The sequence below is a fragment of the Helicobacter vulpis genome (assembly GCF_003660395.1).
Classification (GTDB): Bacteria; Campylobacterota; Campylobacteria; order Campylobacterales; family Helicobacteraceae; genus Helicobacter; species Helicobacter vulpis.
The window spans coordinates 56963-103272 of the sequence record NZ_QXQT01000004.1 but is presented as its reverse complement, the minus strand read 5'-3'; the positions used below and the strand labels follow the sequence as shown (position 1 = coordinate 103272).

The 46310-nt window shown below is 47.7% G+C and carries 50 protein-coding genes and 1 tRNA gene; 31 read left to right on the top strand and 20 right to left on the bottom strand.

The features are described 5' to 3' along the window. On the top strand, positions 1–1335 hold a 1335-nt coding region (locus EAO38_RS02485), incomplete at its 5' end, for a tetratricopeptide repeat protein (protein WP_205588325.1). 223 nt (positions 1336–1558) lie between these two features. On the opposite strand, the gene EAO38_RS02480 is transcribed toward EAO38_RS02485, so the two are convergent. Genes EAO38_RS02480 through EAO38_RS02460 form a run of 5 tightly spaced genes read right to left on the bottom strand, consistent with a single transcriptional unit; the run spans position 1559 to position 6266 of the window. Then, entirely contained in the window at positions 1559–2050 is a 492-nt protein-coding gene (locus tag EAO38_RS02480) for a methylated-DNA--[protein]-cysteine S-methyltransferase (RefSeq protein ID WP_121020780.1), read from the bottom strand. Beyond that, positions 2050–3435: a glycolate oxidase subunit GlcD gene (gene glcD / locus EAO38_RS02475; protein WP_121020778.1), complete on the bottom strand. Its 1386-nt coding sequence runs from the start codon at positions 3433–3435 to the stop codon at positions 2050–2052. Before glcD ends, EAO38_RS02480 begins: the two co-directional genes overlap by 1 nt. A 2-nt stretch (positions 3436–3437) precedes the next feature. Beyond that, on the bottom strand, positions 3438–4526 hold the full coding sequence (locus EAO38_RS02470; protein ID WP_235852478.1) for a plasminogen-binding N-terminal domain-containing protein: 1089 nt from the start codon (positions 4524–4526) through the stop codon (positions 3438–3440). After that, positions 4519–5118 carry an NUDIX hydrolase gene (locus EAO38_RS02465; RefSeq protein ID WP_121020774.1) on the bottom strand — a complete coding sequence of 200 codons (600 nt, stop codon included), beginning with the start codon at positions 5116–5118 and terminating at the stop codon, positions 4519–4521. The genes EAO38_RS02470 and EAO38_RS02465 overlap by 8 nt, the downstream gene beginning before the upstream one ends. Continuing rightward, positions 5118–6266, bottom strand: coding sequence for a peptidoglycan DD-metalloendopeptidase family protein (locus EAO38_RS02460; protein WP_121020771.1), 1149 nt, complete (start codon positions 6264–6266; stop codon positions 5118–5120). Before EAO38_RS02460 ends, EAO38_RS02465 begins: the two co-directional genes overlap by 1 nt. Before the next feature lie 79 nt (positions 6267–6345). On the opposite strand from EAO38_RS02460, the gene EAO38_RS02455 reads away from it, so the two are divergent. The 4 genes from EAO38_RS02455 (at position 6346) to flgK (ending at position 9128) form a co-directional block, all read left to right on the top strand. Further along, positions 6346–6534, top strand: coding sequence for a hypothetical protein (locus EAO38_RS02455; RefSeq protein WP_121020769.1), 189 nt, complete (start codon positions 6346–6348; stop codon positions 6532–6534). A 58-nt stretch (positions 6535–6592) separates the two neighbouring features. Next, complete coding sequence (locus EAO38_RS02450) at positions 6593–6808, top strand: flagellar biosynthesis anti-sigma factor FlgM (protein WP_121020767.1); 216 nt, start codon at positions 6593–6595, stop codon at positions 6806–6808. Positions 6809–6869: 61 nt separating this feature from the next. Continuing rightward, positions 6870–7298, top strand: a complete 429-nt coding sequence (locus EAO38_RS02445; protein ID WP_121020765.1) for a hypothetical protein — start codon at positions 6870–6872, stop codon at positions 7296–7298. Positions 7299–7307: 9 nt separating this feature from the next. Beyond that, complete coding sequence (flgK, locus tag EAO38_RS02440) at positions 7308–9128, top strand: flagellar hook-associated protein FlgK (protein ID WP_121020763.1); 1821 nt, start codon at positions 7308–7310, stop codon at positions 9126–9128. Positions 9129–9145: 17 nt separating this feature from the next. Here the strand turns inward: flgK and EAO38_RS02435 are convergent, their stop codons facing one another. From EAO38_RS02435 to selA, 3 genes are read right to left on the bottom strand one after another with little or no spacing between them, the layout of a single operon-like run. Further along, entirely contained in the window at positions 9146–9640 is a 495-nt protein-coding gene (locus EAO38_RS02435; RefSeq protein WP_121020797.1) for a glycosyltransferase family 10 domain-containing protein, read from the bottom strand. After that, positions 9606–10268 (bottom strand): hypothetical protein, encoded by a 663-nt coding sequence (locus tag EAO38_RS02430; protein ID WP_121020761.1) that lies wholly within the window; start codon positions 10266–10268, stop codon positions 9606–9608. The genes EAO38_RS02435 and EAO38_RS02430 overlap by 35 nt, the downstream gene beginning before the upstream one ends. A gap of 32 nt (positions 10269–10300) precedes the next feature. Next, positions 10301–11602 carry an L-seryl-tRNA(Sec) selenium transferase gene (selA, locus tag EAO38_RS02425; RefSeq protein WP_121020759.1) on the bottom strand — a complete coding sequence of 434 codons (1302 nt, stop codon included), beginning with the start codon at positions 11600–11602 and terminating at the stop codon, positions 10301–10303. Between the two features lie 111 nt (positions 11603–11713). Between selA and EAO38_RS02420 the strand changes: the two genes are divergently transcribed. From EAO38_RS02420 to EAO38_RS02400, 5 genes are read left to right on the top strand one after another with little or no spacing between them, the layout of a single operon-like run. Beyond that, on the top strand, positions 11714–12484 hold the full coding sequence (locus EAO38_RS02420; RefSeq protein ID WP_121020757.1) for an ATP-binding protein: 771 nt from the start codon (positions 11714–11716) through the stop codon (positions 12482–12484). Beyond that, entirely contained in the window at positions 12485–13498 is a 1014-nt protein-coding gene (locus tag EAO38_RS02415) for a TerC/Alx family metal homeostasis membrane protein (protein ID WP_121020755.1), read from the top strand. Next, positions 13492–14301, top strand: coding sequence for an ATP-binding cassette domain-containing protein (locus EAO38_RS02410; RefSeq protein ID WP_235852477.1), 810 nt, complete (start codon positions 13492–13494; stop codon positions 14299–14301). The genes EAO38_RS02415 and EAO38_RS02410 overlap by 7 nt, the downstream gene beginning before the upstream one ends. Further along, positions 14298–14927: a class II aldolase and adducin N-terminal domain-containing protein gene (locus EAO38_RS02405; protein WP_205588324.1), complete on the top strand. Its 630-nt coding sequence runs from the start codon at positions 14298–14300 to the stop codon at positions 14925–14927. The genes EAO38_RS02410 and EAO38_RS02405 overlap by 4 nt, the downstream gene beginning before the upstream one ends. Further along, on the top strand, positions 14928–16580 hold the full coding sequence (locus tag EAO38_RS02400) for a phosphoethanolamine transferase (RefSeq protein WP_121020753.1): 1653 nt from the start codon (positions 14928–14930) through the stop codon (positions 16578–16580). Positions 16581–16704: 124 nt separating this feature from the next. Here the strand turns inward: EAO38_RS02400 and EAO38_RS02395 are convergent, their stop codons facing one another. The 7 genes from EAO38_RS02395 to rpoD are packed head-to-tail and all read right to left on the bottom strand — an operon-like array spanning position 16705 to position 23023. After that, on the bottom strand, positions 16705–17379 hold the full coding sequence (locus EAO38_RS02395; RefSeq protein WP_162982658.1) for a restriction endonuclease subunit S: 675 nt from the start codon (positions 17377–17379) through the stop codon (positions 16705–16707). Next, a complete protein-coding gene (locus tag EAO38_RS02390) occupies positions 17342–18016 on the bottom strand; it encodes a restriction endonuclease subunit S (protein WP_121020749.1) in 675 nt (224 codons plus the stop codon). The genes EAO38_RS02395 and EAO38_RS02390 overlap by 38 nt, the downstream gene beginning before the upstream one ends. A 7-nt stretch (positions 18017–18023) precedes the next feature. Further along, on the bottom strand, positions 18024–19382 hold the full coding sequence (locus EAO38_RS02385) for an FAD-dependent oxidoreductase (protein ID WP_121020747.1): 1359 nt from the start codon (positions 19380–19382) through the stop codon (positions 18024–18026). A 42-nt stretch (positions 19383–19424) separates the two neighbouring features. Continuing rightward, a complete protein-coding gene (locus tag EAO38_RS02380) occupies positions 19425–20711 on the bottom strand; it encodes an SH3 domain-containing C40 family peptidase (protein WP_121020746.1) in 1287 nt (428 codons plus the stop codon). After that, on the bottom strand, positions 20704–20898 hold the full coding sequence (locus EAO38_RS09330; protein WP_268877811.1) for an arsenate reductase/protein-tyrosine-phosphatase family protein: 195 nt from the start codon (positions 20896–20898) through the stop codon (positions 20704–20706). The genes EAO38_RS02380 and EAO38_RS09330 overlap by 8 nt, the downstream gene beginning before the upstream one ends. Next, positions 20862–21158 carry an arsenate reductase/protein-tyrosine-phosphatase family protein gene (locus tag EAO38_RS09325; RefSeq protein WP_268877810.1) on the bottom strand — a complete coding sequence of 99 codons (297 nt, stop codon included), beginning with the start codon at positions 21156–21158 and terminating at the stop codon, positions 20862–20864. Before EAO38_RS09325 ends, EAO38_RS09330 begins: the two co-directional genes overlap by 37 nt. After that, positions 21155–23023 carry an RNA polymerase sigma factor RpoD gene (gene rpoD / locus EAO38_RS02370; RefSeq protein WP_121020744.1) on the bottom strand — a complete coding sequence of 623 codons (1869 nt, stop codon included), beginning with the start codon at positions 23021–23023 and terminating at the stop codon, positions 21155–21157. The genes EAO38_RS09325 and rpoD overlap by 4 nt, the downstream gene beginning before the upstream one ends. A 113-nt stretch (positions 23024–23136) precedes the next feature. On the opposite strand from rpoD, the gene tatB reads away from it, so the two are divergent. The 15 genes from tatB (at position 23137) to EAO38_RS02295 (ending at position 33904) form a co-directional block, all read left to right on the top strand. Further along, on the top strand, positions 23137–23544 hold the full coding sequence (gene tatB / locus EAO38_RS02365; protein ID WP_121020742.1) for a Sec-independent protein translocase protein TatB: 408 nt from the start codon (positions 23137–23139) through the stop codon (positions 23542–23544). Beyond that, the gene (tatC, locus tag EAO38_RS02360; protein WP_121020740.1) at positions 23537–24244 is read left to right on the top strand and encodes a twin-arginine translocase subunit TatC; all 708 of its coding nucleotides are present in this window, start codon (positions 23537–23539) and stop codon (positions 24242–24244) included. The genes tatB and tatC overlap by 8 nt, the downstream gene beginning before the upstream one ends. Next, positions 24237–25262, top strand: coding sequence for a tRNA preQ1(34) S-adenosylmethionine ribosyltransferase-isomerase QueA (queA, locus tag EAO38_RS02355; protein WP_121020738.1), 1026 nt, complete (start codon positions 24237–24239; stop codon positions 25260–25262). The genes tatC and queA overlap by 8 nt, the downstream gene beginning before the upstream one ends. Next, positions 25259–25804 carry a 16S rRNA (guanine(527)-N(7))-methyltransferase RsmG gene (gene rsmG, locus EAO38_RS02350; protein WP_121020736.1) on the top strand — a complete coding sequence of 182 codons (546 nt, stop codon included), beginning with the start codon at positions 25259–25261 and terminating at the stop codon, positions 25802–25804. The genes queA and rsmG overlap by 4 nt, the downstream gene beginning before the upstream one ends. Then, positions 25792–26007: a PP0621 family protein gene (locus EAO38_RS02345; RefSeq protein WP_121020734.1), complete on the top strand. Its 216-nt coding sequence runs from the start codon at positions 25792–25794 to the stop codon at positions 26005–26007. The genes rsmG and EAO38_RS02345 overlap by 13 nt, the downstream gene beginning before the upstream one ends. Further along, positions 25995–26381 carry a hypothetical protein gene (locus EAO38_RS02340; RefSeq protein WP_121020732.1) on the top strand — a complete coding sequence of 129 codons (387 nt, stop codon included), beginning with the start codon at positions 25995–25997 and terminating at the stop codon, positions 26379–26381. The genes EAO38_RS02345 and EAO38_RS02340 overlap by 13 nt, the downstream gene beginning before the upstream one ends. Before the next feature lie 27 nt (positions 26382–26408). After that, positions 26409–26496, top strand: a tRNA-Ser gene (locus EAO38_RS02335). A gap of 136 nt (positions 26497–26632) precedes the next feature. Further along, positions 26633–27340, top strand: a complete 708-nt coding sequence (gene ureA, locus EAO38_RS02330; protein WP_121020730.1) for an urease subunit alpha — start codon at positions 26633–26635, stop codon at positions 27338–27340. 21 nt (positions 27341–27361) lie between these two features. Next, a complete protein-coding gene (ureB, locus tag EAO38_RS02325; protein ID WP_121020728.1) occupies positions 27362–29071 on the top strand; it encodes an urease subunit beta in 1710 nt (569 codons plus the stop codon). A gap of 148 nt (positions 29072–29219) precedes the next feature. After that, on the top strand, positions 29220–29807 hold the full coding sequence (locus EAO38_RS02320) for an AmiS/UreI family transporter (protein WP_121020726.1): 588 nt from the start codon (positions 29220–29222) through the stop codon (positions 29805–29807). 4 nt (positions 29808–29811) lie between these two features. Continuing rightward, positions 29812–30330 carry an urease accessory protein UreE gene (locus EAO38_RS02315; RefSeq protein WP_121020791.1) on the top strand — a complete coding sequence of 173 codons (519 nt, stop codon included), beginning with the start codon at positions 29812–29814 and terminating at the stop codon, positions 30328–30330. A gap of 2 nt (positions 30331–30332) precedes the next feature. Beyond that, positions 30333–31010 (top strand): urease accessory protein UreF, encoded by a 678-nt coding sequence (locus EAO38_RS02310; RefSeq protein ID WP_121020724.1) that lies wholly within the window; start codon positions 30333–30335, stop codon positions 31008–31010. A gap of 20 nt (positions 31011–31030) precedes the next feature. Beyond that, positions 31031–31630: an urease accessory protein UreG gene (gene ureG, locus EAO38_RS02305; RefSeq protein WP_121020722.1), complete on the top strand. Its 600-nt coding sequence runs from the start codon at positions 31031–31033 to the stop codon at positions 31628–31630. Next, entirely contained in the window at positions 31630–32442 is an 813-nt protein-coding gene (locus EAO38_RS02300) for an urease accessory protein UreD (protein WP_121020720.1), read from the top strand. The genes ureG and EAO38_RS02300 overlap by 1 nt, the downstream gene beginning before the upstream one ends. A gap of 52 nt (positions 32443–32494) precedes the next feature. Beyond that, positions 32495–33904 carry a hypothetical protein gene (locus EAO38_RS02295; RefSeq protein ID WP_121020718.1) on the top strand — a complete coding sequence of 470 codons (1410 nt, stop codon included), beginning with the start codon at positions 32495–32497 and terminating at the stop codon, positions 33902–33904. An 18-nt stretch (positions 33905–33922) separates the two neighbouring features. On the opposite strand, the gene EAO38_RS02290 is transcribed toward EAO38_RS02295, so the two are convergent. The 3 genes from EAO38_RS02290 to EAO38_RS02280 form a co-directional block, all read right to left on the bottom strand. Continuing rightward, positions 33923–34918 (bottom strand): HoxN/HupN/NixA family nickel/cobalt transporter, encoded by a 996-nt coding sequence (locus EAO38_RS02290; protein WP_121020717.1) that lies wholly within the window; start codon positions 34916–34918, stop codon positions 33923–33925. A 94-nt stretch (positions 34919–35012) separates the two neighbouring features. Beyond that, positions 35013–36020, bottom strand: coding sequence for a HoxN/HupN/NixA family nickel/cobalt transporter (locus tag EAO38_RS02285; RefSeq protein ID WP_121020789.1), 1008 nt, complete (start codon positions 36018–36020; stop codon positions 35013–35015). Between the two features lie 84 nt (positions 36021–36104). Continuing rightward, entirely contained in the window at positions 36105–36698 is a 594-nt protein-coding gene (locus tag EAO38_RS02280; RefSeq protein WP_162982657.1) for a LysE family transporter, read from the bottom strand. Positions 36699–36839: 141 nt separating this feature from the next. Here EAO38_RS02280 and EAO38_RS02275 point away from each other — a divergent pair, with 141 nt between their 5' ends. From EAO38_RS02275 to EAO38_RS02250, 6 genes are all read left to right on the top strand, one after another. Then, positions 36840–38960, top strand: a complete 2121-nt coding sequence (locus EAO38_RS02275; protein WP_121020713.1) for an ATP-dependent nuclease — start codon at positions 36840–36842, stop codon at positions 38958–38960. A 135-nt stretch (positions 38961–39095) separates the two neighbouring features. Continuing rightward, the gene (locus EAO38_RS02270) at positions 39096–40277 is read left to right on the top strand and encodes a hydrogenase small subunit (RefSeq protein WP_121020711.1); all 1182 of its coding nucleotides are present in this window, start codon (positions 39096–39098) and stop codon (positions 40275–40277) included. Next, a complete protein-coding gene (locus tag EAO38_RS02265) occupies positions 40270–42039 on the top strand; it encodes a nickel-dependent hydrogenase large subunit (RefSeq protein WP_121020709.1) in 1770 nt (589 codons plus the stop codon). The genes EAO38_RS02270 and EAO38_RS02265 overlap by 8 nt, the downstream gene beginning before the upstream one ends. Beyond that, positions 42026–42709: a Ni/Fe-hydrogenase, b-type cytochrome subunit gene (gene cybH, locus EAO38_RS02260; RefSeq protein ID WP_121020707.1), complete on the top strand. Its 684-nt coding sequence runs from the start codon at positions 42026–42028 to the stop codon at positions 42707–42709. The genes EAO38_RS02265 and cybH overlap by 14 nt, the downstream gene beginning before the upstream one ends. 1 nt (position 42710) lies before the next feature. After that, positions 42711–43250 carry a HyaD/HybD family hydrogenase maturation endopeptidase gene (locus EAO38_RS02255; protein WP_121020705.1) on the top strand — a complete coding sequence of 180 codons (540 nt, stop codon included), beginning with the start codon at positions 42711–42713 and terminating at the stop codon, positions 43248–43250. A 2-nt stretch (positions 43251–43252) separates the two neighbouring features. Then, positions 43253–44770 carry a protein hydE gene (locus tag EAO38_RS02250; protein ID WP_121020703.1) on the top strand — a complete coding sequence of 506 codons (1518 nt, stop codon included), beginning with the start codon at positions 43253–43255 and terminating at the stop codon, positions 44768–44770. Between the two features lie 20 nt (positions 44771–44790). On the opposite strand, the gene EAO38_RS02245 is transcribed toward EAO38_RS02250, so the two are convergent. After that, positions 44791–45030 (bottom strand): hypothetical protein, encoded by a 240-nt coding sequence (locus EAO38_RS02245; RefSeq protein WP_121020701.1) that lies wholly within the window; start codon positions 45028–45030, stop codon positions 44791–44793. 77 nt (positions 45031–45107) lie between these two features. Further along, a complete protein-coding gene (locus EAO38_RS02240) occupies positions 45108–46223 on the bottom strand; it encodes a DNA methyltransferase family protein (RefSeq protein WP_235852476.1) in 1116 nt (371 codons plus the stop codon). Positions 46224–46310 lie beyond the last annotated feature (87 nt).

Here is a 46310-nt window from a genome sequence, read left to right as displayed (position 1 = left end):
TTGCAAGAGAGCCACGCTCCCTTATTACAAGGCACTAGCGCAAACACGAGCCAAAACCCCCCACAAGCCACACAAACAACCCAAACCACCCAAAGCACAACAGCCCCAGAAGTCAAACCCCTATGGAAATACGGCGCGAACACTTTACAAGCCTTTAAAGACTACATGCAAGCCAAAGATTTGGGGAGTGCCAGCGCGTGGCTAGAGCTAGGCAAAATGGCGGTGGAGGGGATTGTGTTATACCCCGACAATAATGTCGCCATGCGTTGTTTTGAAAAAGCCATAGAATTAGGCTCCGTGCAAGCTTTGGTGGAGCTGGGTAAGGTGTATATGGAGAATAGGGACACCCAAGTGTTAGAGTATGGGAGTGGGGAGGTCATTAGTGGGCAGGAAGTCATTCATGCTTTAAACCCCCTAAAAGACGACCTAGAGAGCGAGGATTATTTAACGATTTTCAAACATTGCCAAGTCTTTAAAGACAAAACGCTCACAAATTGCCAAGAAAAAGCTAAGGAGCTTTTTGAAAAAGCGGTGGGCTTAGGCGAGGGGCGGGGGTATGTGGGGTTAGCTAAGATGTTTGAGTATTATAAGGATGATGATGAAATGGCAAAAACCTATTACACCCAAGCCATGCAGTCTTTAAAAACCCAAGCCCAAAAAGGCGATGGGGAGGCTTACGCTCTGTGGGGTGTGGCTTTAAAAGAGGTTAGCGGTTATCGTGGCAAGCAAGAAGCCATGCAACTCCACCAAAAAGCCATTGATTTGGGCTATGCGGATGCTTACGACCATTTGGCAGATTTGGACTATGAGCGAGCAGATGATTACCGCAAACAAGGGGCTAGATTAGGCAGTGGCAAATGTGCTAGATTTTTACGCTTTTCAACGGACAATCTGCCTTATGAAGGCAGAGATGATTTAGAGAATTTTGAGTTAGCCGCTAAACAAGCCATAGAGTTTATGGATAGACTCATGGAGTGTATCCAAATCCAAAAATTTGTCGCCTTGCATTGCCGACACCACCAAGTGCTTTTAAGATTATTGGAAAACCTAAGTTTGGTAAGGGCAATTAATGGGCGTATCGGTTTACACAACATTGAGCGTTATCAACCCTTGCTAGAGTTAGCCGAGAGCAAAATCTATAAAATCGCCGATGCCCTAGACCGCCAAAATACAAGGTTTGTAGAAAATATGGGGGCAAGCCGGTGGTGTTTTGATGCATTGAATCGCTATGACAATCTTAGAGCGTTTGCAAAACCCTATGACGATGGTTATAAAAAAGTTAATGCGAAAGGAGAAGTTGAACGCATTAGTGCGATTAGACGACCTACAAGATAGGACAACACCCCAGCCTATGACAACCCCTAACGCCTCCACAAATAGGGCTCGTCTTTGCCCTAGCGTTGATCGCCCCCTAAAACCGCCCCCCAAAGCCAAAAATAGGGGGCAATCTTTCCCCCATAATCCTAGCCTTAAAAAGGTGGGGGTGGATCTAGGGCAAACTAGGGTGCGCTTTTGCGCAGTGTTTTAGCTAAGAAAAACAACTAGCTAATAGAAAGAATTAGGGCGTTATGGGATCGCAAGATGTAGCCCAGCAACGCTCATGGTTTAAAAGCCATGTCTTGATCCCCTTCCCACCCCCATAGCCCCCAAGATCGCCATTAGCGCGCACCACGCGATGACAGGGGATGACAAGGGGACAGGGGTTGGCATGGTTGGCATTGCCCAGCGCGCGGTAGGCTTTAGGATTGCCAATAGCTTGGGCGATGTCTTTGTAACTGCGCACTTGTGCGTAAGGGATAGCCTGCAGGGCATGCCAAACCTGTTTTTGAAAGGGCGAACCGCCTATATCCAAGGGAATTTCAAAGCGCACCAAATCGCCCTTAAAATAATTTTCTAGCGCCTCTAAACTCTGTTGCATCCAAAGATCGGGTGTATTGGATCGCCCTTTATGGGTTACAAAATCCACAGCGCACAGCCCTTTTTGGCTGGTTTGCAAGCGCAGATAAGGGATGGGGAAAGTTTTGGGGGTTTTTAAAAAACCCACGCACATCACAAGCCCATTTTAAAGGGGTTGAGAATGTTATTAGGATCAAAGGCGGCTTTAATGCGTTTGAACAACGCCATCTCTTCAGGGCTAAAAGCTAGGGGCATGAAGCGCGCTTTGGACAAACCAATGCCATGCTCTCCGCTAAGTGTGCCCTCTAGGGCGATCGCGCTCTTAAAGATCGCCTCCATTGCCTCCTGCCCTCTTTGCATTTCAGAGGGGTTGTTAGGATCTTGTACCATCACATTCACATGCACATTCCCATCGCCAGTATGCCCAAAACAAGGGATGGTAAGCCCGTATTCTTGACTGATCTTGGCCACTTCTTCTAGCAAGGCGGGCAGGCTGGCTCTAGGCACGGTCACATCTTCATTGAGCTTTTTCTTGCCATAGACACTAATACTTTGGGAGGCGTTGCGGCGCGCAAACCACAGATCTTCTTCTTGTTGGCTATTTTGGGCAATGCGAAAGTCTATACACCCATTTTCTTTAAAATGCTTTTCAATTTGATCTAGCTGCCAGCTGATTTGCTCAGGCACGCTCCCATCTACTTGGGTGATGAGAATCGCGCCCGCTTCCATGGGCAAGCCCTTAGCAAAGCGTTGCTCAACCGCCCTAATGCTCAGATTATCTAAAAACTCCATCGCCACAGGGGTAACCCCACTAGCCATGCTCTTATACACCGCCTCCATCGCTTCGCCAATGCTGCCAAACACTCCCATCGCCGATTGTTTCAATTTAGGCTTGGCTAGAAGTTTTAAAGTGAGTTCTGTAATAACTGCCAAACAGCCCTCAGAGGCGATCAAAATCCCGGCCACATTGAAGCCGGCGACATCTTTGATCGTCTTTTTGCCTGCTCTAATCACATCTCCATTGGGCAAGACCGCGCGCAGTGCCATCACATAATCTTTAGTGATGCCATATTTAGCCGCGCGCATGCCCCCGGCGTTTTCGCTCACATTCCCCCCCAAAGTGCTTTGATCTTGACTAGCTGGATCGGGGGGGTAGAACAAGCCCAACGCCTCCACGGCGTTTTGAAAATGTTTGTTGATCACCCCGGGCTGGACGCGCGCGATGAGATTTTTTGTGTCGATCTCTAAAATGCGATCAAAATGCTTTTCTAGACTTAAGACCAACCCCCCATGCGCGCTCAAAGCCCCCCCTGTAAAACCCGTACCCGCCCCGCGAGGCACGATAATAATTTGGTGCGCGTTGCAATAGGCTAGAATTTGGCGCACTTCTTCTTCATCTCTAGGGAAGATCACCCCATCGGGCAGGTGGCGTTCTCTAGTGGCATCATAGGCGTAGGCTTGCAAGTGGGCGGGGTCTGTATAGAAATTTTCAACCCCCACAAGCTGGCTTAAATGCTGGGCATGGCGGGCTTCTAGCATGCTCACTCCTTGTGTTGGCGTTGTTCTTTTTCTAGGCGTTTTTCGGCCTCTCTGGCGCGTTTTTTAGCTTCTTTAGCCGCCTTTTTTCTAGCGCGCTCCTCTGCTTTTTGTGCCTTGAGCTGGGCTTTAAGGGCTCTTTTCTCTTCAATGGCCTCTTGTTTCTTCTTTTTCTGACTCGAAGCGTCTAGTGCCTTTTCTTCTTGGAGTTCTTGTTTGGATTCTTTAGAGGTTTCAAGACTGTCTTCTTGGAGTTCTTGTTTCAACTCCTGTTTCAAGGCCTTTTTTTCTCCAGCCGTTTTAGCCTTTTTCATGTCTTCTTTAAACTCAAACTTGTCCTCTTTTTTGCGCGCCTTCTCAAGTCTTATTTGGGCTTCTTGTTTTAATAAATTGTCATAAAAGGAAAAATAATGCTTGGCCTTCCCCCCGCCAAACACTTTCCCCAACGTGCCCTTGTCAATGCCCTCTACACGCGAATAAAACGGGGTAGTGCTGCGCGTGGCTTCAGATGTATCTATGTGCGTGCTTTCCAGCACAGCAAAACTTTGGCAATCTAAAATATTCAGGTGCTCTGTGCTAACAATATAGAGCAAGCCCGCGCTGTACATATCACAAGCTCTTCTCAAATTATGTGCGCTTGGATCAAAGCCATTTAAAAAGGTTACCAGTAAATCCGAATTAATGAATTCAATGTCCTTGTGATCGTCCTTGATCTGTTCGTATAATTGCGCGTTCGGGGCGATGAGAAAGGCTTGATGATTAAACTCTCTAAAGATGGCTAAATAGCCCTTTTGAGGAGTCATGCGGGGGGTGGGGAGGTGAGGTTGCTTCATCACGCTATAGGGGCCATACTTGCCCACTGCCACCCCGTCATGCACGCGCACCACCTCCACCTGTGCGACAATGACATTATAATCGGTGAGTTTAGCTAGAATATAGCCACTTTCTCCGACTTTTAAATCGTAAGCTTGGAAGCGTACTAGATTTTTTGCGCTGTCCACCGCGTCAATATTGATCTTAAGGGCCGCGCTCCAATCACGTGCCCCTAGCGTACCCAACAGGAGCCAAAACGCGATGCCTAAATATCTAATCACAACCATCCTTTATCTTCTCAACACTCCAGTGGAGCGCATAACCTAAGCCTATGGTTTTAGGAATGCGCCCATCTGTAATAAAACTGCGGGCCTGTTGGAGAGGGAGATGCACCACTTCAATGCATTCACCCTCCACCCCCCCACCCGCATGGCGTTGGTGGGCTTGGGTAATGCGCGCAAAAAACATATTCTGCTTACTCCCACTGATCCCAGTGGCTGAATGAAACACCCCTATGGGTTCTAGCATGCTGGGTGTGATGGCATATCCGCATTCCTCTAGCACCTCCTCACAGGCGATTTGCTCCACACTCTTGCCCGGCTTGTCCACAAGCCCGGCGCACAATTCGTACATATAGCCGTCCATCTCTTCCCCTCTGTACAGATGCGCGTTCACATAGACAGCGGGTCTAAATTGTTTCACCACCACATAATGTTGCATCTCTACATGGTAGAGCAAGACTGCCACGCTGTCGTGCACCTTGATCATATCCCAACGCTTGGCTATCCCATCTTCTTCATAAAGAATAGTCTGAGGCCGAATATAGGGCGAGTGTGTGCATTCCACAACTTGAATGCTGGAATAGCGCACCATCAGTAAGTGATCTTGAGCGTTTCTTGTTGCGCGTATTCAAAGGATTGCATGTCCTTAATGGCATGCTGGTAGGGGCGAATATAACGCTCAAAGTGTTCTTTTTCCCTCCCATTGAGTTGGTTCTTAGCCGTGCGGATGCGCCCGAGTGGATCGATGGGACGGTCGTTTTTATACACCCCAAAGTGTAAATGTGGCCCCGTGCTCAAACCCGTACTCCCCACTCTGCCAATCAATTGCCCTCTTCTGACATAGCTATGTACTTTAAGTCCGGGAGCAAACGCGCTCAAATGGGCATAGAGCAGGCGCAACTCCTTGCCGTATTTGATCTCCACCGTGCGCCCATAACCCCCCTTATAACCCATGAAAACCACATTCCCCTCTGTGGCAGCATGCACGGCAGCGCCAAATTTGGCAGCCAAATCCACGCCATAGTGGGGGCGCATTTCTTTCAAAATGGGATGCATGCGTCCATGGGAAAACTTGGAAGAAACCCTAGAATAACGTACGGGCGTTTCCAAGAAAAACTCCATCATCTCTTTGCCCTGTGCATCGTAATATTTGCCCTCATAGGCAAAGACATAATGGGGTCTTCGCGCCGTTTCTAACATGCTTGCCTGAATACTAGGAAAGCCAAAAGGGCGATCTAGGCGGTGCTTCCTTGTGTAGATCACAATGAGTTGATCGCCCTTGATCACCGCGCGCCTGAAATTGACTGTTTTCTTGTAGATGTCTACAAATTCTTGAGCGAGTCTAGCGTCTCCGGTTGTTCTAAGAATGTCTTTATAGGGGGATTTTTGTACCCGCAAGCTCAAGGTCTTTTGCACACTGCTAAAGACGATGGGAATGAAGTCAATATGGTAGCGATCTGCTTGCTTAAAGATGCGCAACTGCACGGCTTCACTCACGGGGATCAAGGCCTGCAACAACACCCCTTGATCATCTCTTAAAGTGTAATAGGACACCCCGGCGCGAATCTCCGCGCCTAGCTCCTTGTCCTGAATAGCTAAATCGTAATAGACCTTAGGATCGATCTTATTCTTATCCAAGAAGCCTAACAACGTTGCGCCCTTGTCCCATACCAAACGCTCCCCCACTGCCCCATAGCCACAGGCCAAGCAAGCCACCCAAAGTCCAATCAAACGAATCATAACTCTCCTTCAAGCACGTAAAACATGCGATTATAGTCTATAATAGCTTATACAAAATCTATTCCTTAAGGAGGATTCTATGAAAAATTCTACTTTGGAACTATGGCTAGTGCCCACCCTTGTTTTTTTGACTTTCTGCAGTGCTCTGTTTTTTTTACTGCTCTTTGCTTTTAAGGTCTCTGGCAATAATTTTCAAGACACCGGAGAGAAGAAACGTCCCGCCACCGCAACCGAATTGCGCAAGGAACTAGAAAAACGCATGCAGTGATTACAAAATTTATGCGATTGGCCGATATGGTGGAAAAAATCTACTGAAAGGAAACCCCATGGTTAAATCTGTTGGTAGCCACCATTCTTTCAACTCCTTTTCTCATGTCAACCATAGCGGTGTGCGCGCCTCTGAGAGCACCAAACACGCCCATGCCCAGCAAACAGCCGCCACAGACAGGGTGGCCCAAATCAAGAAGTCGCTAGAAGCGGGCGATTACAAGGTAGACCTAGAAAAGACCTCGCATAAGATGGCACAAAGTTTGCTTGGTTAGGGCGATACTGACACTCTAGCGATTTCTAGGCGGTCGGTATGAGATCGCATTAGGAGATCGCATGCTTTCTTCTTACCTCCAACAATCCCTAGAGGATTTGCAAACCTTAATTGACTTGACTTTGCAAGACCTTGAAGACATCAAGCACGCCAAGCATGAAGCGATCTTTGCGCGCAACATCCAAAAACAAGAACGGGTGAAATCTTTTGAAAATTGTAAAGCTCTCTTTGATCAGGGCATGCTCGAACTCATTGAGAGCAACCCGGGTAAGCCCCTCAATGAGCTTTTAGACCCTGAAGGCAATGCATGCTTGAAGGACATGCGCGCCCACTTGGAGCGTCTTAAAGAACTCAATGCGGATTACGCGCGGGTGGTGTTCGCGGTCTCAGATTTTTACTCCACGCTAATGCAACAACTCGTCCCCCATGAGAGTGTGGGGTATTACAACCAGCGCACCGTGAGCAGTAGCTTTTTACAGGTGCAGGCCTAAAGGATTCACATGGGCGGTATCCTCTCTTCTCTTAACACTTCCTATACGGGCTTGCAAGCCCATCAGGTGATGGTGGATGTTACAGGCAATAATATTTCTAACGCCAATGACGAATTTTACAGCCGCCAGCGCGTGATCGCCCGCCCTCAAACTAGCCTTGCCTATACCGATCGCAATGTGAATATGGGGGTGAATGTAGAGACGATCCAGCGCGTGCATGACGAATTTGTCTTTGCGCGCTATGCTAGAGCCAATCAAGAACACGCCTTTTATAGCACCCAGTTTGACAATTTGCGCGAAGCCTCTTCGTATTTTCCAGATATGGAAGAGGTGGGGATTCAAAATGATTTGCAAAATTATTTCAACGCGTGGAAGGATTTAGCCAAGAACGCCAAAGACCCCGCCACCAAACAAGCCCTAGTACAAAAAACCCAGACCCTCACACGCAATATCCAAGACACACGCGCGCGCTTGGTGGCCTTGCAGCACAAGGCAAGCCAAGAGCTTATCAGTTCTGTGAAAGAGGTCAATCGCATCGGCGCAGAGATCGCCAATATCAATAGACATCTTAAAGAAATGGAAGATCCTAAAACCCTCAAACAGGCCAATGAATTGCGCGATAAACGCGATGCTCTAGAGTTTCATCTCAAAGAACTCATCGGGGGAAATGTGTCTAAAATGCATGTGCAAACCAATGCGGCCAATGATATTAAAGTGGCCGATTTTGACGATGGCTATGTCTTCAATGTGGGCTATGGTTTTAATATCGTGGATGGGGCGATCTTTCACCCCCTTGTGGTAGACAATAGCGACAATCAAGATCATCTCGCCCAAATCTACTTTCAGGGCGATGACTTTAAGACAATCAATATCACCGATAAGATCGATCAAGGCAAGGTGGGCGCGCTCATGGGGGTCTATAATGATGGATCGCATGGCACCACTAAGGGCAAATTGCAAAACTATTTGGACGCGCTAGACACCTTTGCTAGGGGCTTGATCGAATCCACGAATGCGATCTACGCCCAAAGTGCCGCCCATAGCATTGAGGGCAAGATTGTAGAATTTGAAGATCGCACCGCGCTTAAGGACACCAATTACAATATCAAAGAGGGGAGCTTTGATGTGGTGGCCTACAACACAGATGGGAAGGTGTTGGCCAAAAGAACGATTCACATCACCCCCATCACCACTATGCAAGATGTGATCGCCCAAATCAATAGCAATGCGGACGACAACCACGACAACAACACGATGAATGATTTTGACGATTATTTCAGCGCGCATTTTGACAACAAGGCCAAACAATTTAGCATCCATGCAAAAAACCCCTCTCAGGGGCTTTTTGTCTCCATCAAGGATCACGGGAGCAATTTTACCGGGGCACTAGGGCTCAATACCTTTTTTGAGGGCAATAGCGCGCGCAACATCGCCATCAACAACACCTACAAAAAAGAACCCACCGCCTTGCGCCCTTGGTTAACCCCCATCAATGGGAATTTTGATGTGGCCAATATGATGCAACAGCTCCAATACGACAAGGTGGATTTCTATCAAAATAAATTCAGCAACACGCCCATGACCATCGAGCAATACTACCAGTTTGTGGCCGCCAAAATCCACACGGGGGCGCAGAAGTCCCAGCGCACTTTAGAGAGCAAAGAGGCCATTTTAGGGGTGGTTAAAAAGGAACATGAGGCGATCTCTGGGGTGAGCAATGATGAAGAGATGGTCAATCTCATCAAGTATCAAGGGGGGTATGCGGCCAATGCCAAAGTGATCACGGCTATCGATCGCATGATTGAAACCCTTTTGAGCATGAAGCAGTGATTTTTTGCATTTGGAGATCATTTTCTCCATATTTTTCTAACCAGTCTTTGGGCTAGCAATTTTGAGAGACTGGAAATAGAATGGAGTTCGTGTTGGTGGTGCGCCACATCGTCATGGTAAGTCTCACTTGAAGCGATCGCATTTTGCAAAAAGGCTAAAATCTTAGCAAAGCTGAGGTCTTGATAAAATCTAGGCCGCCCTTCTGTGCTGTTGAGCGGGTGGGCGTGTAGCATGTCCAAATAGGCGTTATCATGGGTGTCTAAATAACGGATATAATCTAGGGCTTCTTTAAAATCCTTGAAATCGTGTACATTGACAAAACTCTTAGGGTTAAAGTCCAGTGCCACGGCTGGGTTGCCCCAGTAAATGGGGATGGTGTGGGCAAAATACGCGTCTATGATCTTCTCTGTGGTGTAGCCATGCCCTCTAGAGTTTTCAAAGCAGAGATTGAATTTATACTGGCTTAAAAATTCGCTCTTATTCTCTACACGCGTGCCGGTTGTGTTGAACACCCCCCCCCCCCCCAACGGGGCGATAGCCCTTTAGGTGTTGGTAAAAGGCGTTGCGCATGGGGGCGTTAGGATTGGAGGCAACAAAGCTGGCAAATTCTCTTTTGAGGGGGTCTCTTTGATCTTTGAAAAGTTGGGATAGGTTTGGATAAGCAGCTTGAAAGGGGGTTGTGGGGGTGATTCCAAGGCTTTTAGCCATGTCCACTTGAAAGGGGGGTTCTACATGCGCGCAGAGTTTGCAAAGATACCCCCACAAGCTCACATAGTAGAGAGGCACGCGCAAATAGCGTTCATGAAAACTCAGATGATCAAAGCCCATGCCAAAGTCATAAATATCAAAATTAATGTGTTCGTTTTCTCCCGTGTAACCGATGCGCTTTTGGGGGAATTTCAAAATGGGTTCGCTCGATAGTGGCTTGTACAACGCGCCAAAAGCAATGTCGCAAGGTTGGCAGGTTGCATATGTGATCGCGTATTGGGAATTTAAAATATGATCAAAACACAGGGTTTTAAAGCTTGTGATCACCACACCCCCCCACCACCATGAGAGCCCCAATGTTAGGGGTTTTCTTTCTGAAACAAGGGGCAGGCGTGCCGAATCCACAAAAGCATCTAAGAGAGGCTGGAACATGCAAGTAACCTTTAAGAGGGATTCAATGTGTCTTAAACAGGCATTTCTAGTGTGTCTTGTACAATCCTAGCCACAGCATCCATGTCTCTTTCAAACAAGGCATAGACATCTAGCACCACCCCCTTAGCGCGCACCACCCCGGCCACCCCTCTTGCATAGAGGGCGTGGTAAAGAGTTTTAGCCTCTATTTTGGCTTGGATCTGTACCCCAAAGCTCTCCAACACGCCCCCCTCCACCCCCCCGCCTATACGCGCCTGAGTGGGGATCACAAAGCATTTTAGCCCCTCTAGAGCGCTCAAAGCGCGGTGCAATTTGAGGGCTTTATTGAGCAGAGCGTCCCTATCTTGGGCTAAAAAGATTTCTATAGGAGTCTTGCGCCCTTGCACATAATCTTGTAAAGTCTTGGTGAGCAAAAAAAGCGTGATCTTATCCACCCTAAAGGCGCGATAGAGCGGGTGGGCGCGCAAGGCTTCTATATGCGCCCTATCGCCTAGCACGATCCCCGCCTGCACGCTCCCTAACAGTTTATCTGCGCTGAAACTCAACAGATGGGCATGTTTTAAGGCCTTTTGTGCATGCTCCAAACTCTGCACACTGCCCAAGTCTTCATAAAAGATCAAGCCCCTCTCTTGGGCGAGACTAAAGAGAGATTTAGGGGGCACGCTGGCCACAAACCCCTCCATAGAAAAATTGCTCCAATGCACGCTAGCAATCAGCGCGCTACAATCGCTGCAGGCGTTTTTATAATCGCGCACATAGGTTTTATTCGTGCTACCCACAAGCTTGAGATTTGTAACACTCTCTAAGAGTTCATGCGCTCTAAACCCCCCGCCAATTTCTACCAACTGCCCATAGGAGAGTAGGGTTTGCTTGCGCTTGGCCTTGGGCGCGAACACGCTAGCCACCAAAACTAACGCGCTCGCGTTGTTGTTTAGAATGAGCGCATCTGGAGAATTGAAAAGCACCTTTAAAAGATTTTGCGCCTGAAAAGCGCGCTCAAAACGCGTAGCGCGCTCTAAATCCACCTCTAAATCCACATAACCGCTCAAAATTTCTAATTCTCTAAGCGCGTTGGTCTCTAGGGGTGCGCGCCCTAAATTCGTGGAGAGCAATACCCCAGTTGCGTTATAGACTTTTTTAAAAGGGGGGGCTAAAAGAGCGTGGTAACGCGCCTGCAACTGGGTACACCACTGGGCTAGGTCTGCATAAGCGCGCTGGTTTTGACGGCATTCTGCCAGCATTGCATTGGCCAAAACCTTTAAAACAGCGCGATCATACCCTTGTGCAAAGCAAGGGGCGTTTAATAAAGTGTGCATGGCAGGTAGAGATTGCATGGGGGGATTTTAGCATAAGTGTAAGGATTTGGGGGCTTGGTGCGTTTTGCTGGAGTTTTGCTATAATCTTGCCAGCAGGGGAGGGGTTTTATCTCTCTTTAAAGGACCAGTATGGTTTATAGCATTAGTAAAAAGATTCTCAACATTGTAGGCCGTACCAACGCCACCTACAATCTAATCAGTGAGGGCGATCGCGTGCTTGTGGGCTTGAGCGGAGGCAAGGATTCCATTCTACTCTCTTGTTTGCTAGCCCGCATGCGCGCCCATGCCCCCTTTAAATTTGAATTCAAGGCCGCCACGGTGCATTATGGACTCAATGAAGACTTGGCATGGCTTACTAAACTCTGTGCAGAACAAAACATTCCCCATGAGATTTTACACACCAATATCGCCCAAACAATCCGCGAGAAACGCCGCGAACACAGCTCCTATTGCAGTTTTTGTTCGCGCATGCGCCGTGGGGTGCTTTATCATTACGCTTTAGAGCAGGGGTATAATAAATTGGCCATCGCCCACCATTTGGACGATGCGGTAGAGAGTTTCTTTATGAATTTTACCTACAATGGGAGCTTGCGCAGCATGCCCCCCATTTACAGGGCTGAGAATGGGTTATTTGTGATTCGACCCTTGATCCACATTCGAGAAAGACAGAGTATCGACTTTGTGCGTTCCCAAAATATCCCCACCGCCCCAGATTGCAATTGCCCGGCCAAACAGCCCGATTCAGACAAACCTCCCATTGCGAGGTCGGCCACCAAGCATTTTTTACAAGAGATGGAGCGCAACAACCCCACGCTTTTTACCTCTCTTAAGAATGCCTTTTGCAATGTACACGCCAATAGCTTTAGCGATGGGGCGTTTTTGGACGCACAGGGGGCCTAAATGGGCTTAGATGTGCTGGTGTTTTTGGCCTTCATGATCATTGCCCTAGTCATTGACTTCAAGGCGCACCAAAACGATCAAGAGATCACCTTGAAAAGCGCGGGACTGTGGTCGCTCTTTTGGGTGGGTACGGCCTTGCTCTTTGCGCTGTACTTGCTCTGGCACGATGGCAAAGCGAGCATGTCGCTTTTTTTGACCGGTTATGTGCTTGAAAAAGCCCTGTCTGTAGATAATCTCTTCGTGATGATGGCCATTTTTGCGTGGTTTGATGTGCCAGAAATGTACCGCCACCGCGTGCTCTACTATGGCATTTTGGGCGCGATTATCTTTAGGCTGGTCTTTGTATTGATTGGGAGTGGTCTCTTGCATCTCTCTGCCTATGTAGAGATTCTCTTTGGGGTCTTGGTGGGTTATAGCTGTGTAGTCATGCTTAAAAATCAAGCCAAGGAGGAAGAGGAAAAAATAGAAGATTATTCCCAGCACTTGGCTTATAAGCTTGTATACAAATTCTTCCCGGTTTATCCTAAACTCGTAGGGCATGACTTCTTCATCAATAAAACGCGTTTAAGCGAATTAGAGCGCAGTTTGGAAGGGCAGGACGCTAGCGACTTGCACCACCAAAGTGCCTTTGCTAAGGCCAAATACATCGCCACGCCCTTATTTCTGTGCTTGGCAGTGATCGAACTTAGCGATGTGATGTTTGCCTTTGATAGTGTGCCCGCTGTGATCGCGGTGAGTAAAGAACCCTTGATCATCTATAGCGCGATGATGTTTGCCATTTTGGGTCTGCGCTCTTTGTACTTTGTCTTAGAAGTGTTAAAGGGTTATCTAGTTTACTTGGAAAAGAGTGTGATCGTGGTGTTGGGCTTCATTAGTCTCAAGCTTATTTTGGGCGCAAGCAAACATCTCTTTGGGGTGGGCCTAGAGATTGGGCCTAGTGCTAGCCTTTACGTGGTGTTGGGCGTACTGGGAGCGGGGATCGTAGCAAGTCTTATTAAGCCTAAACAGTGCTAGAAATCCACTTGCAAACACAGCGTATGGGTGCCCGGGGGCCTTTCTGTCTAGATGTGCGCACCAGTTTACCCTGTGGGCAAATTAGCGTGATCTTTGGGGCTTCTGGGGTGGGCAAAAGCACGCTTTTACGCCTCATTGCCGGACTAGAACAGCCTGGTATGGGAATCTTGCGCTTTAAAGGCAAGGTATGGCTAGATACGCAAAACCGGTTTTGCCTGCCCGTCCAGCAACGCCCCTTGGGGTTTGTCTTTCAAGATGGCGCGTTATTCCCCCATCTAAATGTCTCTGAGAACATCGCTTTTGGCAATAGTGATCCGCATATTTTTCAAGAAGTGGTGGGTTTAATGGGGCTTGAAGGCCTGTTAAAACGCCCTATACGTACCCTTTCAGGGGGGCAGGCCCAGCGTGTCGCTCTGGCGCGCGCTTTAGTGCGCGCCTTGAAAACTCCCGATGCGCTATTGCTCTTAGATGAGCCCCTAAGCGCGCTAGACATTCCCACGCGCACCCATCTCCAACATGAGCTCAAGCGTTTGAACGCCCACTTCAAGCTCACCACCCTATTAGTAACCCATGACCTGCATGAAACCTACGCTCTAGCTGATCACATTGTACTCATGCGCGCGCATCAGGGGGTGCATCGCTGTGAATTGGGTACTTTTGAAACATTAATCCAATCCAATGCGCAAGGTCTCTTGGCTAAGGTATTGGCTAAAGACACACAGACATTAACCCTAGCTCTGAACTCCCCCTGCGCGCTCAACCCGGGCGATCTAGCTTGGTTACATTTTAGAGGCTTGTCTTGAACGTGTTGGCGCGCGAAGTGGATGGGTTGCTCTTAAAGCAGTTGCCTAGAATCTCCCTTTCTATGTCTAGACAGGGGCTATTTGGCATCTTCAAGGGGTCTATCTCAGCGCGGGTGAGCGCGCGGCGTTTTGTGATCAACAAGCGCGATGCGATTCTAGACGACTTGAATGTAGATTCTCTTGTGGTTTGCCAAGACACCCCAGATTACCGCTGGCAAGAAGCCAGCAACGACACGCCCATCCATGCGCGCATTTACCAGCATTTTGATGAAGCCCGTTTCATCGCCTACGCGCGCCCTCCCTATGCGATCGCCTATTCTCTCACCCACACCCATTTAATCCCCCTAGATTATTTGAGTTGCGCGTTTTTAGGCCAAAGGATAGACATCTATGATCCAAAGAACTATAAGGATTGGCAAGGGCGCGCTGCCGCGGACATCCTGCGTTACTTGCAAGAGAGAACCCAATCCTACATTTTCATCAAGGGATGCGGGATTGTGGCCTACCATCGCGAATGGCATGGTCTGCTTAGAATCTTTGATCTTTTGGAAGGGTCTTGCCAAATCTTGCAACTGAGCCATATGATGGATCACGCCTATGAAAATGACAAACGCTTTGAAGTGTGAATGCTTTTAGATCAACGCTTTTTTCTGATGTGGCTAGCCCCTGTGGTGGCGAGTTTTTTTGCTGTGGATGTGCAAGTGTGGGGGGAGACACTCTGGTATGTCCTCAAAGTCGCTTTTTATAGTTTCTTGATTTTCTATGTTTTCTACTTTCTCTTGAGTTTGCTTGAGTTTCCCGTCCTAGTGAGGTTTTTGAAAAATACTTTACTCCTTGTAAGCTTGAGTCTCAATCTGATCGATTTCTTTGCCTCTTATTACTTTCATATGGGTTTTACCCCCTCTCTGGTGGGTACCCTGCTAGCCACCAACACTAGGGAGAGTCAAGAATTCTTAAGCAGTATGATTTGGCCACGCATGGGCTTTATTCTAGGCTATGTGGCTACCTGTGTGGGTTTTTTATACCTTGTGCGTTTTAGGTGGTACTTAAGATTGCGCCAACGCCTTAAAACCCTAGCGGTTCTGTTTGTGCTTTTTTGGGCGCATAATTTTGGCAATTACTATTTACAAGGTTTGCACGGTGTTTTTATCGACCCCAATACAACGCGCGTCATTCCTGTGGTAAAGGAAATCTCTGCCATCATGGAAAATCTGAAAGAGGATCAAACTAGGGCCATCTATCAGAGTTTCAAACAACCTTATCCTAAGGGTTATGTACATGTAGACATGGACGTGCCCAATGTGATCTTAATCATCGGGGAGGGCGCGTCTAAGAATTTTATGGGGGTCTATGGTTACCCTGTACCCAATACGCCTTTTCTGAGTAGCTTAGCAGAGAGAGAGCAAAATCTGTTTGTCTTTGATAATGTGATCTCAGCCTTTGCCAACACCTATAGTGTTTTTCAAACTCTGCTAAACTATGGTGATGTAGAAAATAGCGCCATCCCCTGGTACCAACAAAAAAACTTGGGGGTGATTTTCAATTTAGCGGGTTATAAGACTTTTTGGCTAGATGCCCAAGATGATTTGAGCAGAAATAATGTCTTTGCCTTTCTAGCCCACCCATTCACCTATAAATATTGGGCCAATGGCCCTTTGGACATTCAAAATAGTACCCAAGATGGCTGGATCTTAGATGTCCTAACACAGCATGGGCAACCCCAACTTGCTTCTAAAAACTTTATTTTATTGCATTTATTTGGAAGCCATGCCATCTACAAGCGCCGCTTCCCCAAAGCCTTTGCCAAGTTCACCCCTGCAGACATCCCCTATCAAGGTTTGCATGTCCAAGATGAGAAAGACAAGCAGATTGTGGCAGATTATGTCAATTCTTTGTATTACACCGATTATATTTTGAGCGAGATTTTTAAACTCTTTGAGAATAAAGACGCGGTCATCATTTACCTCTCCGATCATGCTCAAGACATCTTTGAGAGCAATCAGACTTATGGACATCGTTGTTCTAGCTTTGGAGTAGAGATTCCCTTTGTGATCTATGTTAGCGATCTCTTCAAACAAAAACATCCTGAAAAGCTCAAACAACTCGCCCAAGCTGTGCATAAACCCTTTATGAGTGATGATCTTATCCACACTCTCTTGCCCCTAGTGGGGATTCACACAAAGGATAATTTAGAAAGTAAGGATTTATTGAGTTCTAGGTTTGATACCCATAGAAAAAGGGTGTATTGTGGGAATAGATTTTATGAGAAGAGGCCTTAAGAGGAAGACGCTTTAGAGTTGTCCATGTTGTGGCTAATATGGGTGTGGGTGCTTATACGGTCCCCCTTGCCGTGCTTTTCTAATCCCAGTTTGGGCGCGGTTTTGCTCCCTGTGTTAAAGCGTGTTAAACGGGCTTTAAAGGGGTGTCTAACACCCTTTCATAGGCATTTAATGTCGTGCCCCATTTTTGCTTAACTTTATCAATGTGTTGTTTCTCTAGGGCTTTAATAAAGCTCTCCATAAGATCATAGGCGATGGTGCCATCTTTATGGACGGGTAGGGGGATTGTTTCATGCATTATTTTGTTCCAAGTGGGTTTATTGTTGTAGTCATAGAGTTTAAAAATCTTATTTTGAAGTGTTGTTGCAAGAAATAATCCCCTCTCTTTATTAAGTGGGTGTTGTCTTAAATCAAGTGCATAGGCATCATGCAGAATAGTAAAAGTGTCTTCATGATAATAGACTAGACCGCTAGCTACAGCACCATTAGCAATCACTACAAGCTTATTTGTAGCCGTTTCATAATCATTCAAGCCGACATAATACATCACGCCGTTATTACCCCTTTTAGCAACAACAGCAGGAATTATATATTCTTGCTTTCTTGTTCTAGATCTAAAACGGCGGCTATCCAATGGGTTTAGCTTCTTTAATTCTATTTTTGTAAACAAATCCCCTACCTTAAACTCTTGCCATTTTATTGGTGCAACACTTGAAGAGACAAGGCTTACACTTAGAGCGCAACGGGTGTAAGCATTCTGCTTACCCCCGGCTTGCCCCCCCCCCCCCCCGATTTTCAAAATGCTCTGTAAAAATCTTTAGAGCATGTTCTTCTTGGGGGGTTAAAGTGGTGTCCTCCAATCCTGTTACTTTTAGATACGCTTGAAGTTCCCTCAAGCGCTCCGCTTGAAGTTCCCTTATAAAGACTTCTATTGCTTCAAAAGCAATTTGGTTATTTGGGGTGTGGGGTAGAGAAAAACGCAATTTTTCAATGTCGCTAAGGGTGCAATTAGTCCCCCAACTTAGGTGGGCGACACGCTTTTGTAAAGCGGTGGCGATGAAAAGCCCAATATTTCTAGTGATTGTAAATTTAGGGGCTAATATTTTTACATTATTGCCAGTGAAATAAGGGCGTTCTTGGTAAAACACGCTAAAAGTATCCATCGCAAAACTGAGCGTTTTACCGGGGTTTAAAAAGGCGGGGTCTTCTTTAATAAAGCCCCTAATGCCATTATTACGCGCGCTCCGCACCACATAGGGGTAAAAGCCTTCTTTGGGCAACTCCTCAATGTGTAGGGTGTTGGCATGGAGTATCCTTGCGCTAGAGCGCACCTCAAAAATCTCCCCCACTCTCACCTCCCCCCACTCTAGGGCGCACAAAGCTTGCCAAGCAGATAAATGCCCTTGCGCGCGCGAGTACGCGCTACTGCCTCCCATACCCTATCTACGATGTCAATTCTTCGGGGGATAAATCCTCATAGAAGTGTTCCACATCCAAATGCGCGCCTAGGTATTGCGTGATTTCCTTAGCGTCCTTGAGGGCGTTTTCTAAACAGCTAGTCGCGCCCGGAGAGGGGGTCATGTTGAAAGTGATCCCTTGATGCGTGGTGATCTTGCGTTCCCCTAAAATGAGTTTTTTCTTAGCACGATCCAGGACTTGGGGGCGCACTTCCCCAAATCCAGAGGCGTATTGCAAGTCGCTTAATGCCAAAGAAGGGATGATTTTGCGCGCATCATGCAAAAACTTACGCTTGCCCACGTAGGGGAGCTCAAAAACCATATTTTTAAAAACATAGTTTCTAATATCTCTCTCTGTGAAGAGATCAAAGACGATCCCCATCACATCCATGTTAAAGTCCATTTTGAACAATTCCCAACTAATTCCCTTCAAGCAGGAAGTTTTATGGCGTTCTAGTTTGGGCATCGCCAAAGCGGTAGGGCCTAGGCGGGTTTTACCCTTAATCCACACATCCGGATCGCCATGCAAGGCTGCAAAGGGCAATTTGGGGTTTTGTACGGTGTATACCTTACCGCGCAGTAATTCACTGGGCACAAAGTAAAAACTCCCGGCCACAGGCAAACAACCCAAATCCAAGCCATAGCCCATGGATTGGGCTAAGGGCAGAGAGTAAGATCCCGCGTCCACCAACACGAATTTTCCATAAATCTCATCGCCCTCTGTGGAGATCACCGCCCACTCGTCCATACAACGCTCGATCTTTCCAACTTTGAAACGGAAAAAGACTTCGTTCTCTGGATTGAGGGATACTGCCTCCTGCACGAAGTTCTTGCTCAACAGCTCAAAATTCATGCCACACCAATATTTTTCAAACCCACTTCCCACCACATTTTCGGGGCGATCTAGACCATGTTGCTCGGCGATCACCATCGGCTCGATTTCCTTGATCTTAGCTTTATCAAAGAAGGTTAGTCCGGGGTAGATTTCTTTAAATTCTTCATGTCTTTTGGCGATAAAAGCGCATTCTTTATCCCCCACTCCGATGGCCATTTTTTGCATTTCAAAGATGGCTTTATTCTGTAGATTTTTATTAAAAGCGTAGCGGCGGATTTTCTCGGCCGCTAACTTGACCTTCTTGGCCTTCTGTGCCGTGTAATTAGTTTCAATCGCGCCGTCATGAATGGTTTGGGAATTGGCCTTAGCGTTAGAACTCACGCGCGCCACATCGCGCTCGCGCTCCACAAGGGCGATTTTCTTCAAATCTGTGTATTGGCTTAGGGTCCAAAGCAGAGCACAGCCAGAGACCCCACCCCCAACGATGATCACATCAAAATCCCGCTTCATGCATTTCCTTTATTTGGGTTAAAAAGGCGGATTGTAGCATAATCAATGCGCCGCCAACTTTAAGCTGTAGTCGTAGAGATCGGACATCGCTTCCACGCGATCGATGAGCAATCGCGTTTTAGAAGAGAGGCCCCTGTTTTCCTTACCCAGCTCTAGAGTGGTGATCACGGTCTTACCAATGGTGTAGGTGTGCACGCTCCTGGACTTGCCCACAGAAATTGCCCAAATATTGTGCGCCACAATGGCCTTGTGTGCATGCGTGCCCAAGTAGAGCATGATATGCCCCTTGAGCCAAAGAATGGTGGCAAAGGGTGTGGCGTGCTTGATAATGTAGCGTTCTTTTTCTGGAGCGGACATTTGGCTAAGATCGACCATGTTATTAGCATAGCGCACTTGGGCTAGAGAGTTTCTGGGCAATAAAATCCCAAAGCTCGCAAAGCTATCCCTAGTGAAGGCCGAACAATCGCGCTTTTGATCTGAGCCACCCCAGCCATAGGGCTGGCCTAACATGGTGTCGATCACGGCGGCCATCACGCGCGGGCTTAAGGGGCGTGGGAAAGGGGTGAAGTGGCGGGGGGTAAAGGGGGTGGAGATGAGTTTAGCAAAACCCTGGGAGTCTTTGGCATAGGTGTAGACTTGTTGGGGCCCTGCTAGGGCTAAAATTTCACCCATGTGGGTGTTAGCGACCACTCTATGCGCGCGATCGTAAAGGGGGATCTTGTCTTCAAGAGGGGTGATGTAGTGGGTGATTGCCATGAGCTTTTGGATCGTGGCGGGTTTGACTAGGGCGAGTTGCTCCACCTTAACCCAGCCATAAACAAAACTGCTTTGGATATGCGCGTAAGTTCTATCCGTGTTGTAATGGGTGATGAGCACGGGCGTGCCCGCAAAGATCATCGAATTTTGCCAGCGATCGAAGGGAGAGCCTATCTTATTGTAATAGGGCTTGTCCGTGGGGGTGGCGCGTACATCAGCGTCTTTCACGACCACGGCCTTGAGGGCTACACTGGGGTAGTGTGCGGTGTCCATGCTCGCCCACAGCGCATCTAAGGCTTTAGGGTTGTTGGGGCGCAACTGGGCATCATACCCCCCCGCTTTGAAGAGATCCTGCATCCAAAAGACTTCTTCAAAATCGCGCATCACTTCCATACCCGTCCAAGGGGCATACCATTGTTCTAAATACGCGCTTTTGAGCTTGGCTTTATCTGGGATGGGAAAAGCGTGCTTGGGGAGGTAATAGCGCGCCTCTTGGGGGAGCCTGAGGTCTAAAAGCGTCTCTTCTGCACCCAATGTCAATACCATCACGCTCAACAAGAGGGCTTTAAGCATGGCAGCGCGCTAACAACTCCCCCACGCCCCGCTCAATCATTGTATACACCTTTTCTAAATCCTGCGCGCGCGTGAAAGTATAGGGGTCGGGGATGTCTGCCCCGCTCAAGCCAAAATCCCCTAATTTGTAGACATGGGGGTGGGTGATGTTTAGGTCGCGCAGGGCTTGTACATTGCTGTGATCCATGGCCACGATCCAATCAAAGCGATTGCCAACTCCTGGGTGATGGGCTTGCTTTTAAAGTGGGAGATGTCAAGGCCATGTTCTTGGGCGAGCCTAATGATAGGCGGGTGAGGGGGTTCGCCCTGATGAAAGGAGGAGATACCCGCCCCATCGACACGCACCTTTAGATTCTGCATCTCAATGAGGTGTTGGGCAATCCCCCTAGCCAACATGGAGCGGCAGATATTGCCCAAACACAAGAATAAGAGATTTTGAGGGCTCATATGCGCAAGTAGCTTCGGAGCAAACGGCCATACTGGGGAGAACGCAACTTCTTGATCGCGCTGCTCTCAATTTGGCGCACCCTCTCCCTAGTTACATTGAGCTCTTTGCCAATTTCCTCCAGGGTGCGATCGCTCTCATCTTCAAGCAGACCAAAGCGCATGCGAATCACGGATTTTTCGCGCTCGTTGAGCTGATCTAACACCCCATCAATTTGGGCTTTCAGATCTTCGCGCATGATGTGATCCATCGAACCTATGACCTTATCGTTTTCTACAAAGTCCCCAAATTTGCCATCATCATCATTGCCCACGGGGGATTCTAAACTGATGGGTTCTTTAGTGATTTTGATGACATTTTTGACCTTTTCTAAGGGCAAACCCACTTCCTTAGCCACCAAGTCTAAATCCGGTTCTTTGCCATTTTCTTGCATGTATTTGCGCATCACCTTGTTAATGCGGTTAATGGTGTCGATCATATGGATGGGAATGCGGATTGTACGGGCCTGATCGGCGATCGCGCGGCTAATGGCCTGTTTGATCCACCAAGTGGCGTAGGTGGAAAAGCGGTAATTTTTTTCGTGTTCAAATTTGTCTACTGCCTTCATCAAGCCAATATTGCCCTCTTGGATCAAATCCAAAAAGGGTAACCCGCGCGAAGTATAACGCTTGGCAATGCTCACCACCAAGCGCAAATTAGAGCGCGCCATTTTATTTTTGGCTTTATCCGAGATGAGTTTGCCGCGCTTGATTTGCTCTAAAATCTCTTTGAGTTTGCCCGGTTCTAGATCAAAGCCATCCTCACTTGCCTCTTTGGTTTGGAAGAGCTTTTTAATTTCCATGTAGCTGGCGATCATAGTCGCTTCAGGCACCATGCTAGCGATCTCCTCCTTGCTCATATTGGTGATGTTTTTTAAGATGTTCTTGTGGTTCTCAATCAAGGCATCGTTGAACAAAGAGAGTTTATACTCCAAGCGTTTTAACTCCTTTTCAAACCCATCGCCACTTTTAAGCGAGGTTTCCATCGCTTTGACCAATTCCCCGATGAGCTTGCTCGTGGGGCCCAGATCGTAAAGCTTCTCTTTAAGCACCCGGCGTTTGTAGGCTAACGTCAAGGCATGCAGGAGTTCGTCCTCTTGGGCGGGGATGTTGAGAGTTTTAAGCCATTCTTTTTTGGCTTTGTTCAAGGCCTTGAAACTCTCAATCACTTTCTCTACGCGCTTGTGATCCTTTTCAGAAAGATTCTTTTTGACTTCAATGGTGCTTTCATCTTCCTCGTCTAATTCGCTCTCTTCTTCCTTTTTGGTGCTCGTTTCGTCGTCATCAAAATTCCTAAACAACTCTTTGACACGTCTTTCGCGATTGATGAGCGCGTCCTTGTAGTTGTGGATAAAGTCAATCAGGTAGGGTACAGAACAGATCGCATCCAAAATGATGTTTTCACCCAATTTGATCTGCTTGCTCAACTCTACCTCTTCTTCCTTGCTGAGTAGAGGAATCTCTCCCATCTCGCGCAAATACATGCGCACCGGGCTATCGCTTCTAGACCATTCGGTGAAATCCTTTTCCTTGATGAAGTCTAGGTTTTCGTCCGTATCCTCCTCAAGGGCCTTAGATTTCTTGCGGGGGGTTTTACGATCGATAGAAAGCGAACTTAGGGCACATTCTGAAGAGTGCACGAAACATTTGTTGTACTTAGTTGCCAATTCTTTGATCTTTTTGATCTGGGCAGAAGTGGGGATTTTCTGAAACACATCTAAGAGGCGTTCGTAGGAAATGTTCTGTCCGTCCGTCTTAAAAATATGTTCCAACTCTTCTTGAAAGCTCACTTTAGGGGAATTTTTGGGGGTTTTATCGGATTTTTCCATGACGATCCTATCTGGCTTGGATTGTGGTAAACCACAAAAAAGAGAAAACACGCCCCATTATAGTAAAAATTAACTTATGAAAACATTAAGACTTTATAGGTTATAATACTCACATGTTTGGAATAGGCTTTTTTGAAATTGTGGTGGTTCTTATTGTCGCCATCATCTTTTTAGGACCGGAAAAATTCCCCCAAGCCTTAGTGGATTTGGCGCGCTTTTTCAAGGCCGTAAAAAAAGCCCTCAATGAGGCTAAGGAGACTTTAGATCAGGAATTGCACATAGAGAGCCTGAAACAAGAGAGTTTGGAGTACAAAAAACTCTTTGATACAGAGCAAAACAAATTAGAAAGCGCTTTCAACAAAGAAGTAAGAGATCTCCAGCAAGTCCAAGAGGACCTCAAAACAAGTATCGCGCACGCCAATCCTTTAGACGCGTTGTCTACAGAAGTGCGTGCCGATGAACCCCCTCGCCCCAAGGTGAACTTAGATAAACCTCCCTCTTTAGATAAACACGATGTTTGAAGACTTAAAACCCCATCTTGAGGAATTGCGCAAGCGTCTCATCGTCTGTATTGCCGTACTAGTGGGCGCATTTGCTCTCTGTTTTAGCCTGTGGGATCGCATTTTTGCATGGATTAGAGCCTCTTATGCGGGCAAGCTGATCCAAATCTCTCCCATAGAAGGAATCATGGTGGCTATCAAGGTGAGTTTTTTAGCCTCTTTGGTGGTGGCCATGCCTGTGATCTTTTGGCAACTCTGGCTATTTGTCGCCCCGGGTTTGTACAAGCATGAAAAAAGGATGGTCCTGCCCTTTGTGTTTTTTGGGACAACCATGTTTGTGGGAGGAGCATGTTTTGCGTATTACGTGGTTTTTCCCTTTGTGATCCACTACTTGGCTAACTTTGGAAACACGCTTTTTGAAGCCAATATCTCGGCTTCTAGCTATGTGAGTTTTTTTACCCGTCTCATTTTAGGTTTTGGGGTAGCTTTTGAATTACCGGTCTTGGCCTTCTTTTTGGCCAAAGTGGGCTTGATCACAGACGCGACTCTCAAGGCCTATTTCAAGTACGCCATTGTGATCATCTTCATTGTTGCAGCCATCATCACCCCCCCAGATGTGATGAGTCAAATCTGCATGGCCTTGCCCCTCATTGGTTTATATGGTCTCTCAATCCTCATTGCTAAATGGGTCAACCCAGCCCCTAAAGACTCCGATGTCTGAGATTCCCAAAGAGTTTTTACTCTCCAGCTACCACTATGACTTACCCCCCCACCTCATCGCTTCTACCCCCCTTGACCCCCCAGAACAGGCTAGATTATTGGTCTATGAGCGCGCCAGCGGGCGCATCACCCATAGCCATTTTGCGCATATCTTTGACTTCTTCCCGCAAAACGCGTTAGTGGTGCTTAACGACACTAAGGTCATTAAAGCGCGTTTATATGGGCATAAACCAAGCGGGGGCAAGGTGGAAATCTTGATTCATAACCCCAACGGGCCCCATCATTTTAACGCCCAAATCAAGGGGCGCATTGCACAAGGCGAAGTGATTGAACTAGCAGAAGGGTATGTCTGTGAAACGCTAAATCCCCCTTCTAACATGCGTCAAGTACGCTTTTATCACCACCAAAAATCCCTCAACTGGGAAGGGGTTTTAGACATGCTAGAACTCCTAGGGCACATGCCCATTCCGCCCTATCTCAAGCGCGCGGACACACCTACAGACATACAGACCTACCAAAGCGTTTTTGCCAAGCATGCCGGGGCAATCGCCGCACCCACTGCTTCCTTACACTTTTCCAAGCGCGCCAAGAAACACCTTTTAACCCATTTCCCACATGCATTTTTAACCTTACATGTGGGGGCTGGGACTTTCTTAGGCGTGGAGTGCGCAGACATTAGAGACCATGCCATGCACTCTGAAGCGCTAGTGATCCCCAAAGAAACACAACAAGCCTTAGATCGCGCCCCCTATATCCTCTGTGTGGGCACAAGCGCGCTTAGGGGGGTGGAACATTATAAGCGCGGCCATGTCTTTAAACCCTGCGATCTCTTTTTGCACCCGGGCAATCCGGTTACCCATGCCCAAGCGTTGCTCACCAATTTTCACTTGCCTAAATCCACTTTAATCATGCTGGTGGCTTCCATGTTGGGGCTACAAAAGTGCTTGGAACTCTACCAGCTAGCCATCGCCCAAGATTATCGCTTTTATTCCTATGGGGATGGCATGTTGATCTTATGAATCCACAAGCCCAATTAAATCATTTTAGTACGCTTTTGTTGCAGTGGAATCAAACCCACGCCCTGAGCGGCGCTAAAAACCTAGCCCAAATCCAAACCCAGATTGTAGATAGCGTGCGGGTCTTAGACTTCGTGCGCCCTTTCCAATCTTGTTTAGATATAGGCTCTGGGGCGGGTTTTCCAGGCATACCTCTAGCCATTTGTTGCCCCCATGCGCATTTTATCCTCCTAGAACCCAATGCCAAAAAAATGGCCTTTTTGCACCATGTCAAAACCACCCTAGATTTGCCAAACACCACGATCAAGCGCATGCGTGTGCAAGACCTGCCTCCCATGCGCGTACAACTCATCACCTCTAGGGCCTTAATGGGCGCGCAAGAACTCATGGCTTTGGGCGCGCCTTTTTTAGAATTAGGGGGGTATTTCTTGTTGTACAAGGGAAGTTTGCTAGAACAAGAGATCGCTTGTTTGCCCCATGAATGTTTCTACTATGGGAAACGGGTGTATTTTTACCGCCAAAAGGAGAGCGCATGCGTGCTTTAATTGTTTTAATTGTCATTGGCTGGGTGGTGTGGGTGCTGTTTAAACGCGCCAAACCCAAATCCCCTCCCAATTCTTCTGTAGAAAACTTGCTAGAGTGCGTGCATTGCAAGACCTATATCTCTAGCAAGGAAGCAATTCTCTCTCAAGGGCGCGTGTTTTGTAGCCAACATTGTTTAGAAAAGGGACAATCATGCTCATCATAGGCCACCCTAAAATCCCCTCTCCGGCATTTAAATCTGTGAGCGAGATCGCCCAAATTGCCCAAAGCTCCGGCGATGCTATTGTCTATTTTTACGCCCATTTAGAAAACGCTTGCCATCTTGCCCAACATTGTTCCACAGAACGGGTAAAGTACGCGGTGGTCGTCTCTAACACCTATGATTTAGCTCTGATGATCAATTTCACGCCCGCCTATATCATCGCCCCCGCACACGCCCCCGCCTTCCAAAGTATTGCCAATGATTACCTCTTGGACGCTAAAATCCTCATGCTCATTCACCAGCAAGAAGAAATATTGCAGGCTTTAGAAATGCGCCTTGATGGGGTGATTTTCACAGAATGGCTTACACGTACTTAAGCTAGTTCGTGTTAACATGCGCGCTTTGGAGAGATGTCCGAGTGGTTGAAGGAGCACGCCTGGAACGCGTGTAAGGTGCAAGCCTTCAAGGGTTCGAATCCCTTTCTCTCCGCCACTTCGTAAGATAAACAAAGAATAAATAATATTATCCAGCTGTTTAAAAATGTTAACAGAATTTGGAAAATTTTAGACTATGATCCGCCTTGTTGATAGCTTGGCTACCAATACAAAATCTTGACAAGGAGTTTAGGATGAAGTTAACCCCCAAAGAGCTAGACAAATTGATGCTCCATTATGCGGGTGAATTGGCAAAGCAACGCAAAGCAAGAGGCATTAAGCTAAACTACACTGAAGCGGTGGCACTGATTAGCGCGCATGTGATGGAAGAGGCGCGCGCAGGTAAAAAAAGTGTGGCAGATTTGATGCAAGAAGGCAGGACCCTGCTTAAAAAAGAAGATGTGATGGACGGCGTGGCGCACATGATCCACGAAGTGGGGATTGAAGCCAACTTCCCGGATGGGACTAAACTGGTAACCATCCACACTCCCGTAGAAGACAACGGAAAATTAGCCCCCGGTGAGGTGTTCTTAAAAGAAGGCGACATCACTTTGAACGCTGGCAAAGAAGCCATTAGCGTGAAAGTAAAAAACAAAGGCGATCGTCCCGTACAAGTGGGCTCTCACTTCCACTTCTTTGAAGTCAATAAACTCCTAGAATTTGATCGCGAAAAAGCTTTTGGCAAACGCCTAGACATCGCTTCTGGCACAGCTGTGCGCTTTGAACCTGGGGAAGAAAAAAGCGTGGAGCTGATTGACATCGGGGGTAACAAACGCGTCTATGGTTTCAATTCTCTTGTGGATCGCCAAGCCGATGCCGATGGTAAAAAACTCGGCTTGAAACGCGCCAAAGAAAAAGGTTTTGGTGCTGTCCCTGCTTGCTGCGAAGCGTCTAAAAAATAACTCAAATCAAGGAGAAACCCAATGAAAAAGATTTCCAGAAAAGAATATGTCTCTATGTATGGTCCCACCACAGGGGATCGCGTTAGGCTAGGCGACACCAACCTGATCTTAGAAGTCGAGCATGACTGCACCACCTATGGCGAAGAGATCAAATTTGGGGGCGGAAAAACCATTCGCGATGGGATGAGCCAAACCAATAGCCCTAGCTCCTATGAACTAGACTTGGTGCTCACTAATGCCCTGATTGTGGACTACACCGGCATTTACAAAGCCGACATTGGCATTAAAGATGGCAAAATTGCGGGCATTGGCAAGGCAGGCAATAAGGACATGCAAGATGGCGTGGACAATAATCTCTGCGTGGGCCCTGCTACTGAAGCGTTGGCCGCTGAAGGGCTGATTGTAACAGCAGGCGGGATTGACACCCATATTCACTTTATCTCCCCCCAACAAATCCCTACCGCCTTTGCTAGCGGGATCACCACTATGATCGGGGGGGGAACAGGGCCTGCTGATGGCACGAATGCGACCACCATCACTCCCGGGCGCAACAACCTCAAAAGCATGTTGCGTGCGGCTGAAGAATACGCCATGAACCTAGGCTTCTTGGCTAAGGGGAATGTTTCTTATGAACCCTCTTTGCGCGATCAAATCCATGCCGGCGCGATTGGCTTTAAAATCCATGAAGACTGGGGTAGCACACCCGCGGCCATCCATCACTGCCTCAACATCGCTGATGAATACGATGTACAAGTGGCTATCCACACCGATACTTTGAATGAAGCCGGTTGTGTGGAAGACACCCTAGAAGCTATTGCTGGGCGCACAATTCACACTTTCCACACTGAAGGGGCTGGGGGCGGACACGCACCGGATGTGATTAAAATGGCCGGGGAATACAATATTCTTCCGGCCTCCACTAACCCCACTATCCCTTTCACCAAAAACACCGAAGCCGAACACATGGACATGTTGATGGTTTGCCACCACTTGGACAAAAGCATTAAAGAGGATGTGCAATTTGCAGACTCTCGTATCCGCCCCCAAACCATCGCGGCTGAAGACCAGCTCCATGACATGGGGATTTTCTCCATCACTAGCTCTGACTCCCAAGCGATGGGGCGCGTGGGCGAAGTGATCACCCGTACTTGGCAGACTGCGGACAAGAACAAAAAAGAATTCGGCCGCTTGAAAGAGGAAAAGGGCGATAACGACAATTTCCGCATCAAACGCTACATCTCTAAATACACCATCAACCCCGCCATCGCGCATGGAATTTCTGACTATGTAGGCTCTGTAGAAGTGGGCAAATACGCCGATCTCGTGCTTTGGAGTCCAGCCTTCTTTGGGATTAAACCCAATATGATCATCAAGGGCGGATTCATCGCGCTCTCTCAAATGGGCGATGCTAACGCTTCTATCCCCACTCCCCAACCCGTCTATTATCGCGAAATGTTTGGCCACCACGGGAAAAACAAATTTGACACCAACATCACCTTTGTCTCCCAAGTGGCTTATGACGAAGGGATTAAGGAAAAACTCGGTCTTGATCGCGTGGTGTTGCCTGTGAAAAACTGCCGCAATATCACCAAAAAGGATCTCAAATTCAACGATGTAACCGCGCACATCGATGTCAACCCTGAAACCTATAAGGTAAAAGTGGACGGCAAGGAAGTTACTTCCAAAGCGGCCGATGAATTGAGTCTAGCGCAGCTCTACAATTTGTTCTAGGGCACTTTAAGGAGGGGAGTTTTAAAGGGGAGGGGTTAATTTGGAGGGGTCATTGATTTACTTTGCTGGTTTATAATGAACCCAAGAGAGGTTTTTTTTCGGGCTTCCCCCGCACTAGGAACCCTCAAATCTTGCCAAAAGGATGGTAATGTTAGGTCTCGTGCTGTTGTATGTTGCGGTCGTACTGATCAGCAACGGCGTTTCCGGTCTGGCTGGGGTAGACCCCAAGAGCAAGGCTGTGATGAATTTTTTTGTAGGCGGGTTGTCCATCGTCTGTAATATCGTGGCGATTGTCTATTCGACATTCAACCCTGCGCCTTCAGTAACAGGTCCTGAAGATATCTCCCAAGTGTCCCACCATTTGATTAACTTCTATGGACCTGCAACTGGGTTGTTGTTTGGTTTTACCTACTTGTACGCTGCGATCAATAATGTTTATAAACTAGATTGGCGGCCCTATGGTTGGTACTGCCTCTTTGTTACCATCAACACCATCCCTGCGGCTATTCTCTCTCACTACTCTGACATGATGGACGATCACAAGATGCTAGGCATCACAGAGGGCGATTGGTGGGCGTTCATCTGGTTAGCTTGGGGCGTGTTGTGGCTCACTGGCTGGATCGAAGAAGTCCTAGGAATCAAACTAGGCAATTTTGTACCATGGTTGGCCATTGTGGAAGGGATTGTAACCGCGTGGATTCCTGCATGGCTTCTCTTCATCCAACACTGGGTGTGATATGATCTTAGCCCAAGCCATCTTAGGCAATTTGCACCAACAGCCTAGCTCCAAAGAGTTAGACTATATTGACCTAGAGTGGTTTGACACCCAGAGAAAAATGGGGCGGTGGGTGTCGCGCGCTGGCGTGGAGATCGCGCTGAAACTACCCAAACCGGTAGGTTTGCGCGATGGAGATATCCTCTTTGAAGACTCCGCGCGCGTGGTGGCGATTAATATTCTCCCCACTGAGGTGATTTGTGTTTACGCGCACGACTACGCACAGGTGGCTAGAGTGTGCTATGAGGTGGGCAACCGCCATGCCTCCCTTTACTATGGCGATCAGCATTTGAGTTTTAAAACCCCATTTGAAAAGCCCCTGAAAATTCTCTTTGAGAAATTGGGAGTCACCCATGAGGTTTTACAAAGCAAATTAGACAATGCGCAGCGCATTAGCGTGAGCGCGCCCCATGCGGACCCGCTGGGTTTGGGCGCGCCCTTGAAATTCCAAGACAGCGATCAGCTTGTCGTGATCAAAAGATGAACATGCAAACAGATTTTATCCTCCTGCAGATCAACGATGCCATGTTTCCCATTGGGAGCTACACCCATTCTTTTGGGCTAGAGACCTACATCCAGCACAAAGAAGTACATGACAAACCAAGCGCGCTAGCTTATATGCAAGCTTTCCTAAACACACAGTTTCTCTACACGGATTTACTGAGCTTGAAATTGGCCTATGCGTACGCCCAACGCAACGCGCTCGAACCCATTTTAACGATGGAAGAGCGTATCGCGTTGGCCACGCCCCCGCTAGAGTTGCGCGGCGCGAATCAAAAATTAGGAAGTCGCTTTTTAAAAACATTGATGGGGTTGGATTTGCCCCCCCATGCTTTTTTCACAAATTACGCCCAAGCGAGTATCACCCCCACACATGCTACCAGTTATGGGGTATTTTGTGCCTGCATGGGCTTGGATTTGCAAGCAAGTTTAAAGCATTATCTCTACGCCCAAAGTTCCAATGCGGTGATCAACTGTGTGAAGACCATCCCCCTAGCCCAAAATGATGGGCAACGCATTTTATTAGCCTTGCAAGAGAGTTTTGTAACAATTTTGGAGCGTTTAGAGGAATTGGACGAGTCCTATCTGTGTGCGGCGAGCATCCATAATGACATCAAGGCGATGCAACACGAGTCTTTATACTCCAGATTGTATATGTCTTAACACCATTAAAAAGGACGAACATGGTTAAAATAGGGGTTTGTGGGCCTGTGGGCAGTGGTAAAACCGCGCTGATTGAAGCGCTCACGCGCGCGATGAGCCAAGAATACAGCATTGGGGTGATCACCAATGACATTTACACCAAAGAAGATGCCGAGTTTTTATGCAGAAATTCGGTGATGCCCAGGGAGAGGATCATCGGGGTAGAAACGGGCGGGTGTCCCCATACCGCTATTAGGGAAGATGCCTCTATGAATTTAGAGGCGGTAGAGGAATTGCATAATAAATTCCCCGATATTGAATTGATGTTTATTGAAAGTGGGGGGGACAATCTCTCCACCACCTTTAACCCCGAATTAGCCGATTTTACGATCTTTGTGATCGATGTCGCTGAGGGAGATAAAATCCCGCGCAAAGGAGGGCCAGGGATCACGCGCTCGGATTTGCTCATCATCAACAAGATCGATCTAGCCCCCTATGTGGGGGCGGATTTGGGCGTGATGGAGCGCGATTCTAAGAAAATGCGCCATGAAAAGCCCTTTTTGTTCACCAATATCCGCTCCAAAGAGGGCTTGGATCGCGTGATCGCTTGGATCAAAAAATACGCCCTCTTAGAAGACTGATGGAACACCAAACTACCTACGCCCAAGCGTCTAAATTGTATTTGAGAACGGCCATTGGGGCTAATGGACGTTGTGTGATCGCTGATAATTACTTCACCCCCCCCTTCAAGCTCATGCCCGCTTTCCATGAAAAGGATTCTTTGAGCGAAATCATGCTCTTGGTTGTGGGCGCGGGTATGCTCAAGGGTGATTCGCAAGAAATCGAAATAGAAGTGGGGGCGCATTGCCAACTCAAGCTCTCTAGCCAGAGCTTTGAAAAGATTTTTGACACCGAAGAAGGGTATGCCAGCCGCCAACAGCGCATTGTGGTTAAAGAGCATGCGTTATTGGATTTTTCCCCCCTGCCCATTTTGCCCTTTGCTAACGCGCATTTCAAAAACCACACGCAGATCATTTTACACCCTGACTCTGAATTGCTTTATAGCGAGATCATAGCCGCGGGGCGGATCGCTTATGGGGAAGCCTTTGCCTTTCACAAGATTCACTCTACACTTGAGATTCTCTACCACAGCCCCCAAGACTCCATGCCCATCTTCTTAGACAACACTATCTTAGAACCAGCACGTATGAATCTGACTAACCCCTGCATGTTCGATTCTTACACCCACTATCTCAATATGGTGTTTTTCACAAAACGCCTAAAACAAGAGGCGATCCAAGCACTCTTAGAAGAATCCAAACTCAATGGCGGGTTAAGTGCTTTGGCTTCGCGCCTGCCCGAAGAATATGGTAGCTTTTGTCTCAAGGCCCTAGCCTGTGGTTCTGAACCCTTGCTGGAATTGCGCCAAGCTGTTTCGCAATTGTTAGTCTAAGAGCTTTGCATTTTTGTTATATTTGCCGTCCAAATTAATCTGAGGAGTTTTTATGAGAACACGTATGGGGATTTATGGGTGCATGGCTTTGGGGGCAATTTTGCTCGGCTGTGCCAACACACAAAGCCGTAACCAATTGGCCAGCTTTCACAGCGCTTATTACGCCAAGCAAAACCAACAGGCCGATCAATTTGCTAAGGACATCATCGCCAAGGATCAAAAGCAAATAGACGCGCCCTTATGGCAGTTGCAAGATGGGGTGAATGCGTTTATGATGGGGAATTATAAGGGCTCTTTAGAAGTCTTGGATAAAGCCAATAAAGTTTTTGACACCCACTACAGAAGCCTAGAAAAAGGGATCGCCAAATTGGGCGCGGCCACCTATGGAAGTGCCACAAATATTCCCTATGAGGGACATATGTATGAGTGGGAATTGACCAATTATTACATGGCCCTAGACTATGCGTTTATGGGCAACCTCCAAGATTCTAGAGTGGAATTTAACCGCACTCTAGATCGCCAACGCCGCGTTAAGGAAGTCTACACCAAAGAGATTCAAAAGAATCTAGACAAGATGAATGCCAATGCCCAAAAGAAGGACGCGGCTAAATTCAAAAACATGACAGCGAGTCTTTCAGGCTTTGATCAGCAATTGAGCGCGCGTTATTCTAATCTCAAGCAATTACAGGCCTATGATGGCTTTATCAATCCCATGATCAGCTATGTGGCGGGCTTGTTCTATGGGGTTAATGGGGATTATAGCAAGAGCCTAGATAGTCTCAAAGAGGCCTATGCGATTAGCAAGGCCCCAGCGATCGCCCAGGACATCAAACACTTTGAGAGACATTCTAAGGAAAAAATGACATGGGTGATCATCGAAGATGGTGCGCAACCCACCTTAGAGGAATATAAGAATTCCACCTGGAACTATGCCCTCCCCCTTCTAAAACCAGGGCGCAATTTCCACACGAATTTTGAACTCTCCACCGGAGGTAAGAATCAAAAATTTGAAATTCTATCGCATTTTAATGGGGTGGTGCAGGCTGAGTACAAAAAGACCTTGCCCGCCATTAAGACCCGCGCCATCACTTCGGCTATCTTGAAAACGGGCACTGAAGCGGCCTTAAACACAGCCGGAGAAGTGGCCCCGGGCTATGGGGGGTTGGCTGCAGGTATTGCCGGCTCTATCATGCACGCGACCAACAAGGCCACCACCGCAGCCGACACCCGTAGCTCTACCATCTTCCCCAACACGGTTTATGTGGCCGGTTTGGAAAACCACCAAGCCCGTGCAAGCAGTTTTAGCGTCAGCATTGACGCGTTAAACCAACACTTCACCCTCACCACCTGCGATGCCAAGATGCTCAAACAACCCAACCAAGTCTGTAGCAACGCTAACAACATTGTCTTTATCCGCAGTTTCCCGGGTGAGAAGGTCAATATTAAAATCTTGTCCTTTTAGGACCCCCCTAAGGGGGCTTTAAGCCCTAGGAAGCCCCCATCTCTCTTCAATGCGCCCCAATTTCCAAACCCCATACGAGGTCGCCCACACGAGTACGAATAGCCCCACGATGTAATAGCCCAAGTGTTCGAAATCCAAGCCTTGCAAATAGCCTAACAGACCTTCAAATTCCCAGCCCATCTGCCCACTGAGCACCTGGAAGAGTTGGATAACACCAATCCCTAGTGCCACAAGCACGCCTAAGCTGGTGATGGTGATATTGTAATAGATCTTGCGTACCGGGGTTTTAAACGCCCAGTCATAGGCCTTGACCATGAAAATCCCATCGCAGGTGTCAAACAAAGTCATCCCGGCTGCAAAGGCGACAGGCAGGGCCAACATCCCTAAGATACTGGTTTGGACGGCCACACCGGCCACAGCTAACAGGGCGATCTGGCTTGCCGTGCCAAAACCCAGCCCAAAGAGAAAGCCCACCGGAAAAACATGCCAACTTTTGGTGATAAAGCCAAAGAGAGAGCTAAAGAAACGCTTCATTAAACCGTTTTCATCGAGCATAGTTTCTAGGGCTTCTGGCGTGTGTTTGTTTTGACGGCTGGCCTTTAGGACTTTGAAGAGATCGATTAGGATCGACGCGTTTAAGACACCCACTAGGATCAAAAACAGCCCGGAAATCCCCAGCCCCAACACCCCGCCCACCTCTTCTAGTATGGGGAAGTGTTTTTTAGCCCAGTGCATCGCAAAGGCGCTCACTGCGGTAACTAAGATCACCACAGTGGAATGCCCTAAAGAAAAGTAAAAGCCCACCCCCATGGCATCTTGCTTTTGTTGGGTGAGCTTGCGCACGGTGTTGTCAATGCAGGCGATGTGATCGGCATCAAAGGCGTGCCGACTCCCCCAGATATAAGCCGTGAGCGCCATGCCATAAAAGCTCGGGTTATCAGCTAGAATCAAGAGCACAGCCACTAATAAATGTAAAAATACAATGCCTAACGCATAAGGTAACCAGGAACGCATGGAATCTCCAATATTTTTTTATTTTATGATTTGTAACATAATAACAATTATTATTTTCTTATTTAGGATTAAGAACGGGGTGAGTGTGTATTTTTCACACGTTTATATGCTCCTTGCTCCATTTCTCCTCAATGCGCCCCAATTTCCAAATCCCATACGAGATCGCCCACACGAGTATAAACAGCCCCACAAGATAGTAGCCCAAGTCCCCAAATTCTAGGTTTTGAATAGAACCCAACACTCCGCTAAATTCCCAATGCATTTTTTCGCTCAAGACCTGAAAAAGCTCCACCAATCCAATCCCTAGTGCCACAAGCACGCCTAAGCTGGTGATGGTGATATTGTAATAGATCTTGCGCAGAGGGGTTTTAAACGCCCAGTCATAGGCCTTGACCATGAAAATCCCATCGCAGGTGTCAAACAAGCTCATCCCGGCTGCAAAGAAAATAGGCAAAGAGAGCATACCCACCACACTCATTTTAATGGCGGCCCCAGAGATGGCCAAAAGGGCGATCTCACTGGCGGTGTCAAAACCCAACCCAAAGAGAAATCCGATGGGGTAGAGATGCCAGCTTTTGGACACAAAGGCAAAAAGAGGTTTAAAAAAGCGCCCAATCAAACCCCTTTCTTGCAATTTGGCTTCTAAGAGTTCTTGGTTATAATGCTCATTCCTGCGGGTTTGCTTGAAGATTCGCACCAAATCCACCAAGATCACCGCATTTAAAATTCCCACAATCAACAAGAATAAGCCCGAAACCAAAGTGCCAATAATCCCGCCGACTTCTTTGAATAGTTGGGTGTGTTCATTCGCCCAATGCGCCGCAAAAGCGGTTGCGATTGTCATTAAAACCACCACGCTCGAATGCCCTAGAGAAAAGTAAAACCCCACCCCCATGGCATTTTGCTTTTGTTGTGTGAGCTTGCGCACGGTGTTGTCAATGCAGGCGATGTGATCGGCATCAAAGGCGTGCCGCGCCCCCAGTACATACGCCCCACTGGCGTATGCGTAGAAACTCCAAGATTGCCCAGCAATCCACAAGAGCACTACTCCTAAAACATGCAAAAAGACAATGAAAAGCGCATAAGGCAACCACTGGCGCACGAAACAACCTCGCATTTTTAAATTTAGTAATACTTTATCATAAGATGTCTTAATGGTATGCATTGGCTATCACAATCCAAATCTTTACCCCCAAAGGGTTTTGATCCAAAGAAAACTCCCAAACGCGCCAAAGAGCAACGCGCAACACAGATCCACCCCCTTATAATAACGCGTATAGGCCCTTCTCATCGAATCTTTAGAAAAGAGATAGGCGATGGCGCTAAAGAAGAGCAGGGTTTCTAGGGCGAGCACCCCGATCACCCAAGCCCCCAATGTGTGCGCAAAATCCAAACCAGAAAAAATACTCCCAAAGTAGAGCGCGGCCTTAGGGTTTAACAAATTGGTGAAAAAACCGCTTAAAAACGCCTGCTTAGGGGTTGTGCTTTGCCATTGCAGGGGCCTAGAGAGGGACTTCAAACACATGAAGGCCAAATACAGCAGATAAGAACCCCCCAAAAGTGCGATGATTGTACGCATGGAGGGGAAAAGCTCAAAAAAGAGCTTGAGCCCAAAGAGGGAGAGGATGGTCCAAAGCAACACCCCCACCACAATGCCCCACACCGCCTTAAAAGCATGCTTAAAATCTGTCTTCAAGGCATAAGCGCTGATGAGCAACAAATCCGGACCCGGGGTGAGCAAAGCGCCAAAGTGAATCAAGACAAGTGAGATCAAATCCAAGATAAATCCATACACGTGGGTTGGCGCATGCTATCTAAAAACCTCTGGCTTTTCAACCAACGCGCCCAAAGACTTCATGGTATAATGCGCCATGCACTTCTTCATTCTTATGATAAACCTCAGTAGGGAGTTTTTTAAAGCATGGGCATTCTTTGTACGCGTAAAATTGTGTTTGAAAACTTTAGGAATTTGGGGGTCTGTAACTCTGAGAAACCGGAAACAAGATTAGATCTAGGCGTGGTCGGAACAGGGGGGTTGATTTGCCTGATTGGAGCCAATAATGAAGGGAAAAGTAATGTGTTGGCTGGGATTGCAGAGTGGGGAGATGGCCAATTGAGCGACAAGGATGAACCCACTTTTGACATTGGGACAGGAAAGCCGAGGGTATGGGTGGAGTATTCCATCTCTGTGAATGCTATGAGTAAGCTCAAGCCTGAAGAGGCCCTACAAAAAAAGGAATTTGTGATTTCTTCTCTCTCTGCAGCTATCAAGAAGACAGCTAAGGAAAATTTTAAGGACATAACGGGCTGTGAATACGGATACGAGAGTCTTCAGAAAATTTTTGCCAAACCCGTCGAGGCCATTTATGGCGAGGATCACAAAGGAAAGGCAATATTTCTTAAATTGGAGAAATCAGAGGTGTGCTGTGGGCTTGTGTTCACACTGGCATGGGACACCATGTACATCAAGAACGTTTGTGATGATATGCATCACGATATTAAAGAAGTATATGGAAGCCAATCTGGCATCAAGTTCAAAGTAGTCAACTCTAGTCTGAGTGGCTACAAGGAACAGGGGTATGGTGTTCTTGCGGATTTGCGACGAGGGCTTGAGAGACTTTCCTTAGAAGACAATGAATCGCTTAAAGAACAGGGCAACACGCCTAGGGCATACAGAAAAGAGTTAGGTTTGGATGGATGGGCACAAATCGATGAACTTCCTCAAGAAATCGGCGTTGGCTTTCCTAATATTTTCTCTTATGCGCATCAGGAGGCAAAATTAACAGATCAGCATTTACGCGTTGCTTACCAGCAGATAGGGCAGTCTGCATTTTTCCAAACTCTGTTTAAAATTCTGGACATACCGCTGGATAAAGTTACAAGAGCCTATGAAATCAAAAACAAGGGCAATGAAAACCGCTTCAAGAAAACAGAAAAGGATATTTGCGCACACTTAAAGAAGGTTAGTGAACGCTTCAACGCGCTGTATAGACTCTATGAAAAGACAGATGTATACGCGTTCAACATCGTGTTGGGCGATAGCGAAGTGGTTTTTTCCATCTCTAAAAAGGACCACCACTCCGATGATACCACCAGCAAGGTCTCTCTAGATCGCCAAAGCACTGGATTTCAAAAATTCTTCCATTTCTTTTTCAATTTTCTCCACAGGGACGCGATTAGTCGGGGTGATATTGTGCTCATAGACGAACCAGAAAATAGCCTGAGCATCCCCGCCCAAATAGAATTTAGGGATTTTCTTAAAAATTTTGGGAGAGAACAGGGTATCACTTTTATTATTAGCACCCATTCACCCTTCATGTTGCACATCGATCATTTAGATGAGGTGCGGATGGTTGTGAAAAATACAAAACCAGACACTAGAGGGTCGTGGATTGATAATGATTTTTCTCTAAAAGAATCCGGAGAGGTGAACGCTCTAAGAAAAATGTGTATGGCCCTTGGGGCCACTTCTAATCTCAATCTCGCCACTTCTAGTACCGATCTCAAAAACAGAAAATGGGTCTTCGTAGAAGGCATCATGGATTACAATATCTTTGGCGCTTACCAGAAAATTTATCCAAAGAAAGAAGCTTCTAAATTGACATTTCTCCCCATTAGCGGGGTCGGTAAAGACGGCGCAGAGATGGCAAGCAAGCTCAAAGCTCTTTTAGATTTTATAAAAGACATCAGCATAGATCACCCGATCTTGCTTGTAGATGCTGATAAAGCCGGCGAGGCGATGAAAGAAGCAGCACAGAAAAATACAAAAGTGCGCGCCATCACACTCAAAGAAGCCTTTATGGATGGGGAAAACCCTAAGGCAGGCTTTGAGGAGTTTTGTAACGAAGATATCAAACTAGAATCTCTTTTTAGCCAAGAGGATCGCAAACAATTTGGTTTACAGGATTGCAAGCATCTTAGGATAGCTGGCGTGATCTCTAGCGCGTTTAAAAACACCCCTGATCTAGAAAATAGGCTCAGTGCAGAAACTAAAAAGAGATTTGACACGCTCTTTAACTTTTTATTAGAGGGAAGTTTCTAGAAACAACGCTATAAGGGCAGATGGAGTCCCAGTAAAGACCTACGAGTATTTCCGTTGTTGTGTCTTGGAAATTGTTTAGGCTTATGTGTCATGATTGGAGTATAATGGGTACATCTTTAAGGATAAGGAGATGGTATGGATAAGTCTCGCGATCTTGCCCTATTTGATCAAATTTCAAAACGGCTAGAGGCCCTCAAGAGCGCGCATGCGCACAACGCTAACAAGGACATCCACGCAGAATTAGAAAAAAAGGGCGTGGATCGCCGGGATTTTATGAAGTGGATTGGGGCGATGAGTGCGGCTTTAGCCCTGCCGGCTAGCTTTACCCCCCTTGTTGCCCAAGCTGTGGAGATGGCTAACCGCCTGCCCGTCATTTGGTTACACATGGCTGAGTGCACGGGCTGTAGCGAGAGTTTGCTCAGAAGCGAAGACCCCAGCATTGATAGCATCATCTTTGATTACATCAATTTGGAATACCATGAAACCATCATGGTGGCTAGCGGACACCAAGCCGATTTGAGCCTAGAACAGGCCATTGAAAAGCACAAAGGCAATTATATTTTAATGGTAGAGGGGGGGATCCCTCAGGGCACAGAATACTTTTTAACCATGGGCGCACAAGGGCGCACAGGCGCACAAGAATGTATCCATGCCGCCAAACACGCCAAAGCCATTTTTGCCATTGGGACTTGTTCGAGCTTTGGGGGCGTACAAGCCGCTTACCCCAACCCCTCTAACGCGCAGGCATTGAGTAAAATCATCTCCCAGCCCATTATCAATGTGCCCGGTTGCCCGCCCAGTGAAAAAAACATTGTGGGCAATATTTTGTACTTTTTGATGTTTGACGCGCTGCCCCGCCTAGATGCCTTCAACCGCCCTACTTGGGCGTATGGCCGGCGTATCCACGATCTGTGTGAGAGACGCGGGCATTTTGATGCGGGCGAATTTGTACAACACTTTGGGGATGAGAACGCCAAAGAGGGCTTTTGTCTGTACAAAGTGGGCTGTAAAGGGCCTTACACCTTTAACAACTGCTCCACCCTGCGCTTTAACTCCCACACCTCTTGGCCCATTCAGGCCGGGCATGGCTGTATTGGCTGCTCTGAGCCTAATTTTTGGGACACCATGAGCCCCTTTGAAGAGCCCATTTCTAACCGCCTCATTGTGCCCATTACAAGCGCCTTTGGGGGGGCGGGGGCGGACAGAGTGGCCGATAGCGTGGGCATTATTGCCCTAAGCGCGGCCGGGATTGGCATTGCCATGCACGCCCTCTTAGCCGGATTGAAAAAAGACGATCAAGGAGATGCCCATGTCTAAAAAGATCATCGTTGATCCCATTACGCGCATTGAAGGGCATTTGCGCATTGAGGTGGTGGTGGATGATCACAATGTCATCACCGATGCGCATTCTTCTTCTACCCTCTTTAGGGGGCTAGAGACCATTATCAAACACCGCGACCCACGCGATGCGGGCTTTATCGCCCAGCGCATTTGTGGGGTGTGTACCTATTCGCATTACAAGGCGGGCGTTAGCGCGGTGGAGAATGCCCTGGGCATCACCCCGCCCCTAAACGCCCAACTGGTGCGCTCTTTGATGAATATCGCCCTGATTTTGCATGACCATGTGGTACATTTCTACACCTTGCATGGGCTGGATTGGTGCGATCTTTTAAGCGCGCTCAAAGCCGACCCTAAAAAGGCGAGCCAAATTGCCTTTGAATACAGCGATGAGCCCTTGCATACGGGGGCTGATGAACTCAAAGCGGTGCAAAAACGCGTGGGCGACTTTGCCAAACAAGGCGCGCTAGGTCCCTTTGCCAATGGCTATTATGGGCATAAAACCTACCACTTGAGCCCGGAGCAAAATTTGATCGTACTCTCGCATTATCTCAATCTCTTAGCCATCCAAAGAGAAGCAGCCAAGATGACAGCCATTTTTGGAGCCAAACAACCCCACCCCCAAAGTTTGACCGTGGGGGGGATCACTTCTGTGCGCGATGTGCTTGACCCCACCCGTTTAGGCGAGTGGAAGAGCAAGTTTGAAACCGTGAAAAACTTTGTAGAGCGGGCGTATTATCCGGATCTGGTGATGGCTGCTAAAATGTTTAAAAACGAGCAAAGCGTTTTGCATGGTTGCGGGGTGAAGAATTTCATCGCTCATGAAGAGATTTTGCTCTCTAGGGGCAAATATCTCTTGAGTTCAGGGGTGGTGCTCAATGGCGATTTAAGCACCCTACACCCCATTAATGAGGATTGGATCAAAGAGGATGTTACGCACTCTTGGTATCAATACAGCACCAAAGAGGCGCAATTACACCCCTATGACGGGCAGACCACACCCCATTACACGGGTTTTAAAGAGGGGCAAAGTATCGGTTTGAGCGGCAAATTAGAATCTAGCAAGGTGCTAGACACACAGGGCAAATACTCTTGGATCAAAGCCCCGCGCTACAATGGCATGCCTATGGAGGTAGGACCTTTGGCTTCTTTGACGGTGGGTTTGGCGGCTAAAAACCCCCACACCACCAAAGTCGCCACCCAGTTTTTAAAAGATACTGGCTTGCCCATAGAGGCAATTTTTAGCACGCTAGGGCGCACAGCAGCGCGTTGCTTAGAGGCTAAGATTTTGGTAGAAAATGGCTTGACCACCTTGCAATCTCTGATTGAAAATCTCAAATCCGATCAGAGCACCTGCGCGCCCTATGAAATTGACAAAAATAAGGAGTACAAGGGGCGCTACATCGGGCAAGTGCCAAGAGGGATGTTAAGCCACTGGGTGCGCATTAAAAATGGGGTGGTGGAGAATTACCAAGCGGTGGTGCCCTCCACTTGGAACGCGGGCGCGCGTGATGAAAAGGGGCAGGGGGGACCCTATGAAATGAGCTTGATAGGCACAAAGATCGCCGATGTGACTCAGCCCTTAGAAATTATCCGCACCATTCACTCTTTTGACCCCTGTATTGCCTGCTCGGTGCATGTGATGGACATCAAGGGGCGCGATTTTGGAGAGTTTAGAGTCGATCCTAGCTTTGCGCGCTTGGCCCCTAAAAAAGAGGAGGAAAGCCATGTTAAATCCTAAGAGCGCGTACTACCACCCCCATAAGGAGTATTCAGGTTGGGTGCGCGCGTTTCACTGGGTGCGCGCCTTGGCGATCTTTGCCTTGATGTTAACGGGCTTTTACATCGCCTATCCTTTCTTAGAACCCCACTCTAGCGTCTACCATGGCATGTATTTTCTACAAGCCTATATCCGTAGTGCCCATGTCATGCTGGGCTTTATTTTGATCGCCATTTCGTTGTTTCGGGCTTATCTCTTCTTTTTTGATCGCAAGAGTCGCGCTGAACGGGCATCTGTGCAGGGAGTTTTTAGCACCCATACATGGATCAAACAACTCAAGGTCTATTTTCTTGTGGGCAATCGCCCCGAAATCAAGGGCGTTTACAACCCCTTGCAATTTGTGGCTTACTTCTCTTTGTGCATGTTGCTCATTGTCATCGCCTTGAGCGGGATTGTGCTTTACTACAATGTCTATCATCGCGGATTAGGGGGGTTTTTAGAACCCTATTTTAAGTGGTTTGAAGTGCTTTGTGGGGGGCTCTCTAATGTGCGCTATATCCACCACTTGGCCACTTGGGGGATCTGCTTATTTATCCCGGTGCACATTTACATGGTGGTCTTCCATTCGCTCAAATTCCCCGATGGGGGCGCGGATGTGATGATCAGCGGACGGCGTTATTTAAAGGGTTAGCGTGGATATTTTGGTGCTGGGGGTGGGCAATATCTTGCTAGGCGATGAGGGCGTGGGGGTGCATTTGTGCCACCAGATCGCGCGCAATTATGATTTCACCTACCCTCATAAATTGGAGTTCATGGACGGGGGCACACTCGCCCAAACCTTGATCCCTTGGATTGTAGAATACGATCGCCTTTTGATCTTGGATTGTGTGAGCGTGGCGGGCGCGCGGGTGGGCGAGGTGTTTTGCTTTGAATTTGAAAATATCCCCCCTGAGATCACTTGGGCGGGGAGCGCGCATGAGGTGGAGATGTTGCAAACTTTGAGGCTCACCGCCTTGATGGGCGATTTGCCCCCCACCACCATTATTGGGCTAGTGCCCTCCATTGCGCCCGCACAAACCACCTTTGATCTCAGCCCTGCCATGTTGGAGGGAGCGCGCGTTGCTCAAGAGCGCGCGTTGCAGATTTTGGCGCAATGGGGAGCGCGCGCCACCCTCAAAGCCCAAGCGCAGGATTTACAAGAGATCGCCCGCCACTCTTATAAAATGGCGTGAACATGGTTTTTGTATTTACATTTGAATCAATTGGGGAGTTTGGCGCGCAGGTGGGCGCGTTGTTTATGGATTTTCTAGCCCACCATGCCCACGCCCAACACTTGCGCTGTGCCACTTCTTTAAAACACTTCTATTTAGAAGCGACCCCAGAGCGAGCAGAGGATTTTGCCCAAATGCTTAGCCAACGCCTCCCCCTCTCTTTGAGTTTTCGCTTTGTGGGGGTGGAGGCGACACAGATAAGCCCAGAATGGCAAGATCACGCGCGCGGGTGCGCGCCCATTGATGTGCTAGAGATGCGCCAAGCCCTAGAAGAGGGCAGGTTAGAGCCCTATTTGCGCGCCTTTGTCTATCAAGATCAAGAATGCGCTACCCCCAAGCAAGTGCAAGCCGTGCTTGAGCAGATGGCAGATCTCTTAAAAAAAGGGGAGAGTTTGCAAGTGGGTACTTCTAGGGGGGTTAAAACCCTCTCTTGTACCTATCTAGAAGGGGCTAGGGTCTTGTTTTTGGATTTGGCTAGTGTGCTTTCTTTGACTCGCAGCGATTCTAAGAGCGCGCAGGTGTTGTGCGCTTTTGAAAAGCCTAGTATTATTGCCACCCTTAAAGAAGTGTTTGTCTCAGAGTTTAAGAGTTTAGAGATTTGCGCCTGCCTGCCCTATGATTTTGGGCTCGCCCTACTAGGGCATCGCTTGCTAGAAAAAGATATTTCCTATCTCTTTTATAAGGACAGCCTCACAGATCACAGCGATCTAAATTATACCTGCACCACCCCCAGTATCCCAGAACAGGTTTTTAGCGTGGCTAAAAATGGGCTTTTGCTCCCCCATGCGCGCGCGCATGCAAACCACACCCTAGAATTTGTCGCCCAAGAAGCCCCCAAAGAACCCCACTTGCTGGTGTATTTGAGTTTTGATCGCCCCAGTTGTCTCTGGCTTTATGAAGATACCTATAAACAGCTCATGACAATGGAGTTGGCCACGCACCCTAGTGTTTTGATCCAACAACTCCAAGGCAATGCCAAGGGGCGTAAACTCTATGCCAACTACAAAAAAGCCTACCCGGAGTTGTGCGCGCGCTTGGAGCAAGAACCCCCCACGCCCCAGCTACCTAGTGCGAACTTGATGGATTTTTTAGCCGGGTTAGCCCGGGTGCTAGGCTTGAGCGACACGCATGACACACACGCTATTTTTACCCATGCAAAAACTTTCTTGCGCCCTAAAGGTCCCCATATTGATTTTAAACTCACCAAAGACCCCCCCAACCTCAACCCCGCGCCCACACTCAGAAGCGCGCTCAGTTATACACTAGGGGGCACGGACGCGCCCACCATGTGCTTTGGGATTTTAGAATCCTTGGCGGAGTTTTTGGGCAATGTGATTTACGAAGCGCATGATAAATTTGGCTTGAATCAAGTCTATCTGTGCGGCGATGTCTTTTTAGAAAAAGTCTTTTTAGATCTCTGTTTGCAGTACTTCCCCAAAGAATGCGCCCAGGTCTTCCCCCTAGCGCACATGGATTATTAAAACCCGGCATAGAACTCTACCTATTGTTTAAAGGCTAGATCGAGGGTGGCTAATATACGCTCAAACCCTCCGCCACAAGTATAGCGCGCGTAGCGCGCGATCCTGGCGCGATCTTGCTCTGTGTAGACCAAATAGAGCTTATCGCCTACAGGGCAACACTGTCTAGAGAGTTGCAGGCTTAGGCTTTGAAAACCACCCTGCCCCTGCACGTTGGAGAGTTGCATCCATAACTGCGGGCTAATTTCTATGGTATAAGTCATTTTCACTCCTTATTGTGAAATGACCGCTGCTAGATACAGCGGGCGGTCCTTCTAGCATAAAATACCTAAAAGTGCGCTTAGAGATAGTGCACCCCTAATAAATCTCTAAAATAGCGCGCAATTTGGGGGCTAATCTGCTTGCTTTGGGAGGCGTGGATAAATTGCTCTTCTAAATTTTGAAACTGGGCAAAATCTAGAAATATATCGCAGTTGCGCAGATAATAGGGGATGTGGGGGATTTGGGTTTTAAACACATCAATATAACAATACAGGCTGTATTTTTCTGCAGGGACATAGATCGCATGCGGGCTCTGCCTGTCTAAAAAAGTCTTGGATCGCGCTAGGGCGTTGATGTCTCTAAGCGTATAAAATAGCGCCACCTTAGAATCAACACGCTGTTGATTGGGGTATTTGTCCACATAGGTGCTAATGAAGTCCCACTGCTCAAGGGTAAAGCATTTGTTTTCTAAAGTCTTAAAGCAGAAACGCGCGATGTAAGAATAATCCATGCCCTGAGCGTCTCTTTTGTATAGGGCTACAATAATGGGAAAGTAACTTAGCGATTTGGGGCAGAAGATTTGTGAGCTCACCACCAAAGCGTCTAAGAGGCGGTAATGGAGCGCAAAATTTTTAAGGGCTTGTAAATTCGCCCTTTTGATGAGATAGGAGAGGGGGTGTAAGACACAGATATAGTCTGGTTCAAGCAGGGCAAAAGAGCGCAAAAAACTAATGCCAATATCGCGCGCTTTAAGGGAGGTGTCCACCTCTAGGGGAGACTTGTCTTTAAGGTGAGCGCGCACCCTAGAAGTCCTATCATTATAAGGAGGGTTGCCCATAATGATTAACTTGCTAGAGTTGGGGATATTAAAATGCACCCTTGAGACAGAGTGTAGGGCGTTTTTGTGCAAAAGACTTAGGTTTGGCTGTTGGCATAACTCTGCTGCCCTTTGCAGGGCTTGTAAATCTTGATCCATCCCAATATAAGCTTGAAAGCCCGGCAGGGTTAAAAAACTCCCATACCCACACGCGCTATCTAGCAAGAGATAATCTTTAGGATTCACATGCCAGATAAGCATTCTAAAGGCAATTTGTACCAACCACAATGGAGTGTAAAAACTCCCTAAATTGATTTGAGCGGAGCACTCTAAATGGGTGGGCTGGCCCGACTCCATGTTGATACGCATGGTGTCCATTTGTTGCGCCTTTTAGATGCGATTATACAATCTTGTTTAATGGATTGTTTTGAAGAGGGCAAGAGGTGGTGAGTCTATAATACAGGC

Coding starts and splice junctions, on each gene's coding strand:
- EAO38_RS02480 (WP_121020780.1), bottom strand. CDS start 2,050: ATGTGCGTGGGTTTTTTAAAAACCCCCAAAACTTTCCCCATCCCTTAT.
- glcD (WP_121020778.1), bottom strand. CDS start 3,435: ATGCTAGAAGCCCGCCATGCCCAGCATTTAAGCCAGCTTGTGGGGGTT.
- EAO38_RS02465 (WP_121020774.1), bottom strand. CDS start 5,118: ATGGTGCGCTATTCCAGCATTCAAGTTGTGGAATGCACACACTCGCCC.
- EAO38_RS02460 (WP_121020771.1), bottom strand. CDS start 6,266: ATGATTCGTTTGATTGGACTTTGGGTGGCTTGCTTGGCCTGTGGCTAT.
- EAO38_RS02455 (WP_121020769.1), top strand. CDS start 6,346: ATGAAAAATTCTACTTTGGAACTATGGCTAGTGCCCACCCTTGTTTTT.
- EAO38_RS02450 (WP_121020767.1), top strand. CDS start 6,593: ATGGTTAAATCTGTTGGTAGCCACCATTCTTTCAACTCCTTTTCTCAT.
- EAO38_RS02445 (WP_121020765.1), top strand. CDS start 6,870: ATGCTTTCTTCTTACCTCCAACAATCCCTAGAGGATTTGCAAACCTTA.
- flgK (WP_121020763.1), top strand. CDS start 7,308: ATGGGCGGTATCCTCTCTTCTCTTAACACTTCCTATACGGGCTTGCAA.
- EAO38_RS02430 (WP_121020761.1), bottom strand. CDS start 10,268: ATGTTCCAGCCTCTCTTAGATGCTTTTGTGGATTCGGCACGCCTGCCC.
- selA (WP_121020759.1), bottom strand. CDS start 11,602: ATGCAATCTCTACCTGCCATGCACACTTTATTAAACGCCCCTTGCTTT.
- EAO38_RS02420 (WP_121020757.1), top strand. CDS start 11,714: ATGGTTTATAGCATTAGTAAAAAGATTCTCAACATTGTAGGCCGTACC.
- EAO38_RS02415 (WP_121020755.1), top strand. CDS start 12,485: ATGGGCTTAGATGTGCTGGTGTTTTTGGCCTTCATGATCATTGCCCTA.
- EAO38_RS02400 (WP_121020753.1), top strand. CDS start 14,928: ATGCTTTTAGATCAACGCTTTTTTCTGATGTGGCTAGCCCCTGTGGTG.
- EAO38_RS02390 (WP_121020749.1), bottom strand. CDS start 18,016: ATGGGAGGCAGTAGCGCGTACTCGCGCGCGCAAGGGCATTTATCTGCT.
- EAO38_RS02385 (WP_121020747.1), bottom strand. CDS start 19,382: ATGAAGCGGGATTTTGATGTGATCATCGTTGGGGGTGGGGTCTCTGGC.
- EAO38_RS02380 (WP_121020746.1), bottom strand. CDS start 20,711: ATGCTTAAAGCCCTCTTGTTGAGCGTGATGGTATTGACATTGGGTGCA.
- EAO38_RS09330 (WP_268877811.1), bottom strand. CDS start 20,898: ATGGATCACAGCAATGTACAAGCCCTGCGCGACCTAAACATCACCCAC.
- EAO38_RS09325 (WP_268877810.1), bottom strand. CDS start 21,158: ATGAGCCCTCAAAATCTCTTATTCTTGTGTTTGGGCAATATCTGCCGC.
- rpoD (WP_121020744.1), bottom strand. CDS start 23,023: ATGGAAAAATCCGATAAAACCCCCAAAAATTCCCCTAAAGTGAGCTTT.
- tatB (WP_121020742.1), top strand. CDS start 23,137: ATGTTTGGAATAGGCTTTTTTGAAATTGTGGTGGTTCTTATTGTCGCC.
- tatC (WP_121020740.1), top strand. CDS start 23,537: ATGTTTGAAGACTTAAAACCCCATCTTGAGGAATTGCGCAAGCGTCTC.
- queA (WP_121020738.1), top strand. CDS start 24,237: ATGTCTGAGATTCCCAAAGAGTTTTTACTCTCCAGCTACCACTATGAC.
- rsmG (WP_121020736.1), top strand. CDS start 25,259: ATGAATCCACAAGCCCAATTAAATCATTTTAGTACGCTTTTGTTGCAG.
- EAO38_RS02345 (WP_121020734.1), top strand. CDS start 25,792: ATGCGTGCTTTAATTGTTTTAATTGTCATTGGCTGGGTGGTGTGGGTG.
- EAO38_RS02340 (WP_121020732.1), top strand. CDS start 25,995: ATGCTCATCATAGGCCACCCTAAAATCCCCTCTCCGGCATTTAAATCT.
- ureA (WP_121020730.1), top strand. CDS start 26,633: ATGAAGTTAACCCCCAAAGAGCTAGACAAATTGATGCTCCATTATGCG.
- ureB (WP_121020728.1), top strand. CDS start 27,362: ATGAAAAAGATTTCCAGAAAAGAATATGTCTCTATGTATGGTCCCACC.
- EAO38_RS02320 (WP_121020726.1), top strand. CDS start 29,220: ATGTTAGGTCTCGTGCTGTTGTATGTTGCGGTCGTACTGATCAGCAAC.
- EAO38_RS02310 (WP_121020724.1), top strand. CDS start 30,333: ATGCAAACAGATTTTATCCTCCTGCAGATCAACGATGCCATGTTTCCC.
- ureG (WP_121020722.1), top strand. CDS start 31,031: ATGGTTAAAATAGGGGTTTGTGGGCCTGTGGGCAGTGGTAAAACCGCG.
- EAO38_RS02300 (WP_121020720.1), top strand. CDS start 31,630: ATGGAACACCAAACTACCTACGCCCAAGCGTCTAAATTGTATTTGAGA.
- EAO38_RS02295 (WP_121020718.1), top strand. CDS start 32,495: ATGAGAACACGTATGGGGATTTATGGGTGCATGGCTTTGGGGGCAATT.
- EAO38_RS02290 (WP_121020717.1), bottom strand. CDS start 34,918: ATGCGTTCCTGGTTACCTTATGCGTTAGGCATTGTATTTTTACATTTA.
- EAO38_RS02275 (WP_121020713.1), top strand. CDS start 36,840: ATGGGCATTCTTTGTACGCGTAAAATTGTGTTTGAAAACTTTAGGAAT.
- EAO38_RS02270 (WP_121020711.1), top strand. CDS start 39,096: ATGGATAAGTCTCGCGATCTTGCCCTATTTGATCAAATTTCAAAACGG.
- EAO38_RS02265 (WP_121020709.1), top strand. CDS start 40,270: ATGTCTAAAAAGATCATCGTTGATCCCATTACGCGCATTGAAGGGCAT.
- cybH (WP_121020707.1), top strand. CDS start 42,026: ATGTTAAATCCTAAGAGCGCGTACTACCACCCCCATAAGGAGTATTCA.
- EAO38_RS02250 (WP_121020703.1), top strand. CDS start 43,253: ATGGTTTTTGTATTTACATTTGAATCAATTGGGGAGTTTGGCGCGCAG.
- EAO38_RS02245 (WP_121020701.1), bottom strand. CDS start 45,030: ATGACTTATACCATAGAAATTAGCCCGCAGTTATGGATGCAACTCTCC.
- EAO38_RS02240 (WP_235852476.1), bottom strand. CDS start 46,223: ATGGACACCATGCGTATCAACATGGAGTCGGGCCAGCCCACCCATTTA.